Raw genomic sequence first — 57,671 nt, 5'->3', positions numbered from 1 at the left:
TTCGGTGCTGGTCTGTTCGCCGAACATCATGGTGCCCAGGGTCAGGGTGGACACCTGCAGACCCGAATGACCCAGCGTGCGGTAGCTCATGAGCAAATCCTTTTACCAGTGGGAAAGGCTCAATCAGATACCAGAACAGTCGCATGGATCAAACAGAAATATCGAACACCGCAGATCGAATGTGGGAGCGGGCTTGCTCGCGAAAGCGCAGTGCCAGTCAACATATATGTCGTTTGATACACCGCATTCGCGAGCAAGCCCGCTCCCACAGGGGATTTGTGTTGATCAGGTGCGCAGGGTTCGGGTCATGCGCAACGCCAGCAAACTGCCGCAGACAATCACACCCGCCAGCAGGTACAGCGCCGCATCGGTCGAGCCGGTGCTGTCCTTGACCCAACCCACCAGGTACGGGCTGAGGAAACCGGCCATCTGCCCCATCGAGTTGATCAGCGCCAGGCCACCGGCGGCAGCGCCGGCACTCAGCAGGGCGGTCGGCACCGGCCAGAACATTGGCAGGCCGGTGAGGGCGCCCATGGTGGCGATGGTCAGACCAAGAATCGCGATGGCCGGGTTGGCGGCGAAGTTCACCGCGATCAGCAGCCCCAGCGCCCCCATCAGCATCGGCACCACCAAATGCCAGCGGCGTTCTTTGCGCAGGTCGGCTGAACGGCCAACCATTAGCATGAATACGGCGGCGAGCAGATACGGAATCGCGCTCAACCAGCCGATCATCAGGTTATCGCTGAAGCCCAGGTTCTTGATGATCGACGGCAGCCAGAAGTTGATCGCATAGACGCCACTCTGGATGCAGAAATAGATCAGGCCGAAAGCCCAGATCGCCGGGTTCTTGAACACCGCCAGCAGCGAATCGGTCGTGGTTTTCGGTTTGTTGGCCAGATCTTCGGCGTGGTCGGCTTCCAGCACCGAACGCTCAAACGGAGTCAGCCACTTGGCATTGGCGTAGCTGTCGCTGAGCAGGAAGTAAGCCAGCCCACCGAGGATGACGGTAGGAATGCCTTGCAGCAGGAACATCCACTGCCAACCGGCCAAACCACCCTGGCCTGCGGCGAAGTGGTTGAGAATCCACCCGGAGAACGGGCTGCCGAGCAGGCCGGATACCGGGATCGCCGACATGAACAAGGCCATGATGCGGCCACGGCGGAAGGTCGGGAACCACTGCGAGAGGTACAGCACCACGCCCGGGAAGAACCCGGCTTCGGCCGCGCCGGTGAACAGGCGCAGGGTATAGAACTCGGTCGGCGTGGTGACGAACAGCAGGCAGGTCGACAGGGTGCCCCAGGCAATCATCATCAGCGCAATCCAGCGCCGCGGGCCGAATTTGGTCAGGGCCAGGTTGCTTGGTACGCCACACAGCACGTAACCGATAAAGAAGATGCCGGCGCCGAGGCCGTACACGGTTTCGCTGAACTTCAGCGCGTCGAGCATTTGCAGTTTGGCAAATCCAACGTTTACCCGGTCGAGGTAGTTGAACAGGTAGCAGATGAAAATGAAGGGGATCAAACGCAGGGTGATGCGCTTGTAGACGGCGTTTTTATCGTCAGCGATGGCCTGGGACGCTACGGCGCTCTGTGTCATGGCGGCTCTCTCTTTATTATGATTTTTTGCGATGCAAAGGGTAACGTTGATCGCCCAGAGAGTCTCGACCACCCTCAGGGTGGCTGTCTTTGTGCCTGAGCACAGGGTTTGCAACCAAGGCCTGTGCGGGTGAACAACCCGTTCCATCACTGTCTTCAAGGATCACTTGCATGTTCGAACTCGATCACGACCTGGCCCAGGACATCGTCGACCGGGCGATGGCTATCCTGCCGTACAACGTCAACGTCATGGACAGCCAGGGCTTGATCCTGGGCAGCGGCGAACCGGAGCGGGTCAACACCCGGCATGAAGGCGCGCAACTGGTATTGGCCAATGGCCGGGTGGTGGAGATCGATGCGCAGACGGCGATTCACCTCAAGGGCGTACAACCGGGGATCAACCTGCCATTGATGCTCGATCAGCGCCTGATCGGCGTGCTGGGCATCACCGGCGAACCCGAGCAACTGCGCACCTACGCCGAGCTGGTGCGCATGACCGCCGAAATGCTGGTGGGCCAGCGCAACCAGCAGGCCGAACAGCAATGGCGGCGCCAGCGCTGCGATGACTTGCTGGCGCTGCTTCTGAGCGAAGCCGGGGATTCTCCACGACTGGTCGATGAAGCGCAGCAGTTGGGCCTCAAACCACAAATGACTCGAGTGCCGTACTTGTTCGAACTGGGGCTGGAACACGCACCAGGACAAACCGTCGAGGCACTGAGTGCCTGGTTGACGAGCCGTCATCCGGACAGTTGGTGCGTGAGCTCGGCCAAAACCTCGTTGCTCTGGTGCCGGCCGGCGAGCCAGACGGTCGAGAACGAGCGCTTGCTGGACAAACTCGACGGCCTGGGCTGGAACATCCTGCGCATTGCCGTGGGTGGGCAGGCCGATGGACTTTCCGGATTGCGTCGCTGCTATCGCCGGGTCGGTGACTTGCTGGCCTACGGGCGCGAAGTGCTGCCGCGCTCCCGATTGCTGACGCTCAACCGCTATCGGCTGCCGGTGATGCTCTGGCGCCACCGCAACGACGACGCCCTCGACGAATTGCTCAATCCGCTGCGCAAGGTCATTGCCAAAGACAGCAACGGCCAGTTGCTGGCCACCCTGCGCAGTTGGTGCGAACACGACGGCCAGAGCCAGGCCTGCGCCGATGCACTGGGGATTCATCGCAACAGTCTGCGGTATCGCATGGAGCGGATTGCAGAGCTGAGCGGTGTTGATCCACTGCGTCTCGATGGCATGCTCGCGTTGTATCTGGGGGTGCAACTGCTGCCCGAGTCAGACTCAATTTCGTGAGCGACAAAATCCCCCTGTAGGAGCGAGCTTGCTCGCGAAAAACCAGAGGACGCCGCGGTAAGTCTGATTTCCCGCGTCATCGTTACCCTCCATCGCGAGCAGGCTCGCTCCTACAAGGGATGGTGTGAACGCTCGGGTTTTGTGGAAATGAACAATAATCCTCAACACCGCTTGTGCAGCGGCCCGGCGTTATTGTTCATGGCGGCTGGCAGCATGTGGGCATTGGAACTGGAGAATTCCCATGAAAATCGTGATCGCCCCCGATTCGTTCAAGGACAGCCTCAGCGCCCAAGGCGTGGCCGATGCCATTGCATTGGGATTGGCGCAGGTCTGGCCTGATGCCCAACTGATCAAATGCCCGATGGCCGACGGCGGGGAAGGAACTGTCGAGTCGATCCTGGCCGCGTGCGAAGGCCAGCAGCGTCGCACTCTGGTTCGCGGGCCGCTGGGGGCCATGGTGGATGCCGCCTGGGGCTGGTTGCCCCAGAGCCACACCGCGATCATCGAAATGGCCGAGGCCAGCGGTTTGCAGTTGGTCCCGGTGGCGCAACGGGATGCGTGCATCAGCAGCACCTTCGGCACCGGGCAATTGATCCGCGCCGCGCTGGATGCCGGAGCGCAACGGGTGATCCTGGCGATTGGCGGCAGTGCGACCAATGACGGCGGCGCCGGTGCCATGCAGGCCTTGGGCGTGAAATTGCTCGACGCCCAGGGGCAGACGCTGTCACCGGGCGGCCTCGCTCTTGGGCAATTGGCCCGCGTCGACCTGAGCGAAATTGATCCGCGCCTGGCCCAGGTGCGCTTCGACATCGCCGCCGACGTCAACAACCCGCTGTGCGGCCCCCACGGTGCCTCGGCGATTTTCGGCCCGCAAAAAGGCGCCTCGCCCGTGCAGGTCGAGCAACTGGACCGCGCCCTGGGGCACTTTGCCGACCATTGCGCGCAAGCCTTGAACAACGACGTGCGCGACGAGCCGGGCAGTGGCGCGGCGGGCGGCCTGGGGTTTGCCGCCAAGGCGTTCCTCGGTGCGCAATTCACGGCCGGGGTCGAGGTGGTTGCCGAACTGGTGGGGCTGGCCGACGCCGTTGCAGGCGCCGATCTGGTGATCACCGGTGAAGGGCGTTTCGATGCGCAAACCCTGCGCGGCAAGACGCCGTTTGGCGTGGCGCGGGTCGCCCGGGAGCACGGCGTGCCGGTCATTGTCATCGCAGGCACGTTGGGCGAGGGCTATCAGGCACTGTACGAGCACGGTATCGACGCTGCGTTTGCCCTGGCGAGCGGGCCGATGACCCTGGAACAGGCTTGTGCCGAAGCGCCGCGCTTGTTGCGTGAGCGGGCGACCGATGTGGCGCGGGTTTGGCGGCTGGCCAGTCGCTGACCTTTCGAACACCCCAATCCCTGTGGGAGCGAGCTTGCTCGCGATGACGGTGTGTCAGCGACATCAATGCTTACTGACATACCGCTATCGCGAGCAAGCTCGCTCCCACAGGGTTCCCGTTACTCAGGTGGATCAATCTGATCCAGCACCCGGTTCGCCGCGATCTCCGCCAGCATCACGCTGTTGGAAATCCCCAGCAGCGCATTGCGCGATCCGCCGTCCAGATGATCCACCAACTGGTGAACCATCACGTCGACTGAGGCCAGCGTTTCCACCAGGTAAACCATCAGGGTTTCGGTCGTGGCTTCCGGGTTCACGGTGAACAGTGTGCCGGGAGTACGCGGCGTGGCTTTGATGTCGGCGATCGAGGGGAAGTGAAAGGCGAGGGCGCGTTCGGCGGCTTCGTTGAGCTTTTTTGAATCGGGCTCGTACGGGGAAACCGGATCGGTGTCCGGCGGGTTGGGTGTGACCTTGAACATCAACTAGATCCTTATATGGAGTGCCATCCCTTTTGCTGCTAAACGAAAGAGGAGGCAGCTGTACGCAGGTTAGCAGACCGGGGATCTAGTAAACCGGCGCGCCCGAAGGCGCCTTGCGCACAGCTACCATCGAGTGCAGACATGGGAATGCCTGACTGATAGCGCCTATGCACTTCACTAGAAAACCACCGGGCTGCTAAACCCGATCACTGATGAGCAGTGACACGAATCAAGTTACCGATGGCCCCCCAGGCGCACAAGCCGGCGGATTCTGGCGCAAGCGTAGGCAACGGCGCAAGGTCCTGTGGCTTTAATGAAGTAACCTTAAACACCATTAAACACACGCTCGCGAGGTGCCGTGTTGCGCGATTTGAGATAGGGTTGTGGCCAGGAACACGCGCGACAGGAGAACGCCATGCGCTACTCAGCCTTGACCCAACGAATCGCCGGTGACGGAGCGGCAGCCTGGCGGATTCACGATCGAGCGCTGGCGCTGCGCGAGCAGGGCGTGGATGTCTTGCTGCTGTCGATCGGCGACCCGGATTTCGACACCCCGCAACCCATCGTCCAGGCCGCGATTGGCAGTTTGCTGGCCGGCGACACGCACTACCCGGCGGTGCGCGGCAGCCAAGGCCTGCGCGACAGCATCGCCCGCCATCATCGCCGGCGCAGCGGCCAGGCCGTGGATGCGCAGCACGTGATCGTATTCCCCGGGGCGCAATGCGCGGTGTATTCGGTTGCGCAATGCCTGCTCGACCCAGGGGACGAAGTGCTCGTCGCCGAGCCGATGTACGTGACCTACGAAGGCGTGTTCGGAGCCTGCGGGGCGAAAGTGGTGCCGGTGCCGGTGCGCTCGCAGAACGGCTTTCGGGTCGATCCGGCCGATGTCGCGGCACTGATCACGCCGAACACCCGCGCGATGTTGCTCAACAGCCCGAACAACCCCTCCGGCGCCAGCCTGTCGCTGACGGCCTGGAAAGCGCTGGCCGCATTGTGCATTCGCCATGACCTGTGGTTGATCAGCGACGAGGTGTACAGCGAGTTGCTGTTCGAGGGCGAGCACATCAGCCCCGCGAGTTTGCCGGGCATGGCCGAACGCACGGCGACGATCAACAGCCTGTCGAAATCCCACGCCATGAGTGGCTGGCGGGTGGGTTGGGTGATCGGGCCGCAATCGCTGTGTGAACATTTGGTGAATCTGTCGTTGTGCATGCTGTTTGGCATTCCGGATTTCATCCAGAACGCCGCGCAATTGGCGCTGGATGAAAACCTGCCGCACGTGGCGCAGATGCGAGAGGAATATCGCCAGCGTCGCGACCTGGTGTGCGCCAGTTTGAATCTGTGCCCTGGCATCCAGGCGATTCGCCCCGATGGCGGCATGTTCGTGATGGTCGACGTGCGCCAGACTGGGTTGTCCGCCCAGCATTTTGCCGAACGGCTGCTGGACGGTTATGGCGTGTCGGTGCTGGCCGGCGAAGCCTTCGGGCCGAGTGCGGCGGGGCATATTCGCATCGGTCTGGTGGTGGATCGGCCGAAGCTGGCGGACGCCTGCCGACGTATCGTGATGTGTGCGACGAATATGCTTGAAGGGCGGCGGGCCTGAGGTTTGTAGCCTTGGGTTGAGCGCTGAACGTCCAATCCAGTCTCATTTTAACCTGTTCAAACCGTGTAAAAAAAGTGCGGGTACCTGTCAACTTTGACAGTATCGCGTTCTAAAAAACCGGCGCTTAATTCGTCCAGGTCTTGCGACCGGGCAGAACGACAGGGTGCTTGGTAGTGGTTGAGCCGTGCGTTGGACTGCCAGAACAGTTTTGCCGGTCATGAACCTGTTCATGGCTGAACTGAAACGGATTTGGAGAGGCAAGCATGGCAAGTTCATTTGAAAGACTGACGGCTGAGCAGGTGCGGGACAATTATCGTGAGCAATTCTTTGTCGCTGAGTTAGTGGCCCCTACGATCGTGGACGCCATGGCCGGGGACCCTGACGGTTTGATTCACAAGGACAAGCTTGGCGCAGGGTTGAACCTCACCATTCCGTTGTGGAGTGAGCGGCCTCTTGTTCCGCGACAGGTCAACGTGTTGACGCTGGAGTGCCAGCTTTCAAGTTCACCCGAATGGGTGCGTATTGGCGCTCCAGAAGATATTCCCGGGCCTGACGTTCTGCCTGATGACCGCTTTCCTCTGGAAAGGACGATCCCTTTAGACATTTTCAAAGACTATGAGGGCAAGTTTCAATTTCGTTATCGTGTAAAAAACTGGAATGACAACTCTGAAAGGGAATCGCCAGAGGTCCCGGTGACCATCGACAGGACCGGGCCGCTGTGGGTGGACCCCGAGCATGCGGTGATCGATATCGTCGAGAAGCCCGTGATCACCGATGCCGTTTTAGCGCGCGATAACGGGGTTTCTTGCGTGATTCCCGATTTTATCGAGGCTAAAAGGGCCGATGTCTGGGTGCTTGTCGCCTGGCTAGATAGAGTGCCTTTGCCCACTGAAGACATTACCCAGTTTGTCGTGCATAACGGTCTTCTGGCTACAGACCGCAAAGTGTTGGTGTCGCCTGATGTTGTTCGAAGATATGGCTCGAAAACCCAATACGCCGTGGCCTTCTTGGTGGACAAGGCTGGTAACCGTGGCGAAATGTCGTTGCCGGCGACGGTGCAGGTTGCCCTGGGTACGCTGCCCAGTGCCTTGCAGCGCTGCACAGTTCCTCTGGCCGCTGACGGCGTGATCGATCGGGCCGATGCGGCTTTTCCAACCAAGGTTCATATCCCGTCGTATGCAGGGTTTACCAACGAGGATGGCATCGTGGTGAGATGGGGGGCGAAGGATCTGGCGCGGACTTCTGTTGGCGCTCATCTGCCCCACTAACGATCACCGTGCCCTGGCCTCATATGGCTGGCGAGTACGACTTCACTTCGACCACCCATGTGAAAACAGTCCAAGTGGACTACAAGGTACAGAGGGGCGACTACCCCTTTGATTCGCCTGGCGCCATTGACGTCGATACGGACTTCGCTCGCCCCGAGCCGGGTGGCCCGGGCGTGGACCCTGGTCCGATTAATCCGGATCTTAATCTGATCGAGTTCGAGAGCTCTCTGGGCAGCGGCACCGAATTGGTTGAGGGCGATATAGGCGAGGATGCCAAGGCGTCTATCGAATTGTTCGATAACCCTGAAGTCGGTGACACCCTGACGCTTTATTACAATGGCGCTGCCGTCTTGCCCGCTTACGTTGTAAAGGGAACCGAGGCGCCAAACGAGGTCATCCCATTTGTCATACCGTGGGACGTCATCAAAGCCACCCCAGTGATGCAAGACTTGCCGCTGCATTACACCCTGACGCATGCCGACTTCGCCAATCCACAGAAGTCGCTTCCAACCACCATCGATGTGATGGTCGAGATCGTCGATCTGCCTGAGCCGGAGTTCCCGGCGTCCGACTTTCCGGGTGGTATAGCCAACTGCAACAGCTTGAGGCTCAAGGCTGCGGGAAGTACGGAATATGGGATTTTCGTACATATCCCCCAATCAACCTATCTGACAGCAGGCGTAGACGTCGCACTGGAATGGCGGTCCTACGAATACGACGGCACTACGCCCATTGCCGGTACCGACCACAAGGAAACGGTGACCGTGACTGTCGATCAGCAAGCGAACGGTCTGGACTGGTTTGTTCCCTATGAGAAATGTTTGAAGCCTACCTATAGACCCACCATCAGTGGTGGGAGGGGCATTGTGAAGTACACCATCGAGGTTCGCGGCACGCCCGTGTCGTCGGATCCGGCCGGCATTCTCGTTGCCGTATTCGAAGCCAGCGGCACGGATAACGACCACTGCAAGATCCCTAGACCTTGAAGTCATTCAACGGCAGGTAGCAGGAGGAGGGCTTCTTCTCGCTGCCTGTCGTTGAATTTGTTGAAGCGCAGGATAAATCCTACAGACGCATCCGGTTGGGTTGAGTAATTTTGCCGCCCCATACGTAGGGCAAAACCTTCAGCCCTGACGAACTCCAGTTCAACGACTTCTGCGGTGCTAAATGAACGATCAACGAATTTTTGCCTTACATCCTCTTTCGGCCTCGCTGAAGTGGATGACAATTCTGCCCTTGTTGCTTGTCAGCACGCACTCGTTGGCAAGAACCATTATTGATGGGCAACCGCGGGATATAGACGGCAGCGTTGCCACCGATCAATACCTGTTGCGCAATCAGGCGAGCCTGACCGCCAACGGTGCGACGACCAACGATATCCGGGCTGAATCAAATTCCTCCTTGACCCTCAACGGTTCGGCGGTGACCTCAGCCGTCAGCACCATCGGCGTCGAGTTGGTCGATAGCCGCGCAACGATCAACGGCAGTACCGTTACCGGAAGCAGGGCCGGCCTGTCATTGGGTTCGCGGGCCTCCGCGCCTGTGGGTTCCAGGGCCTCGGTGACGGACAGCGTCATCACGGGGGGCATGACCGGCGTGGAGGTGGGCAGTCTCGGTGATTTGACCCTGACACGCGCCGTGGTCACGGGCAGCAATGCCGTGGGAACGGGGCTTCAGCTGTCCACTGGCACCGCCTCGGCAACGGCCAGCACGATCCGCGGCGGTGCTGAGGGGGTACTATTCTTGCCCGGTAGCACTGCCGGAATGCCCAGCCGCCTGGTACTGGACAGCACCCTGGTGCAGGGGCAAACCGGCTCGGCGATTGTCATCGACGACTTCGGCCTGGCGCCCATCCTGGCCACGATCGAAGTGAACAACGGCTCCACCCTGGTGGGTGGCAACGGCACAATCCTGGAGATCAATGGCACATCGACGGCGAACATGACGGTCGATAACAGCCACCTGGTGGGTGACGTCGTGGCGAGCTCTGGCGCGACGGCCAATATCACTTTGCAAAATCAATCGACCCTGACCGGCCGCCTCGACAATGTCCGCCAACTGACCGTCAACAGCGACGCCCGGTGGGTGATGGTCGGTGACGGCAACGTCGCCAACCTGGCCCTCAATGGCGGTGGCGTCCAGTTCGGCAACCCGGGGCAGTATTTCAATCTCTCCGTGGAAACCCTGTCGGGTACGGGGGGAACGTTCTATATGCACAACGATTTCACCACCGGGCAGGTGGATACCCTGATCGTGTCTGGCAATGCCAGTGGCAACCATCTTGTCGCCCTCGACAGCCAGGGCACTGAACCGGTAGGGGCAGGTTCCAAGGCCGTGGTGAGTATCGGCTCGGGTGACGCCACCTTCGCCTTGGCCGGTGGTGCCGTGGACCTCGGGGCGTTTTCCTACGACCTGATCAAGCAAGGCGACAACGACTGGGTCCTGGACACGGCCACACGGGCTATCAGCCCTGGTACACAGTCGGTCATGGCGTTGTTCAACGCGGCCCCGACGGTCTGGTACGGTGAACTCAGCACGTTGCGCACCCGCATGGGCGAGGTGCGCATGGATCAGGGCAAGGCCGGTGGCTGGATCCGTGCCTACGGCAATAAATATAACGTGAGTGACAGCGCCGGCGTGGCCTACAAGCAAACCCAGCAAGGTATTTCGATCGGTGCCGATGCGCCGCTGCCTATGGGCGACGGGCAATGGCTGGTCGGTGTGCTGGGCGGTTACAGCCAGTCCAGCCTGGACATGAGCCGTGGCACGAGCGGTGAAGTCGACAGCTACTACCTGGGCGCCTATACCACCTGGCTGGACACGCAGAGTGGCTATTACTTCGACGGTGTCGTCAAATACAACCGGTTCCAGAACGAATCCGACGTTCGACTCAGCGACGGCAAGAAAACCAAGGGCAATTACGACACTGACGGCATCGGTGCGTCGCTGGAGTTTGGGCGAAACATCAAGCTAGCGGATGACTACTTTGTCGAGCCCTACGCTCAACTGTCCGGTGTGATGATCGATGGCGCCGATTACGACCTGGACAACGGCCTGGCCGCCAAAGGTGATCGTGTTCATTCCTTGCTGGGTAAAGTCGGTACCACGGTGGGTCGCAATTTTACCTGGGCGCAAGGTAAAACGGTCCAGCCGTACCTGCGTGCCGCGTACGTACACGAGTTTGCCAAGAACAGCGATGTCGAGGTCAATGACAACCGTTTCAGTACCGACCTGTCGGGCTCTCGTGGCGAGTTGGGCGCGGGCGTGGCCATGGAGGTGACTGACAAGGTTTCCATGCATTTGGACCTTGATTACAGCAATAGCGACAAGATCGAACAATCGTGGGGAGCCAATATGGGAGCGCGCTATAAATGGTGACCATGCGCCGGTAGTGTGGCGTGCCAAGAACTAATCCACTGGCTGGCTAATGTCTGAGTGACAGTAACCAGCCTGCGATGCGAGGTTGAGTTTTCATTGAACGGTCGGACCTCGGCGGCTAGTTTTTTCCTGTGTCTGGTACTTGGCGAAGCACAACACCAGCGAGCTATGGAGGCCTATACCTCCTGAAAGGATCAGACCGTGCGGTTTACTAGCAAACCACGCGCAATGAAAAGAAAGGTACTGAATAGGCGCTCTTGTAAAACACGGCCGCTGGGGCGTCCCCATTCTGTTGGCTACTCAAGCAAGCGCTGCTGCTATGTTTGAATTTTTCGAAGGAGTCGAAATTATGGCGAAAGACTATTCATTATTGGAAGTTCTTGAAAGAATTTACCACAACCAGTTGGCCTTAGAGGCGGCTTTGATGGAGCTGACAGTCTGGGTAGAGCAGCGGGGCTCAGCTGAGATCGGAGGGAATGTTCGAGGAGCATTGGAGGCGATTGGTGATAACGCGGGCCATATAAAACAGGGATTGGTTCGACTGAAGAATCTCAACATCGACTGAAAAAAACGCCCATTGAACGATCCTACCTTCCTTAGGCAAATGGCCTCAGGTTGATTGCCGCAGCCTAGATACCAGGGTGTATTTGCACTTTGAGAGTCTGCCTGGTCGATGCAAGAGGTGGGTAAATCATTCAGTGGGCGTTTCGTAGTTTGGTGTTTTCCGTGGACGACAATCGGGTTGCCTTGCCTTCCCGAGGGTGCAGTGCGCGCTGTAAATGCTGGTGCAAGCCCTGCTCGATCTGGGTGATGAAGTGATCGGCACTTGCGGAGCGAAAGTGGTGCCGGTGGCGGAACGTCTGGAGAACAGCTTTCAGGTTGCCTCGGTGGACGTGGTGGCACTGGTTACCCCCCAGATCAGTGCCATTTTGCTCAAAAGTCCGAACAATGCTTTCGGCGCCAATTTTCCGCTGAAGGTCTGGCTGGGACTGGCGTCGCTGTGAATTCGTCATGACCTGTGGCTAATCAGCGACGACGTCTACAGCGACTTGCTATATGAGGTCCAGCAGCCCGGCGAGTTTGCCGGGAATGGCCGAGCGTATGGTGACGATCAATAACCTTTCGAAATCCCACACCATGAGCGGTTGGCGAGTGGGATGGGTGATCGGACCGAAACTTTTATCCGAGCATCTGGTGAATGTCGTTTTCATGCTGTTCGGTATTCCGGATTTCACTCAGAACGATGCGTAGATGGACCTGGATGAAAATCTGCCGGAAGTGCCGTTGATGCGCGAAGAGTATCGCCAGCGCCGTGATCTGGCGTGTGCGAGCTTGAACCATTATCCGGGTATCCGGGCGATTCAGCCAGTTGGTGGTATGTTCGTGATGGCCGATGTGCTTCAGATCGGGTTGTCTGCCCAGCACTTCGCGGAGCATTTGCTAGTAGGTTATTGCTTGTCGGTACTGGTCGGTGAAGCGTTTGGGGCGAGCGCGATGGCGCATATTCGTTCGGGTTGGTGGTGGATTAGCGGGAACTCGAGGAATAGCTGATGGCGCGGTGGGCCTGACGGATTTGCATTGCCTTTTCTGGCCTCATCGCGAGCAGTCTCGTTCCCACATTTGATCTGCGGCGCTCACAGATCTCCTGTGGGAGCGAACCTGCTCGCGAGGGTTACTTACAGGCAACAAATCTCTCAGGCTTTCCACACCTGTATGTTCACCAGATTCTCCGGCCGCTCACCCGCCAGCGCCGCCAACAGGTTGTCCACGGCACAGCGGGCCATGGCCTCCCGTGTTTCATGAGTCGCCGAGCCCATGTGCGGCGTCGCCACCACGTTGTTCAATTGCAATAACGGCGAATCAAGGTTCAACGGTTCGCGCTCAAACACATCCAGCCCCGCCGCGCGAATCTGCCCACTGCGCAACGCCTCGACCAACGCCGCTTCATGCACGACTTTTCCTCGAGAAATGTTGATGAAGATGCTTTCCGGGCGCATCAGTGCAAATTCCCCGGCACCGATCAACCCTTCGGTTTCGGCCGTCAGCGGCAAGGTCAGGCAAATGAAATCCGCTTGCTGCAACAGTTCGGGCAGGCTGCGGTATTGCGCGTTGAACCGTTGTTCGACCGCCGGTTTCGGCGAGTTACTGTGATAGATCACCGGCATGCCGAAGCCGAAATGCCCGCGCTGGGCCAGGGCCTCGCCGATGCGGCCCATGCCAATGATGCCCAGGGTCTTGCCGTGTACGTCACTGCCGAAATGTGCGGGGCCGATGTTGCGGGTCCACTGGCCGTCGCGAACCATGTTCGCCAGTTCCACCACGCGCCGCGCAGTGGCCAGGATCAGTGCGAAACCGGTGTCGGCGGTGGTTTCGGTGAGCACGTCCGGCGTGTTGCTGAGCAGGATGCGCCGCTCGGTAAGGTAATCGATGTCGTAGTTGTCGACGCCCACCGAAACGCTGGCGATGGCTTCAAGGTTGGGCGCCAGGTCCAGCAGTTCGGCATCGAGTTTCAGGCTGGCACCGAGCAGCCCGTGGGCACGGGGCAGGGCGTCGCGCAGTTTGCCGAGACCTTCGGCATCGAGGCTGTCGATCAGCGTCACATCGGTGTGCTCGTGCAGGCGAGCCATGAGCAGCGGCGAGAGTTTCTTGTACAGGACGACCTGCTTTTTCATCTTCGTGATCTCAACTTCAATTCAGGAATGAGCCGTGAGGGGGCGCGCTACCGTGGGCCGCTCCCGCTCGCTGGCGCCGGGCTTGAGGAACACCGTGAGCACCACCGAAAGCATCAGCGCACCGCTCATCAACAGATAGGATGCGCCGGGCGAACCGGTGGAGCTGTTCAGGTAACCGACCAGATAAGAGCCGCCAAACGAACCGAGCGCGCCCATGCTGTTGATCAGCGCCATGGCACCGCCCGCGACGTTGGCCGGTAGGATTTCCGGGATGATCGCGAAGAACGGACCGTACGGCGCATACATGCACGCACCGGCAATCACCAGCAGGGTGTACGACCACCAGAAGTGTTCGGCGCCCAGCGCGTAGGAACCGTAGAAAGCAATCGAGGCAATCAGCAGCGGCGGCCAGACGAAGCGTTTGCGCTTTTGCAGTTTGTCCGAACCCCAGGACACCAGCAGCATGCCGATCACCGCCGCCAGATAAGGCAGCGCCGACAGCCAGCCGGCCTCGACCATGTCCATCTGCGCGCCGGCCTTGAGGATCGACGGCAGCCACAATACGAAACCGTAGACACCAATGCTCCAGCAGAAAAACTGCAGCGCGAGGATGATCACTTTGGGTGAGCGAAACGCTTCGGCGTAGTTTTTCACCGCTTTGATGCCGACCTGTTCGGCCGCCAGTGCGCTTTCCAGATCCTGTTTTTCCTGATCGTTGAGCCACTTGGCCTGGGACGGACGATCATCAGCCAGACGCCACCAGATGAAGGCCCAGAGCACTGCCGGCAAACCTTCGACAATGAACATCCAGCGCCAGCTGTAATGCTGCACCAGATACCCCGAGACCACCGACATCCACAGCATGGTCACCGGGTTGCCGAGGATCAGGAAGGTGTTGGCCCGTGAGCGTTCGGCACGGGTGAACCAGTGGCACAGGTAGATCAGCATCGCCGGCATCACCGCGGCTTCAACCACGCCCAGCATGAAACGGATGACGATCAGCCAGTAGGCGTTGGAGACGATCCCGGTCAACGTCGCCAGGCTGCCCCAGAGGATCAGGCTGACGAAAATCAGTTTCTTCACGCTGTGTTTCTGGGCGTAGATCGCCCCTGGCACCTGGAAGAAAAAGTAACCGAGGAAGAACAGCGCGCCGAGCATCGACGACAGGCCCGGCGTGATCATCAGGTCGGCGGCCATCCCGGAGGCGGCGGCAAAACCGTAGTTGGCGCGATCGAGGTACGCCAGGCTGTAGGTGATGAACACGATGGGCATGATGTACCACCAGCGGCGGGTGGCGAGCGTTGCGGTTTTCATGGGTGATGCTCCTGAGCTTGTTGTTTTTGTCGCAGCAGGTAACGGTTTGTTCTTCAGTGCCTGTATTGGCCTCATCGCGAGCAGGCTCGCTCCCACAGGGGAATTACATTGGAATACGATCCGGTGTGGGAGCGAGCCTGCTCGCGATGGCGGCCTCAAATTCGCTGACCATTTCGGATCGGGTCGGCAACCCCTCCATATCCCCCCGACTCTGCACCGCACGGCTGCCAATCCAGTTGGCCCGCCGCACGGCGTCGGCAAAGCTGTGGTTTTCCAGAAGTGCGCTGATCATGCCGACGGCAAATCCATCGCCGGCACCCACGGTGTCGACCACCGTTTGCACCGGCACACCAGCGACGAAACCTTGATCAAGATGCGTGCGGTAATAAGCACCGTGGGGGCCGAGCTTGATTGCCACGGCTTCGGCGCCCTGGTCGAGATAGAACGCGGCGATGTCGGCCGGGTCTTCGAAGCCGGTGAGCAGGCGACCTTCGCTCAGCCCTGGCAACACCCAATGAGCGAGGGCGGCGAGGCGGTTGATCTCGGTGATCATCAGTCGCTCGCTGGCCCACAGGCTTGGGCGCAGGTTGGGGTCGAACGACACGCTGCGCCCGGCATCGCGCATGCGGGTCATCAATTCGAAGGACATCTGCCGCGCCGTTTCCGACAACGCCGCAGGAATGCCGGTGGCGTGCAGATGCCGGGCCTTGAGCAAGTCGGGCACGATCGAATGTGACGACAAGTGACTGGCCGCCGAGCCACGGCGAAAGTACTCGACGACAGGATCGCTGCCATCGTCGGTGCGCGACTTGAGTTGGAAACCGGTGGGGTGCGCGGGGTCGATGTCGACGTGGCGGCAATCCAGGCCTTCCTTTTCCAGGCTGTCGATCACGAATCGGCCCAGGGAATCGGCGCCGACGCGGCTCAGCCATGCCACGTTGAAACCCAGGCGCGACAGGCCAATGGCAACGTTGCTGTCGGCACCGGCAATGCGTTTGTGGAACGCGCTGACGCTGGCCAGGTCGCCGGTCTGCTCGGCAACGAACATCGCCATGGTTTCGCCGAACGAGAGGATATCGATCTCAGACATGAGCATTCTCCAGCGACGATTGGCCGAGGTGGGCGAGGGCGGCGACATGCTCGGTTGTCAGCTGCACCAGGTCTTCGCCTTGCAGCGGATATTCCGCGGCTCGCATAACGCCTTGGTCCATGTGCCGCAGCAGGTGTTCCCACTGTTGCAAGTCGCTGGCGGCGGGTGGGATGGCAACCAGTTTGCCGTCGGCACGTCGCGTCACCGCTTTACAGTGCACATAACCGACGTGCCGACCGAGCAACCGCGCGGCGCTGGCGGGGGACTGATCCTGCCACTGCCAGTTGCCGATATCGAAGGTCATTTTGATCGGCAGGTTGTGTTGCTCGACTTCATTGAAGAAACGCTGGAACGGTTCGATGCGGCCACCGTGCAGGGTCTGGTCGTTCTCCACCAGCAATTGCACCGCACTTTCGCCGAGCATGCGGGCGAGGCGTTGCAGGTCGCTGTTGTCGGTGAAGTAACCCAACGATACTTTCAGCCATTTGGCGCCGAACATTTGGGCGCGTTGCAGTGCTGTCAGCAATTCGGGATTGGGTCTGGATTGACCGGCCAGCCACAGTTCCATCGGTGATGAGTACACGCTTTCCAGGCCCTCGGCCTGAGTCGCGTCGGCCAGGTGCTCGGGGTTCTCAAAGGTCAGCAGCTCTTCGCGCCATTCGATGCGCGTGGCACCGGCGGCGGCCAGTACTGCGATGAAACTGCCCTGGCCGCGCTGGCGCACCAGATCGGCGCCGTAGCTGGAGAGGCTGATGGAAACGGCTGGTTTATTCATTGTTTTTCTACCTCTGAAACCGGTTTCATTTTTGTTCAAAAAAATATTAGTGAGTGACGTGTTGTTCTTTCGGGCCTCATCGCGGGCAAGCCCGCTCCCACAGTGTTTTGTGTCGTACATCAATGTTGTGATTCCTGTGGGAGCGAGCTTGCTCGCGATGGGGCCAGTCCAGTCATCTGAAAGCGCCAAGGGTCGACCCCCGCACAACCAGCTGCGGCGAAAAATCCAGCGTCCGCAACGCCCCGTCATCCCCCCGCAACCGCTTGAGCAAACACTCGAACGCACTCGCGCCAATCTCGGTGGTCGGCTGGGCCAAAGCGGTGATGCCACTGCCCACCAACGGGTACCAATCCAGATCGTCGAGGGCTATCAGCCCCACGTCTTCAAACAAATTGCACTTGAGCTCACGCAAGGCATGGGTGCTGGCCAGCGCCGCGATCCCGTTCGCGCAAAACAGCGCTTTCGGACCGGGGCCTGGAGTGGCGAGGAAATTTTTCAGGTGCGCGGCCAGTTCGCTGCCGGTCTCGATCATCGTGCCGCGCAGGGCCGGGCGTTGGGCGATCTGTGTCTTGAAACTGCTGACCCGCTCGATCCGCGAACTGGTGCCGTCAAACGGCTCTGTCACCAACAGCACGTCGCGATAGCCGCGTTCTTCAAGGTGGGCAAGGGCCATCTCGACAGCCGCCGGGTTATCCAGGCCGACCATGTCGCTCTCAAGATGCTCGACCTTGCGGTCCACCAGCACCAGAGGCATTTCCCGGTGCAGTTCATGCAACTCGTCACGGTGATGGCCGAGGGTGTTCACGATCAGGCCTTCGATGTTGTACGAGCGCAGCAGGGCCAGGTGCTGGCGTTCCTGCTCGTCGTCGCGATCGGTGTTGCACACCACCAGGCTGTAGCCGTGTTGACGGCAGGCGGTTTCCACCCCGTGCATCACGGCAATCGAATATGGGTTACGGATATCGGCCACCAGCATGCCGATCAGGCGGGTGCGCCCGCGTTTCAGGCCACGGGCCATCTGGTTCGGGCGATAACCCAGTTCGGCAATGGACTGTTCGATGCGCTGGGCAATGGCATCGGAGAGCAGGGCGCGGTCTTCGCCGATGAACCGCGAAACGCTGGCCTTGGAGACCTTGGCGTGTTCGGCCACGTCGAGCATGGTCACGCGGCTGCGCTGGGCGGCGGAGAAATCGTTCACGGTCTGAAACCTTCTTATTGGATTTATAAGGTAGAGCGCATGGCGCTGAAACCGGTTTCAGAAGACACCAGAAATGAAGCCGTCGTCAAGTGTTCGATGAATCACAGTCCGACAAAAAACGACCAATGGAACTCAGGCGAGCACGCTCAACCACGCCGAACCCAGCAACAACAGGCCCATGCAGCGGTTGAAGCGCTGCATCGCACGAGGTGAACGCAGCCAGCGACTGGAGCCGGCGCCGAGCACTGCCCAAGCACCAAGACACGGCAGCGAGACCAGGAAAAACGCCAACGACAAATACATCACATGCACAAACCGGTCTTCACCCACCCCGGCAAACACGCTGACCACCGCCAGCGCCATCATCCAGGTTTTCGGGTTGATCCATTGCAGGCTCGCCGCGCCCAGCAAGCCGAGGCGCTTCTCGGCATTTTCGGCGGCAATGGCGACAGCCGGGGCGCGGAAGATTTGCCAGGCCAGATAACTCAGCCATGCCACGCCGGCCCACTGCATCAGCGTTTGCAGCGCAGGCCATTGGATCAGCGAAGTCCCGGCACCGGTGCCCACCAACAACACCAATATCGCAGCACTGGCACAGGCGCCAAGAATGATCGGAACTGCAGCCATCAAGCCGAATCGGGCACTGTTGCTCAGCACCAGAATATTGGTCGGGCCGGGGGTGATCGAGGCCACAAAGGCGAACAGCAGAAAGGGCAGAAACGTCGGAAAAGAGGACAGCATCGCAGGCAAACTCCGGTGAAGATCATTGAAGTCGATCTTCACAAGCCGGCGCTTATCTGTCTGGAAGATTTGAGCAACGCTTGCGGTACAGCGCTGGTGTAAGACCGTAGGCGCGCACGAACCAGCGACCCAGGTGACTCTGATCGGCAAAGCCCAATGTCATGGCCACGGTTGCAGGTTGCTCACCACGGGCCAGCAATCGACGCGCGGTGACCAGGCGCAACTGCACCAGATACGCGTGAGGTGCGATGCCGTAGGCGGCCTTGAACGCACGGGTCAGGCGAAAGCGGTCGACACCGGTGACGGCGGCCAGTTGGTCGAGGCCGATGTCGTATTGTGCGTTGGCGTGCAGATAGTCCCGGGCCTTTTGCGCAACCAGGGGCAGGCGCGGATCTTCGCCATAGCGAGTGCGCCAGTGCAGATGGCTGGTGAGGCGTTCGAGCAAGCCATCGAGCGCGGTCTGGCGAACGATCTTCATTTCACCACCGTGCAGCGTTTCAAACGCAAGGCTGGTGGCGTGGGTCAGGCGCGAATCGCTGGCCAGGGTGTTGGCGAAACTCAACTCGTTGTTGTCCGGCGCGTTGTCAAACACCGCGCCTAACTCACGCTGCAACCACTGTGGGTCGAGGTACAGCATGCGATAGGTAAAACCATCCGCGGTCGGCGCCTCACCGTCGTGGATGTCGCCCGGTTCTAGCAAAAACACCTTCCCCGGCGTGCTTTGGTGTCTGGCTCGTCGACAATTGAATTGCTGCACCCCTTGCTCGGTGACACCCACCAGATAGCTGTCATGCCAGTGCGGGTCGTAGGCATGGCCCTCGAAATGCGCACGCAGGGTCTCGATGCCGGTATCGGCGTCCTGGGCCAGATCGAGCCAGTTGTGAGAAGTCATGCTGCACCTGCACGGCAGATTTACCGACCCATTTAACGCCGCGCCGAGGGTGGTGACTAGAACGTTTGTGCAGCGTTCAGTTGAACAGCCCGGCGGCAATATTAATCGAAAACCCGAGAATGGCCGTGTTGAACAGGAAACCTATCAACGACTGCGCCAGCACGATCTTGCGCAAGTCACGAGTGGCCACGCCGACATCCGAGGTCTGCACCGCCACGCCGACGGTGAACGAGAAGTACAGGAAGTCCCAATAGTTGGGCGTTGTCAGGCCTTCAGCAAAACGCAACGCCGGCTCCTTGCCTTCCCAGGTGTAGAACAGCCTCGCGTAATGCACGCTGAAAATCACCCCGATCAGCAGCCATGAACCGATCACCGTCAGCGCGGTGAAGCCGTAGTGCAGCAGTTTGCGGGTGGTTTCCAGGTCTTTGCCGCCGGCCAGTTCGAGGGTGATGGCTGCCAGGCTGGCAATTGCCGCAACGCACACCACGAACAGCACCAGCCCGGCGTTCTCGTCCTCGATTTCGGCAATGCGTTTCACATCAGTCGCTTTCGAACGCACGACGAGCCAGGACATCAGGATCAGGTAAGTCCAGACCCCGGCATTCCAGCCGATGAGGATTTTGCCGATGACCGAATCGGCCGGAACCAGGATACCCGCCGCGATACCGAGCGTCGTGGCGGCGGACAGGCGAGGGTGGGTGTGGCTGAGGTAGGGCATGAGCGCTCGATGGGTCGGAGTATTGCAAACACCTTAGCCCAGGTAAGCACAATCTTGAAATCACCGGGATCCCCTGTGGGAGCGAGCTTGCTCGCGATAGCGGTGTAACAGTCAACATGGATGTTGAATGTGACGGCCTCATCGCGAGCAAGCTCGCTCCCACAGGTAATCGGTGGTGTTGGTTAGATGTTTTTATGGCGCTTGCGCACCAGCTTCATCACCACCACAAAAAACACCGGCACGAACACCACGGCCAGCGTCGCGGTGATCATCCCGCCGATCACCCCGGTGCCGATGGCCTGCTGGCTCGCTGAACTGGCGCCGGTGGCGATCGCCAGAGGCACTACGCCAAGGATGAACGCCAGGGAGGTCATGACAATCGGCCGCAACCGCAGGCGTGCCGCTTGCAGGGTCGCGTCGATGAGGTCGTGGCCGTCGTCGTACAGGCTTTTGGCGAACTCGATGATCAGGATCGCGTTCTTCGCCGACAGGCCGATGATGGTGATCAGCCCGACCTTGAAGAACACGTCGTTGGGCATCCCGCGCAAGGTCACGGCCAGCACCGCGCCGAGTACGCCCAGCGGCACCACCAGCAGCACCGAGGTGGGGATGGACCAGCTCTCGTACAACGCCGCCAGGCACAGGAACACGATCAACAGCGACAGCCCCAGCAGGATCGGCGCCTGGCTGCCGGACAACCGTTCCTGCAACGACAACCCGGTCCATTCCTGGCCCAGGCCCGCCGGGCCTTGCGCCACCAGCCGCTCGATCTCGGCCATGGCCTCGCCGGTGCTGTGCCCCGGGGTCGGTTCACCGGAAATACTGATCGCCGGGTAGCCGTTGTAGCGGGTCAACTGCGCTGGGCCCTGAGTCCACCTGGCCTGTACGAAGGCTGACAAAGGCACCATTTTTTCGTGGGTGTTGCGCACGTGAATCTTCAGCAGGTCTTCCACCTGACTGCGCTGGTCGCCCTCGGCCTGCACCACGACGCGCTGCATCCGCCCCTGATTGGGGAAGTCGTTGATGTAGGCTGAGCCCACGGCCGTGGACAGCACATTGCCGACGTCGGCAAATGACACCCCCAGTGCGTTGGCCTGCTTGCGGTCGACGACCAGTTGCACCTGCGGTGCCTCGGCCAGGGCACTTTCGCGCACGTTCATCAGGATCGGGCTTTTTTCGGCTGCCGCGAGTAACTCGGTGCGCGCTTGCATCAACTTCTCATGGCCGAGACCCCCGCGATCCTGCAGGCGGAACTCGAATCCGCTGGACGTACCCAGGCCATCCACGGGCGGCGGCAGTACGGCAAACGTCACCGCGTCCTTGATCTGGCTGAGGGCGACGTTGGCCCGGTCGGCAATCGAAGCCGCCGAGTCGTCGCTGCCTCGCTCGGACCAGTCTTTGAGCGTGCTGAACGCCAGCGCCGCATTCTGCCCGCTGCCAGAGAAGCTGAATCCGAGAATCACCACGCTGTCCCGAATGCCCGGTTCCCCGGCGTTGTGCGCTTCAACCTGCTCGGCCACCTGCACCGTGCGATTCTTGCTCGCACCCGGTGGCAACTGGATGTCGGTGATGGTGTAACCCTGGTCTTCCACCGGCAGGAACGAGGAGGGCAAGCGACTGAAGGCCAAGCCCAGGCCGATCAGCAGCACGCCGTAGATCAGCAGGTAGCGCCCGGTACGTTTCAACGCATAGGCGACCCAGCCCTGATAGCGCTCCGTCAGTTGTTCGAAGCGACGGTTGAACCAGCCGAAGAACCCGGTCTTTTCGTGGTGCTCGCCTTTGGCAATCGGCTTGAGCAGTGTCGCGCACAGGGCCGGGGTCAAGGTCAGGGCGAGGAAGGCCGAGAACAGGATCGAGGTGGCCATCGACAGCGAGAACTGCTGGTAAATCACCCCGACCGAACCCTGCATGAACGCCATCGGAATGAACACAGCGACCAGCACCAGAGTGATGCCGATGATGGCCCCGGTGATCTGCTGCATGGCCTTGCGCGTGGCTTCCTTGGGCGACAAGCCCTCGGTGGCCATGATGCGCTCGACGTTTTCCACCACCACGATGGCGTCGTCCACCAGAATGCCGATGGCCAGCACCATGCCGAACATGGTCAGCACGTTGATCGAAAACCCCAGCGCCAGCATTGTCGCAAAGGTGCCCATCAGCGCCACCGGCACCACCAGCGTCGGAATCAGCGTGTAGCGGATGTTCTGCAGGAACAGGAACATTACCGCGAACACCAGCAGCATCGCCTCGAAGAGGGTATAGACCACTTTGGTGATCGAGACCTTGACGAAGGGTGAGGTGTCGTACGGTATCGAGTACTCGACGTTCGCCGGGAAATAGCGCTTGAGTTCGTCCATCTTCGCCCGCACCAGGGTTGCGGTGTTCAGGGCGTTGGCGCCGGGCGACAGTTGCACGGCGACGGCGGTGGACGGTTTGCCGTTCAGGCGCGTGGAAAACTGGTATTCCTGGCTACCGATCTCGACCCGCGCCACATCGCTGATGCGCACGGTCGAGCCGTCCGGGTTGGCCTTGAGGACGATGTCGGCAAACTCTTCGGGGGTCGACAACTGGCCCTTGACCAGAATGGTCGCGGTGATTTCCTGGGTGGTGCGGGTTGGCAGGTCACCGATGCTGCCGGCCGACACCTGGGCGTTTTGCGCGACGATGGCGGTGTTGACGTCCGCCGGCGTCAGGTTGAAGGCGAGCAGCTTCTGCGGGTCGATCCAGATCCGCATCGCCCGTTCGGCGCCGTACAGTTGCGCCTTGCCGACGCCGTCCAGACGCTTGACCTCGTTCATCACGTTGCGCGCCAGGTAATCGCTGAGCGCCACGTCGTCGAGCTTGCCGTCGCTGGAGGTCAGGGTGATCAGCAGCAGGAAGCCGGAGGAGACTTTCTCCACCTGCAAACCTTGCTGGATGACCGCTTGTGGCAGGCGAGACTCCACGGCTTTCAGGCGGTTCTGCACATCCACCTGAGCCAGTTCCGGGTTAGTGCCCGGCTGGAAGGTGGCCTTGATGGTGGCGCTGCCCAGGCTGCTCTGGGATTCGAAATACAACAGGTGATCGGTGCCGTTGAGCTCTTCCTCGATCAGGCTGACCACGCTCTCGTCCACGGTTTGCGCCGAAGCGCCGGGGTACACGGCGTAGATTTCGATTTGTGGCGGTGCAACATCGGGGTATTGCGCCACCGGTAATTGCGGAATGGCCAGCGCACCGGCCAGCAGGATGAACAGGGCAACCACCCAGGCGAACACCGGGCGGTCGATAAAGAACTGCGGCATAAAAAAGCGTCCTGCTTACTGACCAGTCGCCTGGGCAAGTGGAAGAGGGGTGTCGTCGATCTGCACTTTCTCGCCGGGGCGGGCGTGCTGCAGCCCTTCGATGACGATGCGGTCGCCTGCCTTCAGGCCGCCGGTGACGATCCAGCGATCGTTCTGCACGGCACCCAGTTCGACCGGTCGCTGCCCGACCCGCTGTTCGGCGTCGAGCAGCAGCACCTGGGCGATGCCGGCGCTGTCGCGCTGGATGGCCCGTTGCGGCACGCTGATGCCCTGCTGGTTGATCGCTTGTTCCAGGCGTACGCGCACGAAACTGCCGGGCAGCAAGTCGAGGTCGGGGTTGGGGAACTCGCTGCGCAGGATGATCTGGCCGGTGCCCGGGTCGACGGTGATATCGCTGAACAGCATTTTGCCCGGCAGCGGGTAGAGGCTGCCGTCATCCTGAATCAACGTGGCCTTGGCCTGGTCCTGGCCGACCTGCTGCAACTGACCTGAGCGGAAGGCGCGGCGCAGTTCGTTGAGTTCGCGGGTGGACTGGGTCAGGTCGGCATGAATCGGGTTCAGTTGCTGAATCAGCGCCAGGGGCGTGGTTTCGTTTTGTCCGACCAGTGCGCCTTCGGTGACCAGTGCGCGACCGATACGCCCGGAAATCGGCGCGGTGACCGTGGCGTAACCGAGGTTCAACCGGGCGCGTTCCACCGCCGCCTTGTTGCCGGCGACGTCGGCAGCGGTCTGCCTGGCGTTGGCCCGGGCGTTGTCGTAGTCCTGGCCGCTGATGGCCTTGTCGTCGATCAACCGGGCGTAGCGCTGTTCCTGCAATCTGGCCTGGAACGCGTTGGCTTCAGCCTTGCGCAACGCGGCTTCGGCGCTGTCCAGGTCAGCCTTGAACGGCGCCGGGTCGATGCGGAACAACACTTCGCCCTGTTTCACGTCACTGCCTTCACGGAAGGTGCGCTGCAAGACTACGCCAGCCACCCGGGCACGCACTTCGGCCATGCGCGGTGCGGCAATCCGCCCGCTCAGTTCACTGCTGATGGTCAGTGGCCGCGCTTCGATGGTCTCGATGCGAACTGTGGCCAGCGGCGCCTGTTCCTCGGCATTCGAGGACTTGTCACACGCGCCCAGTGTCAACGCCAGTGCAATCAGGCTGAGCCTGGCAAGCAGATTCTTCGACATGTAATACCCCAATAAAGACCCCCAGCATCCTACTGGGCGAAGGCGAGGGTAGCGGTGAAGCTTTGTTGGTGCTGTGTGAAATTGTGTAAGGGTTTTACTCAGGTGTGCGTGAGGGCGTATATCCTGCAGTCCTTGATTTCTATTGCGCCAGATAGATTGCCATCGCGAGCAAGCTCGCTCCCACCGGAATTTGATGTGAACACGAATGTTGTGAACACCACCGACCACTGTGGGAGCGAGCTTGCTCGCGATGGCGGCATATCTGGCGCCACGGCTCTTTCTGGAAACACCCCATGCCCAACATCCTCCTGGTCGAAGACGACACCGCCCTCGCCGAACTGATTGCCAGTTACCTGGAACGCAACGGTTATTCCGTCAGCGTGATCGGTCGCGGTGACCACGTGCGCGAACGTGCGCGGCTCAATCCGCCGGACCTGGTGATCCTCGACCTGATGCTGCCCGGCCTCGACGGCTTGCAAGTCTGTCGCCTGCTGCGCGCCGATTCGGCGACCCTGCCGATCCTGATGCTCACCGCCCGCGACGACAGCCACGACCAGGTCCTGGGCCTGGAAATGGGGGCCGACGACTATGTCACCAAACCCTGCGAGCCGCGGGTGCTGCTGGCCCGGGTGCGGACCTTGTTGCGCCGCAGCAGCCTCAGCGAGCCGCAGACTGCCAACGACCGCATTCTGATGGGCAACCTGTGCATCGACTTGTCCGAGCGTACCGTCACCTGGCGCGAGCAATTGGTGGAATTGTCCAGCGGCGAGTACAACCTGCTGGTGGTGCTGGCCCGGCATGCCGGAGAGGTGTTGAGCCGCGACCAGATCCTGCAACGCTTGCGCGGCATCGAATTCAATGGCACCGACCGTTCGGTGGACGTGGCGATTTCCAAGCTGCGACGCAAGTTCGACGACCACGCCGGCGAGGCGCGCAAGATCAAGACCGTGTGGGGCAAGGGTTACCTGTTCAGCCGTTCCGAGTGGGAGTGCTGAGCCGATGTTCAGAATCCTCTTTCGTTTGTACCTGGTGACCATCGTCTCGTTCAGCGCGGCGATCTATCTGGTGCCGGATCTGGTGGTCAAGGTGTTCCAGGAACGCTTTGTCACCTACAACCTCGATTACTCGCGAGGGCTGCAAACGCTGATCGTCAAACAGTTCCATGGGGTCCCGGCCGAACAGTGGCCGACCCTGGCCGCTGAAATGGACAAGGACTTCTCTCCTCTGCACATCGTGCTCAGCAGCAATGACGACAGCAGCCTGACGCCCGATGAACAGCAGCGCTTGCGCCGCGGCGAGAACGTCGTGCGCGTGGGCGACTGGGGCTGGCGCACGCTGGCGGTCGCGCCGCTGAACGAGCGCACCGTGGTGCAAATGGTCGTGCCACCGGATCCGCTGGACGTCAATCTCTTGTACTGGAGCATCAACGTCCTGATCGGCGCGACCATGCTCGCGTGCCTGTTGTTGTGGCTGCGCCCGCACTGGCGTGACCTGGAGCGCCTCAAGGGCGCCGCCGAACGCTTTGGCAAGGGCCACTTGGGCGAGCGCACGCAAATTTCCCCGAGTTCCAACATCGGCAGCCTGGCCAGTGTGTTCGACACCATGGCCGGCGACATCGAGAACCTGCTCAACCAGCAGCGAGACTTGCTCAATGCGGTGTCCCACGAGTTGCGCACGCCGCTGACGCGCCTGGATTTCGGCCTGGCGCTGGCCCTGTCCGACGACTTGCCGGCGGCCAGCCGCGAGCGCTTGCAAAGCCTGGTGGCGCACATTCGGGAACTCGATGAATTGGTGCTGGAGCTGCTGTCCTACAGTCGCCTGCAAAACCCGGCGCGGCTGCCGGAGCAGGTCGAAGTGTCGATGGATGAATTCATCGACAGCATTCTCGGCAGCGTCGACGAAGAAATGGAGTCTCCGCAAATCGTCATCGACGTGTTGCTCCACGGCCAGCTCGAACGCTTCAGCCTGGACCCGCGCCTGACCGCGCGAGCCCTGCAAAACCTGCTGCGCAACGCCATGCGCTATTGCGAGAAGCGTATTCAGATCGGTGTGCAGGTCTATGCCAGCGGCTGTGAAATCTGGGTCGACGATGATGGCATCGGCATTCCGGATGACGAACGCGAGCGGATCTTCGAACCTTTCTACCGCCTCGACCGCAGCCGCGACCGCGCCACGGGTGGTTTCGGACTGGGACTGGCGATCAGCCGCCGTGCACTGGAAGCCCAGGGCGGCACGTTGACGGTGGAAGCCTCGCCGCTGGGCGGGGCTCGGTTTCGTTTGTGGTTGCCGGCTTTGGCCTGACGCGCTTCGCAGGCGCTGCCGCAGCGCCTGCGTTGTGCCAGGGATTCTCAGGTGCTCAGGCGACTACGCAGCAGTTTCGCCATCTCCTCCAGGTCCGCCATCGGCTGATGCCCGATCAGCATCCAGGCGTGTTCCATGTCAGCCCAATACACGATGTTCAGCTCGCGCCGCTGTTCCCGGGCGAAATGGCGGCTGCCGCTGTTGGAGCGGGTAACACACAGCGCCATGGGGCCATGGGCCGGATCGAGGTAGGTGATCTGGGCGATGGGTGCACCGTCGTACTCGAGGATTTGCGCGCGCTTGAACTCGGCACGGGGCAGGCTCAGTTTTGCCGGCACGAGGTTGAGGCCCAGACGCGCATCGATCGTGCGCAGTTGTGCCCGTTGGGCAGCTTCATCGCCGGGCAGGTGATCCAGGGTTTCCGGCACATAGAGCGCCATGTAATCGGCCACCAGGCCGCGCCAGCTATGTGACTGTTGGCTCGCTTGCCAGCCGAGGAACAAACGGTCCGCCAGCACGCCGCCGGCCAACAGCCCGGCCGCGGCGGCCAGGAACCAGCGTCGATTGAGCCCGGGGCGGGCGGGTGAGGGCAGTGTGGCAAGCATGGTTTGCAGGCGATCGACCGGCGCCTGTCGGGTCAGTTCATCGTAGGCGTCCTTGAACGGCAGGCTGCTGCGATCCAGCCATTGCAGGCGCAGGCCGAGCATCGGGTCGGCGCTGATAGCCGCGTCGATGCGCGAGCGCTGCTCGGCATCGAGTTGGTTGTCGAGGTAAGCCACCAGTTGTTCGTCCGAGGGTATCGCGTTCATCAATGTTCTCCTCGGTTAGGGGTGGGCACCGTGTGCAACGGTGGATATTCGGCCAGTTTCGCCCGAGCGGCGGCCAGGCGACTCATGACGGTGCCGATGGGCACTTGCAGCACCTCGGCGACTTCGCGGTAGGACAAGCCTTCGACATAGGCGAGAAACACCGTTTCGCGCTGGGCCTCGGGCAAGGCATCGACGCGGCGGATGACTTGCGCTGCCAACACGTGGGTTTGCGCCACGGATTCACCATCGAACGACAAGGCCTGATCGGCGTCTACCTGGCCTTGCCCCTGGCGCACCCGCCGGGCGCGGACTTCGTTGAGCCAGATCGAATGCAGAATGCTCAGCAGCCAGTGGTCCATGCGCGTTCCCTGCACGTATTGTCCGGCCCGTTCCAGCGCCCGCAGGCAAGTGGCTTGCACCAGGTCATCGGCGACATGCCGTTGCCGGGACAGCAGCAGGCCGTAGCGCCATAAACGCGCCAGATGCTGGTTCAGTTCCGTTCGTATTGCCTGATCGCTGGCGATGGCGACCTCCGTCCGCTCGGGTTGTCAGGTTTTCGATGAACCGTTGATGGCTTCGGCCAGGTCCTGGTACTCCTCGCACTGGGTACTGCCACAGATGGATTCGATCTGCCGCAGTTGCTCCTGTGCAAGATCCAGCCGGCCTTTGACCACATAGGCTTCGCCGAGGTATTCGCGGACCTGCGCATATTGCGGGTCGAGCTTCACCGATTGCAGGTAATAGCCGATGCCTTCGTCGGTACGTCCCAGTTTACGCGTGGCGTAGCCGCGATAGTTCAACGCTTTTGCGGTATTTGGCTGTTTCAGCGTGTCGAGCAGGGCCAGGGCTTCTTCATAACGCCCGTCCTTGGCCAGTCGATAGGCATAGTTGGTACGGTCTTCGTCCGGCACCAGGCTACTGGTCTGACGGACGCAACGTTTCGATTTGCTATCGAACACCTGACCTTTCGGGCAGTTGGGTCTGATGGGCGCGTCGTCGTCCCCGCCACCGCCGTTGGCCAGGGCGAGGGAACCGGACAACGCAACGGCCAGCAACAGAGGGGGCGTCAGAACAGCAAAACGAATATTCATGGGCTTTGCTCCAGAGCTTCATGGGTTCAGATCGGGGCGCGTCCCGCTAGACGCAGTGCAAGGTTGATGTGACGAGAACACCGCAGCATGAACAATTATTCGTTACGCCCTGATGGTGTTTTCAAGGAAAACTCATATCGGGGCGGATGCATGGTTTTTGTGCCTCGTGCAGCGTTGTGTGCGCCGAAGAGTCCCTGTGGGAGCGAACTTGCTCGCGACGCGGAGTGTCATTCAACTTTGATTTCGACTGATACACCGCTATCGCGAGCAAGCTCGCTCCCACAGAGGGTTTGTGCCGGGCAAAATTACTGCGTCCGCCGATGTAGCCCTGTGGGAGCGAGCTTGCTCGCGATGCGGAGTGTCATTCGACGTTGATGGCGACTGAGCCTCCGCTATCGCAAGCGAGCTTGCTCCCACAGAGGATTTGTGCCGGGCACAATTACTGCGTTCGCCAATGTAGCCCTGTGGGAGCGAGCTTGCTCGCGATGAACGATGACGCGGTATCAACCCAGCAAACGAATCGGAGCACCCGCCGACCAGGCCTGAATGTCCTCGATCATTTGCGAGAAAAACAGCCGGTAGTTCTGTTGGCTCACGTACCCGACATGGGGCGTCGCCAGTACATTGTCCAGGGTCCGGAACGGATGGTGGGCGGGCAGCGGTTCCTGCTCGAAGACGTCCAGGGCGACACCGGCCAGCCGTTGTTTCTGCAGCGCCTTGATCAGCGCTGCTTCATCGACAATGGGGCCACGCGCGGTGTTCACCAGCAGCGCCGAGGGCTTCATCCAGCCAAGGGCTTGTGCGTCCACCAGACCGCGGCTGCGCTCGCTGAGCACCAGGTGCACCGACAGCACGTCGGCCTGTTCGAACAGTTCCTGTTTGCTGACACGGGTCACACCGACCTGCGCCGCGCGTTCGGCGGTGAGGTTTTCACTCCAGGCGATGACACGCATGCCGAACACCTGACCGAACTGCGCGACTCGCTGACCGATGCTGCCCAGACCGAGGATGGCCAGTGTCTTGCCATGCAAGTCGCCACCCAGGCCTTGCTGCCATTGGCCGGCGCGCAGGGCATTGGCCTCGACCACCAGGTTGCGGGTCGCGGCCATGATCAGCGCCCAGGTCAGTTCCGGTGCGGCGTGTTTGTAGCTGTCGGTACCGCTGACCTGAATACCCAGCGCGGCAGCGGTTTTCAGGTCCAGGGCCGCGTTGCGCATACCGCCGGTCACCAGCAGCTTGAGCTTGGGCAGGCGCCTCAGCAGGTCTTCATCGAAGCGGGTGCGCTCGCGCATCACGCAGATCACCTCGAACCCGGCCAGGCGCTCGGCCAGGGATGAGGTATCGGTGGGGTAGTCATGGAGAAAACTTACCTCACCGACGCTGTCCAGTACCGACCAGTCCACTACATTGCGCGCCACATCCTGCCAATCATCGATCACTGCAATCTGCACAGGCATCAGCCTTTCCTCTTCAATGCACGGGGTTGGTCTTGTTCAGCCAGGCGAGCAGGGCCTGGTGGAATCGGGCCGGTTCTTCCATCTGCGGCGCGTGGCCCATGCCGGGGAATTCGACCAGCGTGGACTGGGGAATCAGCCCGGCTACCTGTTTGCCGAGGACGTCGTAGTGCCCGATCTTCGCCTTGACCTCGGGTGAGGCGATGTCACTGCCGATGGCGGTGGTGTCGGATGTTCCGATCAACAGCAAGGTCGGCATCTTCAGGTTCTGGAATTCGTAATACACAGGTTGAGTGAAGGAAGCGGCAATGTGTAGAAGAGTGATAAACTCCAATCCATGAGGCCGCAAGCCCAACAACCACAGAGGTTAACGATGCCCAAGGCCATTTCCTACATTCGATTCTCGACTGGTAAACAGGCGAAGGGTAGCAGCCATGAACGACAGACCGCCATGCTTGATCGGTGGCTCTTGGACAACCCCGGATACCCGTTATGGAGCAAGAGTTTTAAGGACTTAGGAATCTCTGGTTCTGATGGTAGCCACCTTAAAGCGGGCTTTGGCGAACTCCTTGAAGCTCTTGATAAGGGGGCAATCCAACCCGGCGACGTGGTTCTGGTTGAAGCTGTTGACCGGATTGGGCGCCTTGAACCTATGGAAATGTTGCCGCTGTTGTCTCGCATCGTGAGTAGTGGCGTAGACATCGTGACGCTGGACGATGGCATCAGGTACAACCGTGAATCAGCGAACAGCAACCATCTGTTTCTTCTGGTGGCAAAGGTGCAACAGGCTCACCAATACAGTGACGCTCTCAGCCGTCGAATGAAGGCCAGCTATACGTCACGCAAGAAAGCAGCGGCTGAAGGCGTTACACCAAAGCGAAACACCCCTGTGTGGCTCACGTCTGAAGGTGAGTTGATTCCAGAGATTGCACCGCTCGTTAAGCAAGCCTTTGAAGACTACGCCTCTGGCCTTGGCGAGCGTCGAATTTTTGAACGCATCTTTGAAGGCAATGACAATCCGCTGTTAGCACGTATGGCGCCTAGCACCGTGAAGCGTTGGATGAACAATCGTACAGCCATAGGCGAGTGGAACGGGATTCCTAACGTATATCCGGCTGTAATCGAACCTGAGCTGTTCTATCGTGTGCAGAAGAGAAAGGAAGAGAAGTTTGCTCCTAGGGGCGCCCCGACTAAACATCGCTTCACTGGCCTTGTGGTTTGTGCTGAGTGTGGGAAGAACTTCAACACTAAGCACTATCAAGCTACCGGTCTGACGTCGATGGAGTGTTCCAGTCGTGCTCGTAGAGGTTCTGTAGGCTGTTCTAACAATCGTTCTATTCCTGAGCCTGTCATTGCCGTTGCCTTTCAGTTTACGAACGGTAAACACATCATGAAGGCTCTTGAGGGTCAACAACTCACGGCTTCACAGAAACGTGACATGGAACTTGAAGGCGAGATTGGTGAAGTTAACAAGAAGATCAATCGTGTTGTGTCAGCTATTGCAACTTTTGATGATGAAGAGCAGAAAAGTGATGAGCTGATTCAAGCGTTGAAGACGTTTCAAGCAGAACGTAGAGTGTTACAGGCAGAGAAGGAGGGTTTGATAACTGATAGTTCAGCAAGCGTCATGGACAAAGTGACAAACATCAAAGACATTCTCAAGGATGAAATGAAGGCTAACGCGTTGCTGCAATCCGTTGGTTATCAACTGGTGTGCCATGTTGACGGGCGTGTGACGTTTGAGAATGAAGTGTTTGTGTATGAAGGCTGGGGCAGGGCTGAAGACGTTCATAAGGTTATGGTGCCAGATGGTAGGAGAATCAAACTCCCTATTCAACGAAAAGGCAAGATTTCAAAACTGAAGGCTGTAGATGTGTCGCAGCTTGGAAAGCTTGATCTGTCAAAGGGCTACAGTTAAATAATAACTACAGGATAGGACGTGCGCACCATGAAAGCAGGGTTGATGGCGGTTGCTCTGGTTGGAATGCTGGGGAGTGGGGCTGCTATGGCAGCAGGCACGGGGTGGGATGGAAACACACTTCTAGGAGAGTGTCAGTCGGCTATTCAGATGATAGACTACGCAACAAAACCATCCAATAGCGACTATGCCAGTGGGATGTGCTTAGGACAGGTTGCAGGGGTGAGATACATGATGGACGATTCTGGCGACTACGGTGCGTGCTTTCCAAAGGACGGCATATCCAACACGCAAGCTACGAGGATTGTCCTGAAGTACCTGAGAGATAACCCGGCGATATTGCATAATGAAGGGCGGTTTCTGATAGTGACTGCACTCCATGAAGCATTTCCTTGCAAGTGATTACACTGGTTAGATTTCAGAAAAGTGAAGCCCGCGCACTTGGAGTGTCAGAATGAAAGCATGGATATGGTTTGTTGCATTGTTGGGCTTGTCGGGGGGCGGCATGGCCCAAGCCACAGATGGAAATGTTTTACTGAAGAGCTGTCAGGCAGCAGTCAGGATGATGGATACAGAGCAAGCTTCTCAAAGTGACAGTATGGATATTGGGCAGTGCTTCGGAATGGTGGAAGGTGTAAGAGGTGTCTTGTTTGTCTATGAAAAGAGCGTACCTCAAAATCTTAGGGTGTGCCTTCCAAATGGTGGTATTAACAACGGGCAGGCCGCACGAATCGTAAGCAAGTATCTGCACAATAATCCGGCAGATTTGAATTTGGATGCAACGCTTCTAATGATCCTTGCCTTCAAAAGTGCTTACCCTTGCAAATGATTCTACTGGTTCTATTCCAAAATGAATAAAGCCCGCTCAGTGGCGGGCTCTTTCAACATCTGTCAGCAATATTACTGTGTAAACTCTTCTAACTCTTTCTCAGCGGCTTCTAACTCTTCCTGCATTTTGGCAATTGCAGCTTTCAAGCGGTCAACCTCAGCATTCAAGCTTTGGGCGTAAGCTTCCTGCAACTTTGCAATCTCAGCTTTGATAGCCTTGGGAGTGGTAGGGATGGCAGAAGCAGGCGCTTTGCTCGGGATTGGTGTGGTTTTCAGTTTCTTATCAGCAGCCCAAAGTCTAAAGGTGGCGTAAGGTGGAACCACTACCCCTTTGGCAGCTTGTTCCTTCAGCCAAGGCAATGTCTCCTTAACACCGGATGCAGCGTAATTAGCCAGCAAAGCTTGCTTGTCGCACATAGCGCCTTTTGTCTGAACGTAGCTGTGCTGAGCGCTCCAAGATTGGCCTTCACCTAGAACGGTTCCTGCTGGCATATCACTCATTTTCAAATCCTCATGCTGTGTTGTGTGGCGTGCATGATAGCTCGTTCTAGTTGCGTTCTACAATGGAATGTCAGAAAAATTCTAGAACCAACACACCGTTCTGTATCCTGTGATAACCATTTTCACATCAGCATCCTGTGCTTTCGCACACAGAATTCTACACTTTTTGAGAGGGTTGGCTTGGCTGGAGGCCACACGCTGTACGGGTTTCAGCTTGAAGAGGGTCAGCTTAAAAGGGGATAAAAAGGTACAGCAGATATGGGGGCGTTTTCTGTACAGACTTCAAATCCGCCGCCAGTCAGGAATGACATTTCAGGGTGCGAGCAGGTGTGTACGCTGGAAAATAAGACAGGGGCGTTTTCTGCACGAGAACCATCGCCCGCGCCAAAATTTTCAGCCTCATATTTATGGAGCTTGGTTTTCCAGCCAGAAATCTAAGCTGGGAAAGGGGGTTTGCTAGTGCTACTCAATGGCGAACAGCGGGCCAAACAGAAAGTGTCCAAGCGGAACCACAAATAACCCTGAGCCCTCTGTAAGCCTCTACAGGCTCAGAAGGAGACGTTGAGAGCGATCATCAGACGGCGTACTGCTGTTGGTGTGAACTCGCTTCCACGGGCTGTACGAAGTCCCTTAGCGTTGAGGCAATCAGCTACAGACTGAAGCGTCTTCACTTTGTCATGCAGGCAAGCCTTTAGGTGCGGCTCTAGGGTTGCTTGGTACGTGTTGACGTTTGCCATTCTCTGATTGTTGGCGACGGTGATGTCAGCAACTGCACGTCCCTTTGCCAGTGCATCAGACCTGTTCTGAATCTTCTGCACTGCTACAACATCACCAGCATCAGCACGACTCTGAAGGGCTGCCAGAGCTTCACGGGTACGGCCTGAAATGAACTCCCGTTCTTGTTGGGCCAGGGCTGCGTACAGGTGCAGTTCGAATGTCTGTGCTTGGGGCATGGTTGCCACTTTGAACTTGGTGGTTTTCATCAAGCCTGCAATGTGATGAACGTCACGGCTCAAACGATCAAGCTTTGCCACTACCAACTGTGCGTCTTGCTCCTTGCACAGTGCCAAAGCTTTTGCACCCTCAGGACGGTCTTCAATGGCGAGCTTGCCAGATGCCACGTCTACGAATTCACCAATGATGTTCCAGCCATTCTGTTGGGCTGCACGGTCGATGTACTCACGTTGGGCCTCCAGACCCAAACCAGAATCGCCTTGGCCTCGGGTTGATACTCGAATGTACGCGACAACTTTCATGCTGCACCTCCGTTGTGTGTGAGGGCAGTTTAAAGGTCGAAACCTGAAATTGTCAATTGGGAGAACGACCGTTACAGCAAATGACATCTGTGAGTTCTGCCAAATGACAAATGGAAAATGTCAGCACTGGACGTTGGAATTTGGTGATTTGTCATTGTCAGAAAGCTGGAATGACCGTTTGTCACCTTCGATCAGGTTTCAACTGGAATGTCTTGCACGGGGCTGTGATTTGTGAGTGCAGGGGCAGGGCAGGATTGTAATTTTTACAGTTTTGCCATTTCCGCCGCCGCTGAAGAAAAAGCATCGCGCTTGGTAGATAAGCTAAAGCTCACGGGTACATTGGGGAGAGAGCGCGGTAAAACGGGTTATTCGCCACGTTCAAGGGCTTCTGATCGGCTGAGGGCCAATGAAATCAAGGGTTGTACGCGACTGGCTGACACCAGAACAATGATTGCTGTATGGGAATACAGTGGTTTATGCTGGGTTAATTGATCGTTTTTTGATCAATTCTGATTCCGACGCATTATACAAAGAGGACTAGGCACCAAGGCCAAGGGCCAGGAATTCGATTGTGACGCACCATACAGAGAGAAGGGCGTTTCCATTTCGGTTGCATAATACAGACAGGGTGCTTCTCTAACGTTCAGGAGGTGACGTTTCTGAATCCGTTGCACTATACAGACAAGGAGGGCTGTGAATCCGACGCACTCTATAGACAAGGAACATTTCGAATGTTTCGCATTATGAAGAGAGCATTGCTGACAGGGAGTATTACCCTGAACGTACGTTCAGAAGGGTAGTCACCTCAAAGTGAAAATCCATAGACCAACATAAAAACCAATACCACTAAGAACTGACGTTCTTAACTGTCCAGTGCAACCCTGACAAGCCTGCTTGTCGGTAGTAACCTTTTTTAAGGTTGGGTTGATTGTATTTATTAATTTATTGAAAACTCTTTGAGGAATCATATTCCGCATCCTGCTGTACCGTGCGTAACCTTCGGCTGTAGGCCGTAGGGTGATTAACACTGTGAACGACGTTCACGGTAATACCATTATAAGAATGTACGCTGCTGTACGTGAATAACAATGAAAATGGACACACTTTCTGACAGGGTGAATTGGCCTACAGGCCACGTAAATCAAGGGTTACACTGTCAGAGAAGGTACGATAAAAGGTGTCAAAACAGTACAGCAGCTATACGCTGCTTTCTGCACCAATGATTAGAAAGGTGCGTAACCCGGAATGTGCCACAGACTCCACATTGGTTTGTTTGGGTTGGTAAGACGGTACTCAACACCATCTTCCTCATAGATGAGGCCAGAGAGCCTATCAGCCTCTTCCTGACGTTGTGCGTTAACAGTTGCACGCTCATCACGGCTAAGGGCGTAGTAGGCGTTGTGCGCTTCCATACGGGCTTTATAAGCAGCATGCTCAGCGGCTTCATCATCCATCTTGCGAGAAGCAAAGTTGAATCCAAACATCAGCTCTTCTACTTCTTCAACCATAGCGTCAGCATCATGACCTTGCAGGAGGTTGAACAGAGTTTGCAAATGGTCGTCATCAAGAACACCAATCAGATGCTTATGGCTCTTGCCTTCATCGTCAGTGTGCACGGTGTACATCTTGTTGATTGGAGTCAGCAGGAATTCCAGTTCAGGACGGAAAGCAGAGTGACGACGGATTTCAGAGAAGAGGATTTCTTGTTCTGAAGTGGCGTTGAGTTTCATGCTGAATACACGCTTGCCTTGAATCTCAGCACAGGCCATTTGCAATTCTACGGTTGTGCTCTTTGGGTTCTTCAGCACCTTGGCGAAACGATCATGATCAGGGTTTGCAGAATCAATCAGTATCTCAAGGTTAGCCAGTGCCTGGGCTTTGGCAGATGGTTTAAGGCCAGCTTTACGGCAGGCTTCAGTCAGAGTTTCTACACCAACAAACTCTTCAATCATTGTCCAGATGTCAGCGTTGCTCATGTTCTCAGCAACAGACCATTTGGCTTTGAGTTCTAGGCGGCTGATCCATTCGCCCATGCCAGAGCTGAATGCTCCAGTTGCACGGTTACGAGTGCCAAGGCCAACGAAAAGATTCTTAGAGGACAACAGCCCCAGACGGTACTTGTTATTAACTGCATCAACGTGGCAAGTGTGGAAGGTGTTCTTGCCTGTCCTCAGGTTGGCTGTGTTGGCGGCTGTCAGGACGTTGATAGTTGCTGCTGCTTCATCTACGTCACCCCTCCAAGTTGTTAGCACTTGAACAGTCTCTGCTGCACGTACAGCGTCAAGAATGCGGTAACGCTGGTGAGCATCAAGAGGAATGGTGTAAGGCTTCTTGGAACGTGCCTTGGAACGATCAACTTTACGGACAAGAGATTTGCAATCACGCTTGTCATTCTTGCAGTAACACTGATCAGAGCGATTCGGTGTGAATGGCTTCTTGCATGTTTCGAGAAGGCAGCGATGACGGCCATCAGAAAGTTTTACGGGTCTTTGTTTCTTAACGGCTGCTGTGGTGTTTGGTTTCATTAATTTGTGCTCCGACAAGGATAGCTGGGGATAGGGTTTGGTGTTCTAGGTGGTTGCGACGACATACGCCAGAACAGAAGGGTTTAACCTTTGTTACTGCGAATACATGGCCGCATTGCTTACACGTGCAAAGTTTCAATATTGGTACTCCTGTTAGACGTAGTAGTTTTTCTTGACGTATTGTTTAAACTCTTTTTCATCAACTCCATTCTTCACAGCCCAGACAAGGTATCTAACCAATGCTGGATTCAGATATGGAACAGATGGGTTCCACCAGTCAGAGAGATACTGATATGCACCATTAGAAATCGGTTCTTGACGCTCAATAAGTTCGTATAATTGTCTCATCTCCATTTTCCTTCTTTGCGAAGTTGTTCACTGCGATGAGTGCGATTGCTGGTGTGTGGCTTCTTCCTATGGCTGTAATATTCACCAACTTCTAACCATTCCAGAGGTGAAGCATCAGCCGTAGCATGCTCTACGTTGAAATCTGGATATTCTTGTGGGGGTTGGTCTTGCACATTTGGCGTAGGAGCGGGGTTTGAAACGGGGATGTTCTTCTTTAGGCTCAGTCTTGCTTTTGGTACTCGTTGTTCTCGTTGTTCCATTTAGTTTTCCTTGTAAAGTGGCCCTAGCTCCTGCTCACATTCGTTCTTGTCAAATTGTGATAGGCAGATGATCCGGGTTAGTAGTTTTGTGGTTTTAGTAACATCAGAGATTGCAGCTACCATGTTGGCTTGCTTCTCTATGATGCGACTATCGGTATAACGGTGAGATTCTTCTAGCATTTGCAAATCGTATCTTCGCAATTCGTTATATCTTGTAACCGAGTATCCAAGCGTTAATACAAAGCACAGCGTTAAGGCGCCTATAAGCGTCCATACGGCTTTAAGTTTGGTCATGTCGGTGTCCTGTAAAGTTGTTAATTAGAATGCCTCAGAGGCTCTTGTGGAGCCTCTTGGCTGTTATTGGCGCTCTGCCTGTAGAGAACGTGCTACACCAAATGCATTTTGGATTCTTCGGTCGGCAATCGCGGGAATCTCCAAGGCCATTGCACTTGTTCGCTTGTCCATTTCTGCTGTGATGGCGTCCATGAGCTTGGTTCTATCCTCTTCAGTAGCAGACCCATGCAATTCAATGTTAAAGGTGCTGCCTTCGACAGTTGTATTAATCTGTGTTCCAGCGGAAGCACCGGATGCAATGGCGCCAGACATAGGAGAGATGGAAGAGGATTCGTACCTGTTGTAAAAACCAGCCATCTGTTTGATGGTGTCTGCACTGAATTGGAACTGTGGCATTACTCCCGGCATTACTCCCGATTGTTGCCCTAGAGTGTCAGGGGCCAGGTCTTTTGCCTGTTGCTTGTAACTGTCCCGATTGTCTTTGACGTTGAACAGCAAGTTCCACAAGTTGCCAATAGGGCCGCCCTGATGTTGAGAGTTTGCGTCTACATTGGAGTAGTCGTGTGTGCCAACCATGTCCAGAGAGACTGGCATGTCTGCCGTTGTCATTCGTTCTTGCGTCTTCTGCTGGGCTGTCTTCTCGCTACCATCAGGATTCTTATCAGCCGCCATACGAAGCATGGAAGTAGCAAGTTTGGTTAGACCAAGGTCAAAGGATGCAAGAGTTTGTTTCAGTGGCTGGAGTGCTTCATTCAACTCACGCTCAGCTTGGATTCGCTCTTTGATAACACCAGACAGTTCAGCGTCAGAGTTGATGTTGTTGGTGCTTAGGTAAGCTTGGTTGTCTGCTCGCTGTTGAGCAGTGGCTACACTGTTGCGGTTACGCTCAAGTGAATCACCATTGGCAGCTACTAGTTTTCGCATACCTTCGTCATACCAAGAAAACTTAACGCCTTTGCCAGCTTTCAAATCCTTGTTATATGCACCAAGACCTTTCTTGTAGTCGGTGATGTTGTGGTCTTTCATGTACTCCCGGACAACATATGGTGTAAGCATGGGCATCCGGTCATTAATGATATTGGCGTCTGAAGCAGCACCAGTCCCATCGCTTGCCATCTGGCCAAGTTGCTTGTTCAACTCGCGGTTATCTTCTTTCGACGTACCAGCAACGGAGAATGCTTGTTGACGCACGTTCCATGTGTCTGTGATTTGGTCAAGAGTCTTTCCAGCGGCTGCCATGTTGATTGCCAGAGTTCTAAAGTCTTTGGCAGTCTCTGTATCAACTGCACCACCGTTATCATTCTGACTCTTAATGAAAGCATCGCGGAATAGCTTCACAATCCCAGGATCTTTGCTAATCGACATGAACATATTGTTGAAGCCCTGAGCCTCTTGGACACCTTCCTGACGCTCATGGATACGATTGTTCAGAGCGCCGACAGCGGCAGTAAGGCCAGCTATTACAGCTCCCACACCACCAAGAGCAACTAAGCCACCCATGCCACCAAAGCTACCTTGTGAGTTTCTGGCGTCTTGGTTTGCCTGCCATTGCTGTTGGCGAGTTGCTGCCCATTGAAAGCGTTGGTTCTTCTGAGCTTGGTTAGTGGCCTTGTTGGCGTTCGCCTGTTGCAGGCTTGCCATTTGAACAGTGTGTTTGGCTGCACGTTGCTGAGCTGTCGTCTGAGCCTGATTCATAATCTGTTGAAGACGTTGAACCTTGGTCATAGAGGCCAAGTGGTTGTTGTTCGCCTTCTGTGTAGCAGCTTGCAACTTCTGAGTAATGGCAGCCAGTCTTGCTTGCTTGGTCATAGAAGCCGTTACAGCGTTCTGGGAGGCAAGTTGCTGTTTAGTAATACCAGCGCCACGCATTTGTGTAGCATGAGCCTTAGCGGCGATTACAGCAGCCTCTTGCTGGCTCTTTAGAAGGGATGATGTAACCAGAGCTTGTTGCTTTGTTCCGGCATACTTCAACTTCTGTTGTGATAGTTCAGCAGCGAAAGTTGTTCGTTGTTGATTGCCCAATGCCACTTCAGCTTGATGTTGGCGCTTCAACGCTGTATCAAGTCTTGCTTTGGCCTTATCAACTGCCGTTGTATCAATCTTTAGTTTCAGGTCTTTTGACATCTTGGCAGAAAGCTTATCGAAGTCTTTACCAAGCTGTAGCATCTGTTGGGATGCACGTTTCATAATCTGGTTGAAGCGTTGGAAGCCTGCATTGTCAACATTGAAAACTAGCCTGCCTGTTAGCCTTGCAATCTCTTCATGGTGTGCACTCATTGTTTAACTCCTGTGATTGCTCGCTGACGCTTGCGGATTGCACTACCGCCATACGAATGTCTAACTGGAAATGGTGTATGACTTTCTGCCAACCCATTCAGGGTCTTTGTCAGGGTCTTTGCACTGCTGCCAATGTAGAGTGGTGATGCTGTAGTGATATAATTTCGTTCTACAGCCATGTTGTAAAACTCTTCAATGCTTCGGCGTACAATCAAGCCAGAGCTTAGGGTTACAACGTAGCCTTGCTGGGTTGCAAACCAGAACAGATGATAGTCAGGAATGTACCCAAGACGCTGTTGGAAGAATCTGCGAATGTATCGGGTGAACTTGATAATGTTGGTTGGAGTGACAAGGAACACACTGTAATGCGTCCCTGTATCCGTCATTGCTGTTAGGTGCAGCTTCAGTGTGTCTTTATTAAGCACGTGTCTATAGCTCCATAATTGGATATACCTTGTTAGGCTGGAATTTGTTGTGTTGGAAGTTGTACAATGGGGCGTAGCGCCCCAGAGGAGTTACCAGTACGTACTGGATACCGTTGTCAGCAGAAACGGCGTAGCGTGGGTCTGCCTGACGTTTAAGATCAGCTCGCACTTCTTCCATTAGTTTCGCTTTTCTCTCAGTCTCACGGCGTTCAAACTCTTTGAGTACTTCAGCTTCTTGCTGCTCTTGTCGTTTTACTGCCGCGTTGTGGCTTTCAATACTGGCCTTGTAAGCTTCCTCAGCACGAAGTGTGATGACAGGAATATCCAACTCGAAAACTGCTTCAGGCTTACGAGCACTGAAATCGTTCAGCTTTCCGGCAAGCACTGGAATCTCGTAAATCAATTCCCAACCTTGGGCTTTCAAGTCTGCCCATCTTTCAAGTGCTTCATGAGGGGTGCGGTTATAGAAAACTGTACTTCCTGTAGGGTTTGCACTTCCTTCGTAAGCTGGTGCACCAATACGTGCTTGTTCAATGGCTTGTGCAACATATGCTGCTTGGTCTGCCTTGCTGTGTTTCTTAATCTCAAGTTTCATTTTTATCTCCTATTAAAGTGTGTTGTAGTATTCAGTGGCTGCGAAAGTGAGCAGGGCCAGGGATGTGCTGCTTGTTATCATCCAGATAAACAGTTCCATTTCAGATGGCTCCTGCAAGGTATTGGTTTGCAGCATCAATGCCGAAAAGGCGTCTGATCTTGTCGTAGATTCTCTGACGATGTTGCATGTATTCGAATCCGGTTTCTTCTTTAGGCGCCTTTGTTGCAACTGGGGTTGCTGGCAGCCTAACGATGGTTTGCACTTCTGGTTGCTGCACTGTGATGTTGATATTGATTGTTATGTCCATTGGCATGGTGTCTCCTGTGTTATTGAGTTGGTGTTTCGGTTTGTTGTTGCTTCTTACGCTGTCTGTACGCTTTACCTCTGCAAGAGGATGAGCAATATTCAGCAGTATTCAGATATGTAATGTACTTGATGCCACAATGGGCACAGATTCGCATGACCTTCAATGTGGCCTCCGTATGTGTGTGTTTAGGTGTTTGATGTTTGTGAGTTGCGAACGCTGGCGTGCTACAGACGTAGAAAAGGGCAGATTTTTTAGGTCTGCCCCTTACGCCACCATGCCAGATGACAACTTTGAATTTGTTCCGGTTGTTCGCCAGCAAACCGGGGTACTGCTTGAGGCTTATGGAGAGCCCTGCGGAGAGGAACTCGTATGGTGAAATCGAAAACACCAGACGGGAACATAATTAGAACCAGTAACGAGCAACCTACTGGAGAAGGTCAAGGAAACGTATGAGGACGTTGCTCTGATGTGCCGAGGAGGAACCAGCACAACTTGCTAAAACTGGAGGTGTCAGCAAGAGGAAATTTGGGGAGGGCAGGAAAGTTACAAAAACTTTCTATCCCATCTACTGTAATTATAGCAACTGATTCTCATTCTGTCAATACATATTTCACGTAAGTAGTCAATATCATTATATTAATTGATTTTGCGAAGGCTGATAGGGCGTGGCTATGGCGATTGATTGAGTGTGGATGTAGGCAAGTGGGGCAGATTTCACACAGAGACGATTGGATCCAAGCAGGCGGGTTCAGCGATGAAGTGGACGTTGGTTGATAAGGCCAGATGGTCCCACACGGACAACCGGGGGCCACAAGCAGGCGCCTCAATGGCTTGGATAATGTCTTGAATTGACGGCCTGTCGCGGGGTGGATACGATAAACCCCATATTGCTGCATGCTGGGTGAAGATCATGTCGTAGATCAGTGCCGAGTTCCACGCGACTAGCGTATGCCCCGGGCCTTTGTTCAGACCGGCGAGCATGTCGACCCAACGATCGAACTCCGGCTTCCAGCGACCGCCGTAATAGGTGGTGCGTTCGTAGTTGCGGATACCCTCGGCACTGAGTTTGAGTTCGCGCTCGTACCATTGATCAACCGTGCGATAGGGCACACCGAGGGCTTTCCAGTCTTCCAGGCCGATGGGGTTGACCAGCGCCAGTTGCTCGACCTGTTCGGGGTATTGCAAGGCGTAGCGAGTGGCGAGCATGCCGCCGGTGGAATGCCCCAGCAGGGTGGCTTTCTGGATGCCCAGCGCCTTGAGCAATTGCTGGGTGTTCGTCGCCAGTTGCTGGAAGCTGTACTGATAGTGCGCCGGCTTGCTGGAGGTGCAGAAGCCGATCTGGTCCGGGGCGATGACCCGATAGCCGGCGTCGCTGAGGGCTTTGATCGAGGTGTCCCAGGTGGCGCCGCAGAAATTCTTGCCGTGCATCAGCACCACGCTGCGGCCATTGGCCTTGCCGTGGGCGGCGACGTCCATGTAACCCATTTGCAGGGATTGGCCCTGGGAATCAAAGGCGAAGTGCTTGAGCGTGTAGGGGTAGTCGAAACCTTGCAACTCGGGGCCGTATTGCGGCCCTTCGGCGTGGGCGATGACGGGCAGGACGGCGGTCAGTAACAGGCTGGGTAACCAGCGGGAGAAGGGGCGCGACATCGGAGAGCTCCATGGAAAATCCGCCTATATTGGATCGACACGATTAGGGCGGCATTAATCACAGGCAATCGCCGCCCTTGAAGGTTCAACCCATCCAGCCCAAAGTCGCCAACGCCAGCACGCTGTAGCGGGCGCCTTTGGCCAGGGTGACGATCAGCAGGAAGCGCCCCAGCGGCTCGCGCATGACCCCGGCGACCAGCGTCAGCGGATCGCCGATCACCGGCAGCCAACTGAGCAGCAATGACCAATGGCCGTAGCGTTGGTAATGAAGCCGGGCCTTTTCCAGATGCCGGGGGCTCACCGGAAACCAGCGTCGGTCGTGGAACCGCTCGATCCCGCGCCCCAGCCACCAGTTGATTAGCGAGCCCAGAACGTTGCCGAACGTTGCCACCGCCAGCAGTGCCCAGAGCCAATAGCGATCGCTGAGCAGCAGTCCGACCAGCACGGCTTCGGATTGCAACGGCAGCAGCGTGGCGGCACCGAATGCCGCGAAAAACAATCCGAAGTACGCGCCGGACATCAATGGGCGGGGTAGTCCGCAACCACCACGTCAGTGCCGTCCTTTTTCAGGCCGATGACCTGATAGGCATCGCTCATACCGTCCATTTCCATTCCGGGCGAACCCATGGGCATGCCGGGGGCCGCGACGCCCAGCAGATCGTCGCGTTTGCTCAAGGCCAGGACCTGATCGGCCGGGACATGGCCTTCAACGAATTTGCCATTGATCAATGCGGTGTGGCACGACGCCAGGCGTGGCGGCACGCCGTGCTGTTGCTTGAATTCGCTCATGCTGGCTTCTACGTGGTCATCGACCTTGAAGCCATTGGCCTCCAGGTGGGTGATCCATTTTTTGCAGCAACCACAATTGGCGTCGCGATGAACCTCGATCGGAATGAGGTCGGCGGCCTGGACCAGGGAAGACATGAACAGGGCACTCAGGGCGATCAGACGCAGAGGGTTTCGCATGGGATTCGTCTCGGCTAACGGGCAAAAAACGCATTCTGACCATTTTTATGGGTCAGGCATTCAAGGAGTGTTTCCAGTTGCTACAAGATAGGCCATTCAATGATGGTAGATCAACGCTGTCAGGGAGATGAGGGGGACATTACAAAATTGTCAGCTTGAAATGTCGAGGGTAAGTATTGGTGTTGATATAAACCAACTATCCGCCCTGTACGAAAAGTCTGAAAGACTATTCATCAATTTTCCGAAGTCCAATAAACATGAAGTTTTACAGCATGTATCTGAATTGTACGAAAATTGTTAAAGCGCTGAATTAAAGTTTGGTGGCGTTAGTGCTCCGGCCGATACTTCTGAGCCTCTAACTTGATCAAAAAGAAGGAGTTTTCAATGACTATCGGTTATACCGGCGCCTGGACCCCGAAGGCGGGCCTGTTGGTTCGAGATACCGCCAGCAGATCAAAGCCTGTTCCCCAGAGCGTCAAGGTCAGGCAGATGCTTGACCTGGTGGGCAACAATCCAGTTGAACTGGATACAGTCAAGATGGACAAGATGAAATTGCGCAAGCAGATGAAGGGTTTTGATCCCACTAATATTTCAGTCAAGTCCATGGGCAGTCTCAGTGTCTTACTGAAAGAACGCGGCCTGATCAGTGATGTGACGGCCGTCACGCTGAGTAATGCCGGTGACAAGTTCGACCGGTTTGGCATCAAGGACCCTGATGCGAAGTTCAATGCGCTGGAATATTTCGCGACGCAACTGGAGAACATCCAGAACAACAATTTGAAGGGTAACAAGTACGCCAATTACTTGGTTCCCGAGTTCAAGAAAGCGATCTACGTGCTGCAAAACCTGGAAACTTATGGCAAAAGCAACGGCCCCATGGTGAGGCCGGGCACTGTTCTCTCGGACGAAGCCTGACGCCCTGTTGCCCGGCCCGCCCGGTTCATTGAGCGGGCCGGCGACCCTTAGCGGTCGAGCAGCTTCATGACTTCTTCCGGATAACGCAGGCCAGCGGTGGCATTCGCCGCAAAGACCGCTTCCAGCGCGTGCAGTTCTTCGGCGCTCAGCGTCACCTCCAGAGCGGCCACGTTTTCTTCCAGGTATTTACGTTGCTTGGTGCCCGGAATCGGAATCAGGTAATCACCCTGGGCCAGTACCCACGCCAGCGCCAGTTGGCCCGCCGTCACGCCTTTTTCTGCCGCCAGCGCTTGTACCTGTTGCACCAGCAGCAGGTTTTTCGCGAAGTTTTCGCCCTGAAAGCGCGGGCTGAAACGACGGTAATCGTCGGCCGCGAAATCATCCGGGCTTTTCAACGCGCCGGTCAGAAACCCTCGGCCCAATGGGCTATAAGGCACAAAGGCGACGCCCAGGCGTTGGCAGGCCGCCAGGCAACCGTTTTCTTCCTGATCGCGGCTCCACAACGAGTACTCGCTTTGCAACGCACTGATCGGATGAACCTTGTGCGCTCGTTTCAGGGTCGCCGCCGAGGCCTCGCTCAAGCCCAGATAACGCACCTTGCCGGCACTGACCAGTTCGGCCATGGCACCGACGGTTTCTTCGATGGCCACCTGCGGGTCGATTCGGTGTTGGTAATACAGGTCGAGGGTGTCCACGCCCAGGCGCTTCAACGTGCCGTCGATGGACTGGCGAATGTATTGCGGCCGACCGTTGACGCCACGGGCGGTGGGGTTGGCCGGATCGCGGACGATCCCGAACTTGCTGGCCAGGAACACCTGATCGCGCTTGCCGGCAATGGCCTTGCCGATCAGCTCTTCATTGGTGTGCGGGCCATACATATCGGCGGTATCGAGCAGGTTGACGCCCAGTTCCAGCGCGCGATGCAGGGTGGCCGTGGCTTCGCGGGCGTCGGTGCCGGTGGTGTAGAAATCCGGCAACTGGAGGAGGGGCGTTTGTGTGAAGTGCTGAGGGAAGTGCCGCCACCGGGCATGCCGATGACGGCGCTTTATCCGCCGCACCGCCAGTTATCCCGGCGGGTGCGTGTGTTCGTCGATTGGTTGGTGGAACTGTGCGCCCAGCCGGGCAATGACTTTTACCGAAAGGATTCAGGCTGTTGAGCCACTGTTAACGATGTGGGTAGTAACCTGGTCCGCCATGGTTGGCATAGTGATCGTGATGCCAGCCTCCGTGGGGGAAAACAATGCATCCGCTCAGGGGCAGGATGGCCAGCAGGGGAATCAGCAATGTGATTCGACGCAACATTTGAAAGTCCTCATGGTTATCGCCGCAATGAAGCCAAAACTCTTCATCGGCTGTAACATGAGACCCCGCTTGTAGCCGCTTATCCCCGAAACAGGGTAAGCGCTTGGCATGCGCGTCGATACAAACCGGATACATTTTCAGATTCAGGAACCCGCAATGACTCAGTCGCAACGTTTGAAATACTCGATTCTGATCTCCCTGGTGGTGCTGGGGATCATGTTTGGCCTTTCCTGGTTGCAGAACACCGGCGTCATCAGCGAAAAACTGTTCCAGTACATCGCCATTGGCGTGGCGGTGGTCGTGGTGGTCATCAATGGCGTGATGCGCCGCAAGGTCAAAGCCTGATCATTCGATCATCGGTTACGCAAAATGGCAGCAGCCTGGGGATGCAGGCTGTAGCTCTTGTCGGGGTTGAGGACAATCACGCCTTCGCTGCACAAGCGCTTCAGCACTTCACGCACGCTGAGAAAGGACAGGGGAATATCCAGGTCCAGCAATTGGCTGTGCACGCCACGCACGCCAAGGCTGCGGTCGTTTTCGGCGGCCGTCAGCAGGGCATCGATGACTTTCAGGCGGATCAGACTGGTTCGAAGGCCAAAGCTTTTGAGCAGGACCCTGATCCGCTCGTTGCCGTGGCGATCGGTACGCGGCTCGAATACGCCGACTCCCATGGAAGTACCCTTTGGCGCGTTGCTACCGTCCGTTGGCAGTTGCGAGTTGTACATTGCAAAACTCCTTTCAGAGCCTGATCAGGAAAAAATGGGCGCTCTTACAGCATTAGACGTATGAGCAGCCCGAATCATGAAGGCCCGAATGTAGAAATTTTGTCGCCATCGCGTGATCAACCTGTCAGACCATGGGGCGTTGCGCAGTAATCTCTAAAATTTTTGTAGTGAGCTTCGTCCCTAAAGGGAGGCCCGGTGCGCGTGGGTATGCGCAGCCGCGACCATCGTTTTTTCGATCAGGAGCGAGCGTGATTATTTCCAGCCAGTTAACCAGGTTGAGCATGGTGGGTGTGACTCTGGGGTTGAGCCTGGGGCTGAGCCTTGCGGCGAGCGCGAGCGATACGCCTGCGCAAACGAGCGCCGAGATCCGCCGCACCGGTTTCGGCGTGCCGCACATCCGCGCCGACAACGAGCGAGGGCTCGGCTACGGCATCGGCTATGCCTACGCCCAGGACAACCTGTGCCTGTTGGCCAACGAAATCACTACGGTCAACGGTGAACGTTCGCGGTACTTCGGGCCGGATCAGTTCACCGTCGAAGAGCGCGAGAACCTGGCCAGCGATGTATTTTTCACCTGGCTGAACACTCCGCAAGCCGTCGCCGGTTTCTGGCAGGCCCAGACCCCGCCAGTGCGTGAGTTGGTCGAAGGCTATGTGGCGGGGTACAACCGCTCCTTGAGCGAGCGTCGCGTCCAGGGATTGCCGCCGCAGTGCCAGGGAGATTGGGTGCGCGACATTACCACGTCGGATCTGGTCAAGCTGACCCGGCGCCTGTTGGTCGAAGGTGGCGTCGGCCAGTTTGCCGAAGCCCTGGCTGGTGCCACGCCGCCCCAGGCCGTGGCCCGGGCGTCGAGCGCACAGGCAGCGTTCCAGGTGGTCGCTACGCGGATGCAGCGTTTTGCCCTGGACCGTGGCAGCAACGCCGTTGCGGTCGGCAGCGAGCGCTCTTTCAACGGACGCGGCATGTTGCTGGCCAATCCGCACTTTCCGTGGGTGGGCGGCATGCGTTTTTATCAGATGCACCTGACCATTCCCGGCAAACTGGACGTGATGGGCGCGGCGTTGCCCGGCCTGCCGGTGATCAACATCGGTTTCAATCAACATCTGGCCTGGACCCACACCGTGGATTCGTCCAGGCATTTCACGCTGTATCGCCTGCAGCTCGATCCCAAGGATTCGACCCGTTACCTGCTCGACGGCCAGTCCTTGCCGATGGACAAGCAGACCGTGACCGTCAACGTCAGGCAGGCGGACGGGCAGGTCCGGGCAATTTCCCACGAGGTCTACAGCTCGAAATTCGGTCCGGTGGTGCAATGGCCGGGAAAACTGGATTGGGATCATCAATATGCCTACAGCCTGCGCGACGCCAATCTGGATAACGACCGGGTTCTGCAGCAGTGGTACGCGATGAACCGCGCTGAAAACCTCAAGGATTTCCAGGCTTCGGTGCACGAGATCCAGGGCATTCCGTGGGTCAATACGCTGGCAGCGGACGATCAGGGGCAGACGCTGTACATGAACCTCTCGGTCGTGCCCAACGTCAGTGTCGACAAGCTGGCGCAATGCAGTGATCCGCGCGCTGGCTTGCAGATGATCATTCTCGACGGCTCCAACAGCGCCTGTGCCTGGGACATCGACCCGCAGGCTGCACAACAGGGTATCTATGCAGCGGACAAGTTGCCGCAATTGCTACGCAAGGACTTTGTCCAGCACTCCAACGACTCGGCATGGATGGCCAACCCGGCGCAACCGCTGACCGGCTATTCGCCGTTGATCAGTCAGGACAGTCAGCCACTGGGGCTGCGATCGCGCTTTGCCCTGGACCGTTTGAGCGCGCTGGCCCAGGCCGGCAAGATCGAGGCAGCGGACTTGCAACACATGGTCATGGATGATCGGGTTTATCAAGCCAGTCTAGTGATGCCGGACCTCCTGCAATTCTGCGCGGCGGATCTCGGTACCGATGCCAAAACGCTCGCGCCACTGTGCGCCAGCCTCAAGGCCTGGGACCGCAACGCCAACTTGGGCAGCGGTTTGGGCTTTGTGCACTTCCAGAATGTCATGGAGGCGTTGGAGTCGGTGCCGGACGTATGGCGTGTGGCATTCGATCCGCGGGATCCGCAACATACCCCACGGGGTCTGGCAGTCGATCACCCGCAGGTGGCAAAGGCGCTACGGGCAGCGATGCTGGCTTCGGCTGAACAGGTCAAGGCGGCAGGACTCAAGCCGGACAGTCGCTGGGGCGATATCCAGGTGGTCAGCAGCGGCGGACAACAGACACCGATCCACGGCGGGCCGGGAACGTTAGGGGTCTACAACGCGATCCAGAGCGTACCGCGCAGCGATGGCAAGCGCGAAGTGGTCAGCGGCACGAGCTATCTGCAAGTGGTGACCTTTGACGAAAACGGACCGCAGGCCAAAGGGCTGCTGGCATTCTCGTTGTCCAGCGACCCGGCCTCGAAGTATTCACGGGACCAGACGCAGGCCTTTTCCAGGAAGCAATGGAGCGTGCTGCCTTTCACCGAGCAACAGATCCTGTCCGATCCGGACTATCAGGTGCAGACGATCCGCCGGCAGGATGCAAAAGTGGCCGCGCAGTAAGTAGTGGGGTTTTGCATGAATGCTGAAGGCCGCATCCGCAAGGGTGGCGGCCTTTTCAGCTTTTCGGGGAGATTTGCGGAATCGCGTTGACCACCAGATTGCCGTTCTGGTTACGGGTCAGGTAGACCGGCAGGACCCGAGGCAAGGACTTTACCAGGCCGTTGATCTCTTTGATGTTGTAGATGCCGCCGATATGGATCGAGCCGGTGCTGTGGTCAGCCACCATCAACGGTTTATCCAGGTAGCGATTGATCAAGGGCAGCGCATCGCTCAAGGCCAGATCGTCGAGCACCAGTTTGCCCTGGCGCCAGGCCAGCGAGCTGTCATTGTCATAGGTCTGGCTGATGCGGGGAATGAAGTCGCCGCGGCGATAACTGGCCTGCATCGCCGGGCCAAGGCGCAAACCGTCGCCTTGCAGGTCGGCGTTGCTGCTGACCAGTACCGAACCTTCGATCAGGTTGACTTTGACCTGGTCTTCATACATCCAGACGTTGAATTGGGTGCCGGTCACGCGAATCCGGCCTTCGGCGGCCTTGACCACGAAGGGGTGGCGGGTGTCATGGCTGACCCTGAAGAAGGCTTCGCCTTTATCCAGCGTGACTTGCCGCTGATCCTTGTAGTTGCTGTACGTCAGCTCGCTGCCCAGGTTCAGCTCCACCTGGCTGCCGTCTTTCAACGTGACGGTACGCACATTGTCGGTCGCTTCGAAATGCTGGTACGCGTTCGGTACCCACCCCAGGTGCCAGCCGCCATAACCGGCCAAAGGCAGTGCCAGGGCACATACCGCCGCGGCAATGGCCAGGCGGCGCCACGGGGTTTCGGGTTGGTGGCGAACCAGCGGCACGACGGGTTCGGGACGAGGCAACTCGCCGGCGACATCCCAGATCTCCAGCATCGCTTCGTACTCGAAGGCATGGAGCGGATGTGCATCACGCCATTGCTCGAACGCCTGGCGCTCTTGCTCGGTGCAGTCACTGGCGTGCAGACGCATGCACCAATGCGCGGCAGCATCGGTGATAGCGTCGTATTCGGCTTCCGAAAGTGTGTGGTCGGTCATTGGCCCTTCCTGATTTCCTGCATTCTAACCTTGGGGGAAGTCTGCGAGAACATCAGTCATGGCATTTAACCATCAATGTGTTGTTTTTTTTCAACGCATCGCCTTTGGAACATCTGTTGTCGAATAAACAGTATCCATAGGGTGCGTGAAAAAAACATCAAGTCAAACACCGTTGTGCTGCGCAGACCCGGGGATCTGCGCGTTGTTACGCCGCGGTCAGGTTTCAGCGGTCGGAGTGACCGGCACCGGGTCCAGTTGCCGGCCCATTTCGCAGATCAAAAAGGCGATCGAGTCGGCATTGTGCAAAATGACGTCGGTTCGGAACTTCGATTCCTGCCTGTTTAAAAAAGCTTCCCGTGCCTTATCCATGGTCTGGCTGCCCGTCAGCCGTAGAATGGCCTTGCCAATGTGATAAGAATCCGGAATCGAATCCAGGCTGATCCAGGATTGCAGGCCACTGTTCCAGCGTGCGAACAGTTCCTCTTTCGGCGTTTTCATCGATAAGGCTTCTCGCTGGAAATCCAGCTGAGACTGTTTCTTTGCCGCGCCATAGCCGGTGACCGACGCTACCAGATCGCTGAACGGCAGCCTGGCCTCAAGGTATGCAATGTCAACGGCCCCGGAAAACAAATGAGCGAATTCGTGTATCAGGGTCGCGGCCTGGCTGTGGCCGTCGACATCGAAGGGCTGTGTCAGGCTGGATTTGTACCAGTCGAGTTGTTGATTGAAGAATTTTTCCGTGAAATGGACATTGCGCTGTAGATCCTTGTCCACGACAAACGCGATGAGGTTGTCCTTCGGGTCCCGACTTGAACCCACGATAAAGCGTTGCGAGTTCATCCAGTCTTCATCGGGATCGACCAGCGCGTTGCAGACGGGGACGATGGCCTGTTTGATTTTTTCGAGCAGTGCTTTGTCGACCTGACCAACATCAAAGAACTGTTTGAGGAAGGTATCGAGCCGTGTGCCCGGGAGGAGTTTCCTGAGTTGCACCAGATTGTGCAGGCTGTTGAACGCATAATAACGAGCCATGTCGATGGCCTGCACGATCATGCGGGCTTTAGCGGGATGCTTTGCCCGGATTTCGTCCATCCCCCGGGCCTCGATGTTCAGGACCGCCCGCGCAACATAGGCGTTGGCATACTGATTGTGCATTTTCGAGACGACTTTGCCGAAGTGAACGGTGTGGAAATCCGGGTCGATGACCAATTGTTTGTCAGGAGTAGTCGTTAACACGGGGCCTTCTTCCTTGCCTTTGATCGTTCTCCAGACCGCTCCGGTCTTGTTCACGCCGTACACCTTTCCGGCAATGGCGGCATAGGTTTTCTTGCTGCCCGCGTCCACATAGGTGCCGTCAGTGCTGTTTTTCGCCAGGTCCTTGAGTTCAACCGTGGTTTCGAACGGTTGCAGCCGGGTGCGCATTGCTGCTGTCGACCGAATCTTCGACCAGGGTTGAGCGATCACGGGGGTGACAACCGGTGGAGCAACGGCTTCGCCGGTTTCCTGGGCGCTTTCGCCCCATCCTTCAAGTGACAGCCGGCCCAATGACAGGATTTGCGCCGCCCCGGCAATAAACTCGCGCAACGCGGTCATCCAGTGATGGTCCTGCAAGGCTTCGGCCGAATTGAGGGCATCCTTGTAGGCTTTCCAAAGAAACTGCACGTATGCGAGTTTGCCCGGCAGCAGGCTTGAAATGCGCTCGATGCCGGCACCGAACAGGTGTTTAACGGCCTCCCAGTCCGACTGACCGCTAGCGTGTGACTGGCTGGCGAGCATCTTCACCAACAGTTGGGTGTTGTCATGGAACAAATGGGTGAGCAGGTTGCCGCCGATGGGGTTGGACGCAAGGGTGATTTCGCTTGACTGGCCGACGGTGGACTCCAACAGGTTGCGAAACACCGTTTGCTCACTGTCCGGCAGGCGACGTATCAACATGTCCTGCAATGGCCCCGGTGTGTTGAGTGCCGAAACAACGCTGGCCTCATTGTCGAACTCAACGAAGGGTGAACCACCCGGGTGGTAAGGGGCATAGAGGATTTGTGGGCCTGCCTTGCCCGTGCCTGGACCAATCAGGTACAGGCCCAGCGCCTTGACGGCGGCGGCACCGGTTGTCTTGATCAGTTCCAATGGTCGGGCAATGGCGTGAGCACCTTCTACGGTCGCCCGGGCGATGGCGTCCGGCATGTCGAATACTTGCCGAAGCAAATCGAAAGCGCTGTCGGAAAGCCGTTGCTGCAGTTTCAGTTCGTGCGCGTGTTGCAGCAGTTGCCAGGGCAGTTGCTTGACGAAGCGCAACATCCTGCTTTCGACGTCGGCCGCTTGATTCGACAAGCTGTCCGTGACCTGTTTGGCGTAGTTCTGCGCAATGTCCAGTGATCGCAACAGTTGGCGGACAGCCGCCTGATCCAGACTCCGGGGCAGCGTTTGAGTGGTTCCCGACCCGACCTTGAACCCTGTGCCTTGCGCAATGTTGATGTGCTGCAAGGCGAACTCGGTGAGGCTCCGGGCGGGGCCGACCAGGGCCAGGTCCGGGGTGATTTCGATATTGTCAGGGTCCAGCGCTGTTGCGGGGAAGCGGCTTGCGAGCAACGATTTCAGTGTTTCATGCACATACGACTTGAGGGGTTTGGTCCCGTGTAAATAGTCTTTGTCCTCAACAACGCTGTGGCGGTATTGCTCCAGCAGTTCAAGGTGCAGTCGCTGCTCTTGCAGCGGAGCCATTCCCAGCCAGGCGGGCAGGGACTGCTGCTGGCTGATCGCCCGGGCAATCGACGTGGCTCTTCCCAGGTTGGTGTTGAGGACCGTTGTGGTCAGGTCTTCAAGGGCTTTTTTCTGCTTCGTGTCGCTCAGGTCGAAAGTACGTACGTGTTCGCAGCGAGCCAAAAAGTGCTCGATGGACGATTGCGCGACCCGTTCCAACACAGACCCTTCAATCAGCCGCAACGGTCCCAGTGAGTAGCGTTGGTGAAAGACGCGCTGGGCCGGGGTCAGGTTTTCCAGCAGCGCCAGGCGTTGCTGCGGCTCGAGCAGGCGGCGGTTCAGTTCCAGCCGTGCACGACTGATGGTGTCAAAGACTTCCAGGCCCTCGGCGGGCGTCCACAGGATCGTCCGGCCGGAATGCGAGGGATCGAGTCCGCCACGCTCGGTCACGAGTAGACAATGGGCCAGGGGCAGGACATCCTGCTGGCCGGAGCGCTCCAGCGTCAACGAGTAGGCATCGGGGCGGAAACCCTTGAGTGACAGGCGGTTTTGTCGGTCGGGCTGGTCCGGGTTGAAGACTGTTTCGACAATGGCCCGATCCGCATCCCGCAGTGTTGCGCCAAGCACCCGCAGGCTGGCCTCGCCACGCAGGCCAACGGCAAGTGCATGGGCCAGGCGGGGTTTCATGTTTTCCAGATAGACCCGTTGCAAGGCCAGAGTCGCAACCGGTTGTGCTGCAAAATCCGCGTTGATCAGAGTTTCGATGTCGCGGAAGGTTTTGACGAAAGCTGCCGCTGTATCGGCCAGCACGGTGGAGGGATGCTGATTGCCGGATAACACGGGGCGTGTGCTCCAGCGTCCGCCGGCATCCAGCGTCAGCAGTCGCTCGCTGATCATCGAGCGGATATCCAGCGCCTTGTCGAACAGGGCGTGGATGTCCACGTTGCCGTCACTGTGACGGAACACCTGCAGGGCATATTCCATGTTCTGCCGTTGCTTGCTGATGATCCCGTCGAAGAGCTTGGGGAAGATCGCGCCGCCAATCACTTCCCCGGTCACCTTCGGCCGGTCAAAACCAATGAAACGCTGGCGTTCATCCAGGCTCAGCAGACCATAGAGTTCATCCTCATGACCGGCCGCACTGAACTTGCTCAGCACCGTATCGCTCAAGTCCTGATAGTTCTCGAGCACCTGCAGGCCTGCGGTGGGCGTGTAGAGAAACGCATTGCCGGCGCTGACCATCAGTGAGCCGGCCAACTCTACATAGTTGGCCTGGTACTCCCACAGACGCACGGTTTCGACCGTCATAGCTTTGTTCGTCCGGCTGGCCGTCGAGATCAACGCGTGCAAGTCCTGGCTTTGCTCAGGGGTGATGATCCCGGCTTCGCGCTTGAGCAGCAGTTGTACCCTCGCCTGGTCGGCGATGGCCTGGCCGAAGAACTGGCGACGCGATGCACCTTCGGTGCTCGCCGCAGCCCAGTAACCTTCGAGCTGCCCGATCAGCAGGCCGATCAGTTGGCGCGAGATTGTCGTGACGGCTGTTTCCCAGAGTGGCTGGTCGGCTTTTGCCGGGGACTTTCCCGGATGGGAAAATTCATGGGACTGCCCGGATGGCCAACGCTGATGGCGATAGTGCAGGAGTACCGCGTCACTCAGGGAAAGGGTGTTGACCCAGCGTCGCGCCGGATGGCTTTCGCCCGCATTTTCTGGCGTTGTAGCCAGGTAGAAGTTCACTTGGGTCCGGCTCTGATCTAGACCGGGAAACGACGCCGCCAGACGTTGACTCAGCAATGTGTCGAGCAGAGAGGTCAGGGACGGCAGCGCTTTCAATTCGTCGAGCAGGGCCTGGTCGTTAAGTTGCTGCTGGGTGGAGAGGGTGTTGCGCTGGTCTTCGAACACGTCCCCGTCGATGGTTTGAAAGTCCAGTTCGATGTCGGTGGCGCCCACCACGGCCTTGCGTTGAGACAGCGCCATGAAGGCCAGCAGGTCGTCGTCTTCACCGGCCGCTTTGAGTTGCGTCACCAGCTGTTCGGTCAGGGCCGTACGGTCGGCGAACTTTTTTATTCCCGCGTACGGGGTGTAGAGAATCACGCCATTGTCATCGGGCGTCGCAGTCAGCAAAAAACTGCCGGCCAGCGCCACGGGTTCCAGTCCAGGGATTTTCAGCAGGATTTTCTTCGCCAGCATGGGCGGCGTCTGCTCGTCGCGCAGTGCCTGGGTGGCCAGTTCGATATGGCTGAACCATTCGAAGTCCCTTCGCGTCAGCCCGTGGGTTTGGCCAAGTTCTCTCCAGAGACCGCGCAACGTCAGCGCCTCGGGGAAAAACAGCGGAGTTAATGGTGTAGACATCGTCGAGTCTCGTTCTAGGTGCCACTCAAAGGCGCCTGTGGATTGAGCATCGAGACTAAAAGCCGGTGCGTTGACGCGGGTGGTAAATAGATAACGCACGGGTCGCGGGCGTTTGTGACAGGGATATACCTCATCGACCCTGAGCGAAAGGTTGACAGGCCGCACGCCGCGCGTTGTTAATCGGCGGGTCTTTGTACGCTGTTGTTCCCTCCAATAATCAGTCTGGAGCTTCAGATGTCTGCGCCACACGATCACGCCTCTACCGCGGTCCCGTCACACCTGTCACTCGAAGCGCTGAGCGCTTTGCTGGAGAAGATTTTTCTGCGTCACGGCACGTCGGCCGAGGTTGCCCGGGTGCTGGCGCAAAACTGCGCCGGTGCCGAGCGCGACGGCGCGCACAGTCACGGGGTATTCCGCATTCCTGGTTATGTTTCGACGCTGCAAAGCGGCTGGGTCAATGGCCAGGCCGTTCCGCTGGTCGAAGATGTGGCTTCAGGGTTTGTGCGGGTCGATGCCAATAACGGTTTTGCGCAGCCGGCCCTGGCGGCGGCACGCGAGTTACTGGTGCAGAAGGCCCGAAGTGCCGGCATCGCGGTGCTGGCGATCCGTAACTCGCACCATTTCGCGGCCTTGTGGCCGGATGTCGAACCCTTCGCTGAAGAGGGCCTTGTGGCATTGAGCGTGGTCAACAGCATGACCTGCGTGGTGCCCCACGGTGCCGACCGGCCGCTGTTCGGCACCAACCCGATTGCCTTCGCTGCACCGCGGGCCGAGGGCGGGCCGATTGTCTTCGACCTGGCCACCAGCGCCATTGCCCATGGCGATGTGCAAATTGCCGCCCGCGAGGGTGAACGCTTGCCGGAAGGGATGGGCGTAGACAGCCTCGGCCAGCCGACCACGGACCCGAAGGCGATTCTCGAGGGCGGCGCGTTGCTGCCTTTCGGCGGGCACAAGGGCTCGGCGTTGTCGATGATGGTCGAGTTGCTCGCGGCGGCACTGACCGGTGGCAATTTTTCCTTCGAGTTCGACTGGAAGAACCACCCTGGCGCCAAGACCCCCTGGACTGGTCAATTGCTTATCGTGATCGATCCGGACAAGGCGGCGGGGCAAAGCTTTGCCGAGCGCAGCCAGGAACTGGTGCGGCAAATGCACGGTGTCGGCCTGAAGCGTTTGCCGGGTGACCGGCGTCATCATCAACGCGCTAAGTCGCAGGTCAATGGCATTGAGCTGGATGCCAAGACACTGGCGAACTTGCGGGAGCTGGCGGGGGAGTGATCCGTTAGATACGCCGCAACCCCCTGTGGGAGCGGGCTTGCTCGCGAAGGCGGTGTGTCAGCCAATATCCAGGTTGCTGACACACCGCTTTCGCGAGC

48 protein-coding genes and 4 pseudogenes (1 of these 52 running past the window's edge) are annotated in these 57,671 nt (G+C 57.6%); 18 read left to right on the top strand and 34 right to left on the bottom strand.

Translation table 11 applies throughout. The features are described from left to right. Together AC1RP7_RS24825 and AC1RP7_RS24820 are read right to left on the bottom strand one after the other, a co-directional pair. A protein-coding gene (locus AC1RP7_RS24825; RefSeq protein ID WP_493180979.1) for an aldo/keto reductase crosses the window boundary here: on the bottom strand, positions 1-90 show its 5' end (the start). It extends 921 nt beyond the left edge of the window; only the first 90 of its 1,011 coding nucleotides appear in the window; its start codon is at positions 88-90; its stop codon lies beyond the left edge, outside the window. A 195-nt stretch (positions 91-285) separates the two neighbouring features. Next, on the bottom strand, positions 286-1,596 hold the full coding sequence (locus AC1RP7_RS24820) for an MFS transporter (RefSeq protein ID WP_493180978.1): 1,311 nt from the start codon (positions 1,594-1,596) through the stop codon (positions 286-288). 170 nt (positions 1,597-1,766) lie between these two features. Between AC1RP7_RS24820 and AC1RP7_RS24815 the strand changes: the two genes are divergently transcribed. Both AC1RP7_RS24815 and AC1RP7_RS24810 read left to right on the top strand, forming a co-directional pair. Beyond that, on the top strand, positions 1,767-2,888 hold the full coding sequence (locus AC1RP7_RS24815) for a sugar diacid recognition domain-containing protein (RefSeq protein ID WP_057714675.1): 1,122 nt from the start codon (positions 1,767-1,769) through the stop codon (positions 2,886-2,888). 241 nt (positions 2,889-3,129) lie between these two features. Beyond that, positions 3,130-4,266 carry a glycerate kinase gene (locus AC1RP7_RS24810; RefSeq protein ID WP_493180977.1) on the top strand — a complete coding sequence of 379 codons (1,137 nt, stop codon included), beginning with the start codon at positions 3,130-3,132 and terminating at the stop codon, positions 4,264-4,266. A 119-nt stretch (positions 4,267-4,385) separates the two neighbouring features. Here AC1RP7_RS24810 and AC1RP7_RS24805 read toward each other — a convergent pair whose 3' ends face one another. Further along, a complete protein-coding gene (locus tag AC1RP7_RS24805) occupies positions 4,386-4,745 on the bottom strand; it encodes a DUF6124 family protein (RefSeq protein ID WP_493180976.1) in 360 nt (119 codons plus the stop codon). 415 nt (positions 4,746-5,160) lie between these two features. Between AC1RP7_RS24805 and AC1RP7_RS24800 the strand changes: the two genes are divergently transcribed. The 6 genes and pseudogenes from AC1RP7_RS24800 to AC1RP7_RS24775 all read left to right on the top strand — a co-directional run. Beyond that, positions 5,161-6,348, top strand: coding sequence for a pyridoxal phosphate-dependent aminotransferase (locus AC1RP7_RS24800; protein WP_492625305.1), 1,188 nt, complete (start codon positions 5,161-5,163; stop codon positions 6,346-6,348). Between the two features lie 263 nt (positions 6,349-6,611). Next, entirely contained in the window at positions 6,612-7,616 is a 1,005-nt protein-coding gene (locus AC1RP7_RS24795) for a hypothetical protein (RefSeq protein WP_493180975.1), read from the top strand. 23 nt (positions 7,617-7,639) lie between these two features. After that, entirely contained in the window at positions 7,640-8,602 is a 963-nt protein-coding gene (locus tag AC1RP7_RS24790; RefSeq protein WP_493180974.1) for a hypothetical protein, read from the top strand. 274 nt (positions 8,603-8,876) lie between these two features. Continuing rightward, positions 8,877-10,994: an autotransporter outer membrane beta-barrel domain-containing protein gene (locus tag AC1RP7_RS24785; RefSeq protein WP_493184001.1), complete on the top strand. Its 2,118-nt coding sequence runs from the start codon at positions 8,877-8,879 to the stop codon at positions 10,992-10,994. Positions 10,995-11,343: 349 nt separating this feature from the next. Continuing rightward, positions 11,344-11,559: a hypothetical protein gene (locus tag AC1RP7_RS24780; protein WP_090455434.1), complete on the top strand. Its 216-nt coding sequence runs from the start codon at positions 11,344-11,346 to the stop codon at positions 11,557-11,559. Between the two features lie 181 nt (positions 11,560-11,740). Next, a pseudogene (locus AC1RP7_RS24775) lies at positions 11,741-12,509 on the top strand (pyridoxal phosphate-dependent aminotransferase); the annotation flags it as partial. A gap of 179 nt (positions 12,510-12,688) precedes the next feature. On the opposite strand, the gene AC1RP7_RS24770 reads toward AC1RP7_RS24775, so the two are convergent. From AC1RP7_RS24770 to AC1RP7_RS24725, 10 genes are all read right to left on the bottom strand, one after another. Further along, positions 12,689-13,666, bottom strand: a complete 978-nt coding sequence (locus AC1RP7_RS24770; RefSeq protein WP_493180972.1) for a 2-hydroxyacid dehydrogenase — start codon at positions 13,664-13,666, stop codon at positions 12,689-12,691. 21 nt (positions 13,667-13,687) lie between these two features. After that, positions 13,688-14,980: an MFS transporter gene (locus tag AC1RP7_RS24765; RefSeq protein ID WP_493180971.1), complete on the bottom strand. Its 1,293-nt coding sequence runs from the start codon at positions 14,978-14,980 to the stop codon at positions 13,688-13,690. A 103-nt stretch (positions 14,981-15,083) separates the two neighbouring features. Then, positions 15,084-16,070, bottom strand: a complete 987-nt coding sequence (locus tag AC1RP7_RS24760) for a sugar kinase (protein WP_493180970.1) — start codon at positions 16,068-16,070, stop codon at positions 15,084-15,086. Further along, a complete protein-coding gene (locus AC1RP7_RS24755; RefSeq protein ID WP_223502654.1) occupies positions 16,063-16,845 on the bottom strand; it encodes a sugar phosphate isomerase/epimerase family protein in 783 nt (260 codons plus the stop codon). Before AC1RP7_RS24755 ends, AC1RP7_RS24760 begins: the two co-directional genes overlap by 8 nt. Before the next feature lie 172 nt (positions 16,846-17,017). Continuing rightward, positions 17,018-18,043: a LacI family DNA-binding transcriptional regulator gene (locus AC1RP7_RS24750; protein ID WP_493180969.1), complete on the bottom strand. Its 1,026-nt coding sequence runs from the start codon at positions 18,041-18,043 to the stop codon at positions 17,018-17,020. Between the two features lie 132 nt (positions 18,044-18,175). After that, on the bottom strand, positions 18,176-18,784 hold the full coding sequence (locus AC1RP7_RS24745; protein ID WP_493180968.1) for a LysE family translocator: 609 nt from the start codon (positions 18,782-18,784) through the stop codon (positions 18,176-18,178). 52 nt (positions 18,785-18,836) lie between these two features. Beyond that, entirely contained in the window at positions 18,837-19,676 is an 840-nt protein-coding gene (locus tag AC1RP7_RS24740) for an AraC family transcriptional regulator (RefSeq protein ID WP_493180967.1), read from the bottom strand. Between the two features lie 76 nt (positions 19,677-19,752). Continuing rightward, positions 19,753-20,394, bottom strand: coding sequence for a DUF1345 domain-containing protein (locus AC1RP7_RS24735; protein ID WP_493180966.1), 642 nt, complete (start codon positions 20,392-20,394; stop codon positions 19,753-19,755). A 182-nt stretch (positions 20,395-20,576) separates the two neighbouring features. Further along, positions 20,577-23,675, bottom strand: a complete 3,099-nt coding sequence (locus AC1RP7_RS24730) for a multidrug efflux RND transporter permease subunit (RefSeq protein ID WP_218498137.1) — start codon at positions 23,673-23,675, stop codon at positions 20,577-20,579. 15 nt (positions 23,676-23,690) lie between these two features. After that, on the bottom strand, positions 23,691-24,848 hold the full coding sequence (locus tag AC1RP7_RS24725; protein WP_057714692.1) for an efflux RND transporter periplasmic adaptor subunit: 1,158 nt from the start codon (positions 24,846-24,848) through the stop codon (positions 23,691-23,693). A gap of 293 nt (positions 24,849-25,141) precedes the next feature. Here AC1RP7_RS24725 and AC1RP7_RS24720 point away from each other — a divergent pair, with 293 nt between their 5' ends. Further along, positions 25,142-25,843: a response regulator gene (locus AC1RP7_RS24720; RefSeq protein ID WP_007985461.1), complete on the top strand. Its 702-nt coding sequence runs from the start codon at positions 25,142-25,144 to the stop codon at positions 25,841-25,843. A 4-nt stretch (positions 25,844-25,847) separates the two neighbouring features. Next, positions 25,848-27,149, top strand: a complete 1,302-nt coding sequence (locus tag AC1RP7_RS24715; protein ID WP_493180965.1) for an ATP-binding protein — start codon at positions 25,848-25,850, stop codon at positions 27,147-27,149. 47 nt (positions 27,150-27,196) lie between these two features. On the opposite strand, the gene AC1RP7_RS24710 is transcribed toward AC1RP7_RS24715, so the two are convergent. The 5 genes and pseudogenes from AC1RP7_RS24710 to AC1RP7_RS24690 all read right to left on the bottom strand — a co-directional run. Next, positions 27,197-27,958, bottom strand: coding sequence for an anti-sigma factor family protein (locus tag AC1RP7_RS24710; protein WP_493180964.1), 762 nt, complete (start codon positions 27,956-27,958; stop codon positions 27,197-27,199). Further along, positions 27,958-28,440, bottom strand: coding sequence for an RNA polymerase sigma factor (locus AC1RP7_RS24705; RefSeq protein ID WP_371318492.1), 483 nt, complete (start codon positions 28,438-28,440; stop codon positions 27,958-27,960). The genes AC1RP7_RS24710 and AC1RP7_RS24705 overlap by 1 nt, the downstream gene beginning before the upstream one ends. Before the next feature lie 66 nt (positions 28,441-28,506). Continuing rightward, positions 28,507-29,049: a tetratricopeptide repeat protein gene (locus tag AC1RP7_RS24700; RefSeq protein ID WP_057714697.1), complete on the bottom strand. Its 543-nt coding sequence runs from the start codon at positions 29,047-29,049 to the stop codon at positions 28,507-28,509. Positions 29,050-29,552: 503 nt separating this feature from the next. Further along, positions 29,553-30,506, bottom strand: a complete 954-nt coding sequence (locus AC1RP7_RS24695; RefSeq protein WP_407515538.1) for a D-2-hydroxyacid dehydrogenase family protein — start codon at positions 30,504-30,506, stop codon at positions 29,553-29,555. A gap of 13 nt (positions 30,507-30,519) precedes the next feature. Further along, positions 30,520-30,801: pseudogene (locus AC1RP7_RS24690) on the bottom strand (alpha/beta fold hydrolase); the annotation flags it as partial. A gap of 75 nt (positions 30,802-30,876) precedes the next feature. Between AC1RP7_RS24690 and AC1RP7_RS24685 the strand changes: the two are divergent. The 3 genes from AC1RP7_RS24685 to AC1RP7_RS24675 are packed head-to-tail and all read left to right on the top strand — an operon-like array spanning position 30,877 to position 33,250. Beyond that, positions 30,877-32,421 (top strand): recombinase family protein, encoded by a 1,545-nt coding sequence (locus AC1RP7_RS24685; protein WP_493180963.1) that lies wholly within the window; start codon positions 30,877-30,879, stop codon positions 32,419-32,421. A gap of 30 nt (positions 32,422-32,451) precedes the next feature. Then, the gene (locus AC1RP7_RS24680; RefSeq protein ID WP_493180962.1) at positions 32,452-32,823 is read left to right on the top strand and encodes a Rap1a/Tai family immunity protein; all 372 of its coding nucleotides are present in this window, start codon (positions 32,452-32,454) and stop codon (positions 32,821-32,823) included. A gap of 52 nt (positions 32,824-32,875) precedes the next feature. Then, a complete protein-coding gene (locus AC1RP7_RS24675) occupies positions 32,876-33,250 on the top strand; it encodes a Rap1a/Tai family immunity protein (RefSeq protein WP_493180961.1) in 375 nt (124 codons plus the stop codon). Between the two features lie 71 nt (positions 33,251-33,321). Here the strand turns inward: AC1RP7_RS24675 and AC1RP7_RS24670 are convergent, their stop codons facing one another. The 12 genes from AC1RP7_RS24670 to AC1RP7_RS24615 form a co-directional block, all read right to left on the bottom strand. Then, on the bottom strand, positions 33,322-33,750 hold the full coding sequence (locus AC1RP7_RS24670; RefSeq protein ID WP_493180960.1) for a hypothetical protein: 429 nt from the start codon (positions 33,748-33,750) through the stop codon (positions 33,322-33,324). Between the two features lie 548 nt (positions 33,751-34,298). Further along, complete coding sequence (locus AC1RP7_RS24665; protein WP_493180959.1) at positions 34,299-35,006, bottom strand: recombinase family protein; 708 nt, start codon at positions 35,004-35,006, stop codon at positions 34,299-34,301. A 1,223-nt stretch (positions 35,007-36,229) separates the two neighbouring features. After that, positions 36,230-37,531: a hypothetical protein gene (locus AC1RP7_RS24660; RefSeq protein WP_493180958.1), complete on the bottom strand. Its 1,302-nt coding sequence runs from the start codon at positions 37,529-37,531 to the stop codon at positions 36,230-36,232. Positions 37,532-37,875: 344 nt separating this feature from the next. Further along, positions 37,876-38,139 (bottom strand): hypothetical protein, encoded by a 264-nt coding sequence (locus AC1RP7_RS24655; protein WP_493180957.1) that lies wholly within the window; start codon positions 38,137-38,139, stop codon positions 37,876-37,878. After that, positions 38,140-38,433: a hypothetical protein gene (locus tag AC1RP7_RS24650; RefSeq protein WP_493180956.1), complete on the bottom strand. Its 294-nt coding sequence runs from the start codon at positions 38,431-38,433 to the stop codon at positions 38,140-38,142. It lies immediately after the preceding gene. Positions 38,434-38,496: 63 nt separating this feature from the next. Continuing rightward, positions 38,497-40,710, bottom strand: a complete 2,214-nt coding sequence (locus AC1RP7_RS24645; protein WP_493180955.1) for a hypothetical protein — start codon at positions 40,708-40,710, stop codon at positions 38,497-38,499. Continuing rightward, positions 40,707-41,135, bottom strand: a complete 429-nt coding sequence (locus AC1RP7_RS24640) for a hypothetical protein (RefSeq protein WP_493180954.1) — start codon at positions 41,133-41,135, stop codon at positions 40,707-40,709. Before AC1RP7_RS24640 ends, AC1RP7_RS24645 begins: the two co-directional genes overlap by 4 nt. Positions 41,136-41,139: 4 nt before the next feature. Next, positions 41,140-41,730 carry a hypothetical protein gene (locus AC1RP7_RS24635; protein WP_493180953.1) on the bottom strand — a complete coding sequence of 197 codons (591 nt, stop codon included), beginning with the start codon at positions 41,728-41,730 and terminating at the stop codon, positions 41,140-41,142. 100 nt (positions 41,731-41,830) lie between these two features. Then, positions 41,831-42,043, bottom strand: a complete 213-nt coding sequence (locus AC1RP7_RS24630) for a hypothetical protein (RefSeq protein WP_493180952.1) — start codon at positions 42,041-42,043, stop codon at positions 41,831-41,833. Between the two features lie 708 nt (positions 42,044-42,751). Next, positions 42,752-43,687 (bottom strand): alpha/beta fold hydrolase, encoded by a 936-nt coding sequence (locus AC1RP7_RS24625; protein WP_493180951.1) that lies wholly within the window; start codon positions 43,685-43,687, stop codon positions 42,752-42,754. 85 nt (positions 43,688-43,772) lie between these two features. After that, positions 43,773-44,207, bottom strand: a complete 435-nt coding sequence (locus tag AC1RP7_RS24620; RefSeq protein WP_090455409.1) for a YqaA family protein — start codon at positions 44,205-44,207, stop codon at positions 43,773-43,775. Continuing rightward, the gene (locus AC1RP7_RS24615) at positions 44,207-44,653 is read right to left on the bottom strand and encodes a DUF411 domain-containing protein (protein ID WP_057714701.1); all 447 of its coding nucleotides are present in this window, start codon (positions 44,651-44,653) and stop codon (positions 44,207-44,209) included. Before AC1RP7_RS24615 ends, AC1RP7_RS24620 begins: the two co-directional genes overlap by 1 nt. A gap of 384 nt (positions 44,654-45,037) precedes the next feature. Between AC1RP7_RS24615 and AC1RP7_RS24610 the strand changes: the two genes are divergently transcribed. Further along, entirely contained in the window at positions 45,038-45,568 is a 531-nt protein-coding gene (locus AC1RP7_RS24610; protein WP_057714702.1) for a hypothetical protein, read from the top strand. Between the two features lie 47 nt (positions 45,569-45,615). Here the strand turns inward: AC1RP7_RS24610 and AC1RP7_RS24605 are convergent. Further along, a pseudogene (locus AC1RP7_RS24605) lies at positions 45,616-46,545 on the bottom strand (aldo/keto reductase); the annotation flags it as partial. On the opposite strand from AC1RP7_RS24605, the pseudogene AC1RP7_RS24600 reads away from it, so the two are divergent. Together AC1RP7_RS24600 and AC1RP7_RS24595 are read left to right on the top strand one after the other, a co-directional pair. Beyond that, a pseudogene (locus AC1RP7_RS24600) lies at positions 46,540-46,725 on the top strand (LysR substrate-binding domain-containing protein); the annotation flags it as partial. The pseudogenes AC1RP7_RS24605 and AC1RP7_RS24600 sit on opposite strands and share 6 nt — an antisense overlap. Positions 46,726-47,026: 301 nt before the next feature. Continuing rightward, positions 47,027-47,215 (top strand): hypothetical protein, encoded by a 189-nt coding sequence (locus AC1RP7_RS24595; RefSeq protein WP_090455405.1) that lies wholly within the window; start codon positions 47,027-47,029, stop codon positions 47,213-47,215. An 8-nt stretch (positions 47,216-47,223) separates the two neighbouring features. Here AC1RP7_RS24595 and AC1RP7_RS24590 read toward each other — a convergent pair whose 3' ends face one another. After that, a complete protein-coding gene (locus AC1RP7_RS24590) occupies positions 47,224-47,595 on the bottom strand; it encodes a hypothetical protein (protein WP_057714705.1) in 372 nt (123 codons plus the stop codon). Between the two features lie 248 nt (positions 47,596-47,843). On the opposite strand from AC1RP7_RS24590, the gene pvdQ reads away from it, so the two are divergent. Next, a complete protein-coding gene (gene pvdQ, locus AC1RP7_RS24585) occupies positions 47,844-50,192 on the top strand; it encodes a bifunctional acylase PvdQ (RefSeq protein ID WP_493180950.1) in 2,349 nt (782 codons plus the stop codon). 55 nt (positions 50,193-50,247) lie between these two features. Here the strand turns inward: pvdQ and AC1RP7_RS24580 are convergent, their stop codons facing one another. Then, entirely contained in the window at positions 50,248-51,249 is a 1,002-nt protein-coding gene (locus AC1RP7_RS24580; protein WP_340312034.1) for a FecR family protein, read from the bottom strand. A gap of 216 nt (positions 51,250-51,465) precedes the next feature. Continuing rightward, positions 51,466-56,298 carry a dermonecrotic toxin domain-containing protein gene (locus tag AC1RP7_RS24575; protein ID WP_493180949.1) on the bottom strand — a complete coding sequence of 1,611 codons (4,833 nt, stop codon included), beginning with the start codon at positions 56,296-56,298 and terminating at the stop codon, positions 51,466-51,468. Positions 56,299-56,532: 234 nt separating this feature from the next. On the opposite strand from AC1RP7_RS24575, the gene AC1RP7_RS24570 reads away from it, so the two are divergent. Next, a complete protein-coding gene (locus AC1RP7_RS24570; protein ID WP_150814030.1) occupies positions 56,533-57,573 on the top strand; it encodes an Ldh family oxidoreductase in 1,041 nt (346 codons plus the stop codon). Positions 57,574-57,671 lie beyond the last annotated feature (98 nt).

It is taken from the genome of Pseudomonas sp. GW822-FHT01E03 (assembly GCF_058802985.1).
This window is presented reverse-complemented; position numbering and strand designations above follow the sequence as displayed.

What these genes read in the sequence shown, in the direction of transcription:
- AC1RP7_RS24820 (WP_493180978.1), bottom strand. Translation starts at nt 1,596, where the DNA reads ATGACACAGAGCGCCGTAGCGTCCCAGGCCATCGCTGACGATAAAAAC.
- AC1RP7_RS24815 (WP_057714675.1), top strand. Translation starts at nt 1,767, where the DNA reads ATGTTCGAACTCGATCACGACCTGGCCCAGGACATCGTCGACCGGGCG.
- AC1RP7_RS24810 (WP_493180977.1), top strand. Translation starts at nt 3,130, where the DNA reads ATGAAAATCGTGATCGCCCCCGATTCGTTCAAGGACAGCCTCAGCGCC.
- AC1RP7_RS24805 (WP_493180976.1), bottom strand. Translation starts at nt 4,745, where the DNA reads ATGTTCAAGGTCACACCCAACCCGCCGGACACCGATCCGGTTTCCCCG.
- AC1RP7_RS24800 (WP_492625305.1), top strand. Translation starts at nt 5,161, where the DNA reads ATGCGCTACTCAGCCTTGACCCAACGAATCGCCGGTGACGGAGCGGCA.
- AC1RP7_RS24795 (WP_493180975.1), top strand. Translation starts at nt 6,612, where the DNA reads ATGGCAAGTTCATTTGAAAGACTGACGGCTGAGCAGGTGCGGGACAAT.
- AC1RP7_RS24790 (WP_493180974.1), top strand. Translation starts at nt 7,640, where the DNA reads ATGGCTGGCGAGTACGACTTCACTTCGACCACCCATGTGAAAACAGTC.
- AC1RP7_RS24780 (WP_090455434.1), top strand. Translation starts at nt 11,344, where the DNA reads ATGGCGAAAGACTATTCATTATTGGAAGTTCTTGAAAGAATTTACCAC.
- AC1RP7_RS24770 (WP_493180972.1), bottom strand. Translation starts at nt 13,666, where the DNA reads ATGAAAAAGCAGGTCGTCCTGTACAAGAAACTCTCGCCGCTGCTCATG.
- AC1RP7_RS24765 (WP_493180971.1), bottom strand. Translation starts at nt 14,980, where the DNA reads ATGAAAACCGCAACGCTCGCCACCCGCCGCTGGTGGTACATCATGCCC.
- AC1RP7_RS24760 (WP_493180970.1), bottom strand. Translation starts at nt 16,070, where the DNA reads ATGTCTGAGATCGATATCCTCTCGTTCGGCGAAACCATGGCGATGTTC.
- AC1RP7_RS24755 (WP_223502654.1), bottom strand. Translation starts at nt 16,845, where the DNA reads ATGAATAAACCAGCCGTTTCCATCAGCCTCTCCAGCTACGGCGCCGAT.
- AC1RP7_RS24745 (WP_493180968.1), bottom strand. Translation starts at nt 18,784, where the DNA reads ATGCTGTCCTCTTTTCCGACGTTTCTGCCCTTTCTGCTGTTCGCCTTT.
- AC1RP7_RS24740 (WP_493180967.1), bottom strand. Translation starts at nt 19,676, where the DNA reads ATGACTTCTCACAACTGGCTCGATCTGGCCCAGGACGCCGATACCGGC.
- AC1RP7_RS24735 (WP_493180966.1), bottom strand. Translation starts at nt 20,394, where the DNA reads ATGCCCTACCTCAGCCACACCCACCCTCGCCTGTCCGCCGCCACGACG.
- AC1RP7_RS24730 (WP_218498137.1), bottom strand. Translation starts at nt 23,675, where the DNA reads ATGCCGCAGTTCTTTATCGACCGCCCGGTGTTCGCCTGGGTGGTTGCC.
- AC1RP7_RS24725 (WP_057714692.1), bottom strand. Translation starts at nt 24,848, where the DNA reads ATGTCGAAGAATCTGCTTGCCAGGCTCAGCCTGATTGCACTGGCGTTG.
- AC1RP7_RS24720 (WP_007985461.1), top strand. Translation starts at nt 25,142, where the DNA reads ATGCCCAACATCCTCCTGGTCGAAGACGACACCGCCCTCGCCGAACTG.
- AC1RP7_RS24715 (WP_493180965.1), top strand. Translation starts at nt 25,848, where the DNA reads ATGTTCAGAATCCTCTTTCGTTTGTACCTGGTGACCATCGTCTCGTTC.
- AC1RP7_RS24710 (WP_493180964.1), bottom strand. Translation starts at nt 27,958, where the DNA reads ATGAACGCGATACCCTCGGACGAACAACTGGTGGCTTACCTCGACAAC.
- AC1RP7_RS24700 (WP_057714697.1), bottom strand. Translation starts at nt 29,049, where the DNA reads ATGAATATTCGTTTTGCTGTTCTGACGCCCCCTCTGTTGCTGGCCGTT.
- AC1RP7_RS24695 (WP_407515538.1), bottom strand. Translation starts at nt 30,506, where the DNA reads ATGCCTGTGCAGATTGCAGTGATCGATGATTGGCAGGATGTGGCGCGC.
- AC1RP7_RS24685 (WP_493180963.1), top strand. Translation starts at nt 30,877, where the DNA reads ATGCCCAAGGCCATTTCCTACATTCGATTCTCGACTGGTAAACAGGCG.
- AC1RP7_RS24680 (WP_493180962.1), top strand. Translation starts at nt 32,452, where the DNA reads ATGAAAGCAGGGTTGATGGCGGTTGCTCTGGTTGGAATGCTGGGGAGT.
- AC1RP7_RS24675 (WP_493180961.1), top strand. Translation starts at nt 32,876, where the DNA reads ATGAAAGCATGGATATGGTTTGTTGCATTGTTGGGCTTGTCGGGGGGC.
- AC1RP7_RS24670 (WP_493180960.1), bottom strand. Translation starts at nt 33,750, where the DNA reads ATGAGTGATATGCCAGCAGGAACCGTTCTAGGTGAAGGCCAATCTTGG.
- AC1RP7_RS24665 (WP_493180959.1), bottom strand. Translation starts at nt 35,006, where the DNA reads ATGAAAGTTGTCGCGTACATTCGAGTATCAACCCGAGGCCAAGGCGAT.
- AC1RP7_RS24660 (WP_493180958.1), bottom strand. Translation starts at nt 37,531, where the DNA reads ATGAAACCAAACACCACAGCAGCCGTTAAGAAACAAAGACCCGTAAAA.
- AC1RP7_RS24655 (WP_493180957.1), bottom strand. Translation starts at nt 38,139, where the DNA reads ATGGAACAACGAGAACAACGAGTACCAAAAGCAAGACTGAGCCTAAAG.
- AC1RP7_RS24650 (WP_493180956.1), bottom strand. Translation starts at nt 38,433, where the DNA reads ATGACCAAACTTAAAGCCGTATGGACGCTTATAGGCGCCTTAACGCTG.
- AC1RP7_RS24645 (WP_493180955.1), bottom strand. Translation starts at nt 40,710, where the DNA reads ATGAGTGCACACCATGAAGAGATTGCAAGGCTAACAGGCAGGCTAGTT.
- AC1RP7_RS24635 (WP_493180953.1), bottom strand. Translation starts at nt 41,730, where the DNA reads ATGAAACTTGAGATTAAGAAACACAGCAAGGCAGACCAAGCAGCATAT.
- AC1RP7_RS24630 (WP_493180952.1), bottom strand. Translation starts at nt 42,043, where the DNA reads ATGCCAATGGACATAACAATCAATATCAACATCACAGTGCAGCAACCA.
- AC1RP7_RS24625 (WP_493180951.1), bottom strand. Translation starts at nt 43,687, where the DNA reads ATGTCGCGCCCCTTCTCCCGCTGGTTACCCAGCCTGTTACTGACCGCC.
- AC1RP7_RS24620 (WP_090455409.1), bottom strand. Translation starts at nt 44,207, where the DNA reads ATGTCCGGCGCGTACTTCGGATTGTTTTTCGCGGCATTCGGTGCCGCC.
- AC1RP7_RS24615 (WP_057714701.1), bottom strand. Translation starts at nt 44,653, where the DNA reads ATGCGAAACCCTCTGCGTCTGATCGCCCTGAGTGCCCTGTTCATGTCT.
- AC1RP7_RS24610 (WP_057714702.1), top strand. Translation starts at nt 45,038, where the DNA reads ATGACTATCGGTTATACCGGCGCCTGGACCCCGAAGGCGGGCCTGTTG.
- AC1RP7_RS24595 (WP_090455405.1), top strand. Translation starts at nt 47,027, where the DNA reads ATGACTCAGTCGCAACGTTTGAAATACTCGATTCTGATCTCCCTGGTG.
- AC1RP7_RS24590 (WP_057714705.1), bottom strand. Translation starts at nt 47,595, where the DNA reads ATGTACAACTCGCAACTGCCAACGGACGGTAGCAACGCGCCAAAGGGT.
- AC1RP7_RS24580 (WP_340312034.1), bottom strand. Translation starts at nt 51,249, where the DNA reads ATGACCGACCACACACTTTCGGAAGCCGAATACGACGCTATCACCGAT.
- AC1RP7_RS24575 (WP_493180949.1), bottom strand. Translation starts at nt 56,298, where the DNA reads ATGTCTACACCATTAACTCCGCTGTTTTTCCCCGAGGCGCTGACGTTG.
- AC1RP7_RS24570 (WP_150814030.1), top strand. Translation starts at nt 56,533, where the DNA reads ATGTCTGCGCCACACGATCACGCCTCTACCGCGGTCCCGTCACACCTG.